Below are 55,933 nucleotides of genomic sequence, written 5' to 3'. Positions count from 1 at the left end.
CGGGCGCGGGTGAGGTCCCGCAGTTCCCGGATCGGCTCCGGTGGCACGAACGAGGCCCGCAGCAGCCCGTGCGCGGCTAACTGGGCCAGCCAGGCAGCGTCCGAAACATCGGTTTTCCGGCCCGGGATGTTCCGGGCAGCTTTGGCGTTCACGAGCATCACCGGCAGGGTTTCTTCGAGCAGATAGAAGAACGGTTTCCAGTAATCGCTGGTTGCTTCCATCACCACAACGGTGACGTGTTCGCGTTCCAGGAACTCCCGCAACTCCAGGATCGCCTGCGTGGTCGCGCCCCAGGTCGTGACCTTCGAGGTGTAAGTCCCGGCCCGGTCCCCGGGTATCCGCACGCAGACCTTTGCATCGCGTTTGGAGATATCCATTCCCGCGGCGCGTTCATGAACAATGTCCATTCCAGTTTCCTCCAACACTGATGAACGGTTATGACAGCGTCTGCCAACACTGATGAACGGTTATGACAGCGTCTGCCTCGGGGAGGACTGGGATTATTCAGGAATCTAACACCCGTGCTTAAGAGCAACAATCCACGGTTCCCGTGGGAGTCCTCCACACCACGCTAGGTAACGGACTCAAGGCACCAAGTTGGGTCGGCGTTCACCGAGACGGACACCACCATGATCCGCCCCACACACCTGCCTGACCAGAGACCCGGAAGGCCGGAGGCAGACTTTCCAGGCCCACGGCGCGCCAGCGGCGCTCATACGCTAGGTAGCAGCAGATGCTGTTATCAGCCCTCAAAACGACATCTGCTGCGACCCAGTTGGGGTGGTGGGCGGCAGCGTGGGCCGGCACTGATTTCTTCCAGCCCGGTGGGACGTTCGAATGTATGCTCTGGAAACCGGCGTGCCCAGCAGGTACATTGGTAAGCATGCTGATGATTTACCGAATCGTCAGCTTCCGGTAACACAGCGAAGGAGACGTTATGAGCACGAAGGTGGAAAAACGCATTCTGGTGAACGTACCGGTAAGCACGGCTTACAACCAGTGGACGCAGTTCGAGGAGTTCCCGCACTTCATGGGCGGAGTCAAGAGCGTGACCCAGCTCAGCGATGACAGGCTCGAGTGGGTGGCCGAGATCGGCGGCATCCGCCGGCAGTGGGAAGCGAAGATTCTGGAGCAGGTCCCGGACCGGAAGGTCGCCTGGGCAGCTACGGAGGGCGCCACGAACGCCGGGGCGGTCGAGTTCGAGGACGTGGGCGGCGGGCAGACTTCCCTCCGGCTGACGCTTGAATACGAGCCCGAAGGAATCATCGAAAAGGTCGGCGACAAGCTCAACGTGGTTGACCGCCAGGCCGAGGCAGACCTGCAGCGGTTCAAGGAATTCATCGAGGACGAGGGGTACGCCAGCGGCGCCTGGCGCGGACGCGTGAGCACAGGCGCACCGGCGGGCACCCCGGGCGTTGAGCACGCTGCCGGATCCCGCGGCGACTCCGGCAAGGCAGGCGTTTCCGGCAAGGTTGCCGCCGGCCTGGGCGTTGCCGCGGCAGCGGGCGCAGCAGCAGCCATGGCAGCAGGCGGCAACAAGGAGACAACCGCCGTCGCCGATGAAACGGTAACTCCTGTGACTCCCGGAGAGCCGGTCACCGTCACCCCGATTCCCACGGACACAACGACCACCGATACCACTACGGGTACGACGGCGGCAGCGGGCTCCAGGGGGTCGGTCGCCGATCTGGGAAATGACAGGATCGGCCACGCCTTCGACCAGACCAACGGCCTGGTGGACACCACCGGCGAGTCCGACGAGACGGCGGAAGGTGAGAACCTGAGCGCCGCCGAGCGCGAGGGCGACGACCGCCGGCGCGACGGCGGCCTGCCGCCCGTCGGCGGGAACCTCGGCACGCACTAACCGGTTCAGCCGCAGCACAAAGCGCCGCCCGCCTCTCCCCCGAGGCGGGCGGCGCTTTTGCCTGTTCTTGTGTTACTTGCCGGCGCCCGTGTAGACCACCGACGGCGCGCCCGGGGTTTCCATGCCTTCGCCGATGAAGAAGCTCGGGTGCGGCGGCTGGTTGTAGGCCACGTTTTCACGGGCCACTGCGGTGCGGTAGACGGTGTCGTGCATCAGGGTGCGGAGCCGGACCTCGGTGGGTGAAGTGCTGGTGTAGATCCGCAGCTCGGTGCTGTCCGACGACGGGAAGGCCAGTTCCTCGCGCCAGTCACCGAGCAGGTCTGCCTGCAGGGATGGGTTGCCCTTGGTGTGGTTGTTGGTGCGGGCGCCGGTGACAGTCAGCAGCCTCTCGCTGGACCCGGTTTCCCAGTTCCACTTCGAAATCGTGGGCACGCCCACGCCGGCGGCAGCGTCGAAGTCGTGGTCCACGATCTCACGGAGCAGGTCGCCGTCCCACCAGGCCATGAAGTTGGCGGCGGGGATGCTCTCGGCGATCAGCTCGCCCTTCGCTGACATCAGCTGGCCCCGCGGGGAGTTCCAGGAGGCGTCTCCGCCTACCGCCCAGCCCTCAGCGCCTGCATAGCGGGGATCGATGTCCCCGGCGGCACCGCGGCCGGTGTCCCGGATAGCGGGGATGCTCCAGAGCACCTCACCGGTGGCGGCGTCGCGGAAGGTGGCCCCGCGGTTGCCGCTCTGGCTCATGCTCTCGTGGACGGCGAAGACCTCCAGCCCGGGGCGGGAAGGATCAAAATCGCTGGTGTGCATCGCATCGCCGTGGCCCAGCTTGGTGTTGTAGAGGACCGAGCCGTCGTCGTCGATGGTCATGGAGCCGAAGACGAACTCGTCCTTGCCATCCTGGTCCACGTCAGCCACGGACAGGTTGTGGTTGCCCTGGCCTTTGTACTCGGCGCCGGCGATGTCCGAGTCGAAGGTCCAGCGCTTCACCAGCTTGCCGTCCACCAGGTCATAGGTGGCCAGGACGGTGCGGGTGTAGTAGCCGCGGCTGAACATCATGGACGGCTTTTCGCCGTCGAGGTAGGCGACGCCGGCCAGGAAGCGGTCCACGCGGTTGCCGTACCCGTCGCCCCAGGCGGAGACGTTGCCGCGCGGCGGATCGTAGGCGACTGTGTCCATGATGGTGCCGGTGGCTCCGTTGAACACGGTTAGGAACTCCGGGCCGGACAGGACATAGCCGGCGCTGTTCCGGTAGTCCGCTGCGGCGTCCCCGATCACGGTTCCGGCCCCGTCGGTGGTGCCGTCCGCCGTCTTCATGGACACTTCAGCCATGCCGTCGCCGTCGAAGTCGTAGGCCAGGAGCTGGGTGTAGTGGGCGCCGGCGCGGATGTTGTGGCCCAGGTCGATGCGCCACAGCCTGGTGCCGTCCATCTTGTAGGCGTCCACGTACACGTTCCCCGTAAACCCGGGCCGCGAATTGTCCTGCGCATTGGAAGGGTTCCAGAGCTGGATGATTTCGTAGCTGCCATCCCCGTCCAGGTCCGCGACGCTGGAATCGTTGGCCGAGTAGGTGTACGGCTTCCCGTCCTTGCTGACGCCGTCGGCGGGCTTGTCCAGCTTGATGGGCAGGTAGTCCTGGGCCAGCGGGGTGAATTCCGCGCTGAGCTTGTCCTGCCCGTTGCCGTTGCCCACGGTCTTGATGACATACGTGGAGGCAGCGGTTCCGGACGGGTCGACGTAGGTAGTGGTGTTGCGGATGGGCTCCTCGGTGAGCTGGACGCCGTCGCGGATCACGTGGAAGCCCACGCTGTCCTGGTCCAGGCCCAGCATGCGCCAGCCCAGCGTGACGCCCTGGTCCGTGAGCACGGCGACGGGAGCCCGGTCCAGGTTCTCCACCTGGCGCTTCAGTTCAGCCTTGCCGGACTGCCCTGGTGCGGTGCCGGGGTTGGCGTGAGCCAGAGGTACGCCGGTGAATGCCAGCGCGGCGGCCGTGAGCGATGCCGCCGCTGCCAGCGGAGCGGCCTTCCAGCCACGGCCGGACCGCAAACCTGGACGGGGCGTGGGGGAACATTTCGAGGGATAAGCCAAAAGAACATCTCCTTTGATGCGGCGGCAGCTGAGTCTGCCGCGCGACAGTTTGGAACGTTTCACTTCATGCGCCAGTCCCACCCGTATGGGATGGGTGGGGTGGCTGCACTGTGGAAGAAAGCGTTTTCTGCCCTTAACTTTTATCAGCGCTTTACAAGCTTGGTCAAGGGTTTGACGGGACTCTATGGGAGTTATTGTTCCATTGCGTTCAGTTCACGCGGGCGTCGCCGCGCGTCTTTCCGGCCGCCGCCTGCAACAGCGGCAGCGTCCTGGCGGGCATGACTTCCACCAGGGACATGGCTGTGCTGGTACGTACGACGCCGGGAATCGCCAGCATGCTGCGGGTGACCCTGTGGAGGTCCGCCGGGTCCTTCGCGGCGACTTTCGCGAGCAGGTCGGCATCGCCGGTGGTGGCATGCATTTCGATGATCTCGGGGATAGTGCGCAGCGCCGCCATCGCCTCATCGCTGGAGGACTGGCTGATGGAAATGGAGATGAACGCAATTAGCGGGAGCCCCAGGGCCCCGGTCCGGACACGCTGGCTGAACGGGGCCAGGCTTCCATCGGACAGCAGGCGGCGCAGGCGGGCATGGACCGTGTTGCGGGCAACGCCCAGGGACCGCGAGAGGGACAGGACCGTCGCCTGCGGGTCGCGGTCCAGTGCCAGGAGGATATCCGCATCAAGGGAGTCAAGGAGGTGCATACTGAGCATTTTGCCACCTCCTTCGGTGCTGGACGCCGAATCTGTCCTGCGAAAAGGGGCTGTGTTGCGCACAGCAGAAGAGATGTCCCACGATGCTTGAATGACCAGCACCCTTCCCGAAAACGCGGCACCCGAGCTTCGTGCCGCCGTCGCACAGCTTCCCGCCTATGTAGCCGGAAGGAGCGCCGCATCCGAACTGACGGCCGCCCTGGCCTCAAACGAAAGCCATTTCGCTCCGCTGCCGTCCGTTGTTGACGTGATCTCCGCGGAGGCCGGCCGCATCCACCGCTATCCCAGCATGGGGGCCGTGGAGGCGCGCGGGGCCATCGCCAGGCATCACGGCGTCACCACGGATGAAATTGCCGCGGGACCGGGAAGCTCGGGAGTGCTGCAGCAGATTATCTCCGCGGTGTGCGGCCACGGTGACGAAGTTGTTTTCGCCTGGCGTTCCTTTGAGGCGTATCCCATCCTGGTGACCGTGGCCGGCGCCGTTCCTGTCCCCGTTCCACTGCTGGACAGCGAGCAGCATGATCTCGAGGCCATGGCAGCGGCGATCACGGGCCGCACGCGGCTGGTGATTCTATGCTCCCCCAACAATCCCACCGGAGTGTCCATCGGAGCGGAGGCCCTGGAACAGTTCCTGCAGTCCGTTCCGCCGCAGGTCCTGGTGGTCCTGGACGAGGCCTACATCGAGTTCCAGCGCGGCCCCGGGCTGGACTCCCTCGATTTCTACCGGCGGTACCCGAACCTCTGCATCCTGCGGACCTTCTCCAAGGCCTACGGGCTGGCCGGGCTCCGGATCGGCTACGCAATTGCCCGCCCCTCGGTGGCGGAGGGGCTGCGGCGCACCGCGATCCCGTTCGGCGTCAACCGCATGGCGCAGTCCGCAGCCGTGGCGTCGCTGGCCGCGCAGGACGAGATCCAGGCACGGACGGACGCTGTTGCCGAAGAACGCACCCGGGTTGTTGCCTGCCTGCGCCGGTCCGGCTGGGACGTCCCGGACAGCCAGGCTAACTTTTACTGGCTGCGGGCATCGGACGAGCTCCGGGAACAGATCCTTGCAGCACTTTCCGCCGCCGACATCCTGGCGCGTGGATACGTGGGCAGCGGCGTTCGCATCACCCTGGCGGACCGGGAGACCAACAACCGCGTGCTCGTCGTCCTCTCCGACCGCCGGAGGTTCGCGGACCAGTGAGCGCACCCACCGCACCCACCGCTCCCCCGGACACCAGGGAAACAGCGACGGCGGCACCCGGCCCGGCGCCGTCGTCGTCCGCTGTCCGCCACTCGGCCGTTGAGGACGTCCTGGGAATCCTCACTGGGACGTTCGCTGCCTCGCTCGGCCTGTTCCTGCTCAAATCCAGCGGGGCCGTAACCGGCGGAACCGCCGGGCTTGCGCTCCTGCTCAGCTACTCGCTTCCCCTGTCCTTCGGCGTCATCTTCATGGCGGTCAACGCGCCCTTCTTTGCCCTGGCGGTCTGGAAGAAGGGCTGGAATTTTGCCCTCCGGACAGGGGCCGCCATTGGCCTGGTGTCCGCCATGTCCAGCCTCCACCCGGCAGCCATGGCCGGCGTCCACATCGATCCCGTCTACGGTGTGCTGGCCGGCAACCTGCTTGCGGGCGTGGGCCTGCTCATCCTGTTCCGGCACCAGTCCAGCCTGGGCGGCTTCAATATCCTTGCCCTGCTGCTGCAGGAGAAGCTGAAGTGGCGCGCCGGGTACGTCCAGATGGTGCTGGACGTGGCCATTGTGCTCGCGGCCCTGGCCCTGGTGTCCCCTGTCATGGTGCTCCTCTCGGCAGCAGGGGCCACGTTGCTGAACTTCATTCTCGCCCTGAACCACCGCCCCGGCCGCTACCTCGGAAGCTGAAGGCGGCACCCGGGCAACAACAACCGGCATCCAGTCCTAGTCCCAGGCCGGGACCAGGACCACTTCGTACCGGGTTGGCGGCGGCTGTTGTCCGAACTTCGCGTTGACCGCGGCGAGCGTATCCCCGAACCTGGCCACCGTCGTCGGGACGTTGAAGTGCTTGCTGGTGATGACGTCCTTAACCCTGAAGGAAGTCAGGTCACTGGACAGTTTGAGGCGGCTGACCTGATTGGCCATGTTCTGGACCGCCCATACGGTGCGGTCCTTCACCAGGATGCCATCAATGAATTTGAGGTCCGGCCCCTTGATCCTCTTGCTCTTTCCCGTGCCGGGATCCACGGTGTAGAGGGCCTGGTTTTGGGTGTGGGCCACAATCAGGACGTCGCCGTCCCCGGCTGCTGCGATGCCGTTGAACCCGAACTGGCCGGGTTGTAGCGGTCTGCCCGCCTCACCGCCCACTTCCAGTGTCTCCACGTCCGCTGCTTTTCCGAGCTCGCCCCGCCCGCTCACCGGGAGGAAATAGAGCTCGGGCGCGGCTGAATTGGTAAACCAGGCGCCGTCGCGGGTGAGGGTGACGTCATTGATGAAGCCGGGGGCAAGGTCATATTCCTTGACCGGCTTGCGGGTGTCGGTGTCGTAGACGTACGCCTTGCCGGAAGTACCGCCGGCCACAAAGAGCAGGTCATTGCGGGTATCCGCCTTCATGCCGACGGCCATCCGGCCCTCGGGTGCGTCGATGAAACGCTTGGCCTTTCCGTCACGGATGTCGCCGCGGAAGATATCGCCGGTCAACAGTTCTCCGGCATAGAAGGTTGTTCCCTCACCGGCCGCGATGCCTTCGGCCGAGCCGGCCCCGCGGAGGACGATGACATGGTCCCCGGAAGACGTGGATGCGCCTGCCGGCACTGCCGTGGGCAGCAGCAAGGCTAGAAGCGCGATAAATCCACCAACGGCACGGCGTCGTACTGTTTTGCGCATAATAGTTCCTGGATTGGGCTGGTGCGCGGGGCCCAATCTGCGGCAGCTCCGCACGATGGTGGTCCCATTTTAAGCTCCCCCACGGAAGCCCCGCCAGAGCTCGGCGCCCCCTTCACAGTCGAGGGGGCAGGGCCTGGGACCGGCGTATGGTTCGGGATTCTGCTTACAATCGAAACCTCAATCAACTACTGAGGGATCCATGAAGAAATTCGCCACAGCCCTGATCGCCGCCGGACTCGTTGTCTCCGCAACCGCCTGCACCACCTCAAACCAGCTCACCACCGCGGAAACCTGCGAGCGCATTCAGTCCGTTGTGTCGAACCCGGCCAACAACGCCGGCAAGACCGGCATGAACCGCCTGGCAAACCAGATCCGTCCCATCCACGCCGTCGCCTCGGACGACCTCAAGGGTGCGCTTGAGTCGATCATCGAATACACCGATGAGCAGGCGAAGGAAACTCCGGACGAGGACAAGCTCGCTGAGCTCACGGAAGGCTACGAGGAAGCCGGCAGCACGTACAGCCAGTTCTGCAGCTGATTTCTGCTGACAGCGCGCTGCCGCCTGACCCGGCTACGTGAGGGTGGCCGCGTCCGTGTTCGCACCGCAGAGTATGACCGCAACCCGCTCGCCCAGGCCCGGCGCGTAGGCCCCGGACGTGAGCGCTGCATAGGCTGCGGCCGCGCCGTGTTCCACGATAATCCGGTAGCTGTCCCACAGCTTCAGGCGCGCTTCGGTGATTGCGGCGTCGGACGCCAGGACGCTTTCGACGCCGGCGCGGACCGCCACGGAGAAGCCGATGTCACCGAGGCGGCGGGCACCCAGGGAATCCGCATCAACTCCCGAGACTGGCACGTCAACCGGTTTTCCGGCCGCCAGTGCAGCGTTCAAGGTAGGGGCCGATTCCGGCTCCACGGCTACCACCTTGGCCCTGCCCTCCACGGCCGCGGCGATTCCCGCCATCAGCCCGCCTCCGCCGACCGCTACCAGGACGGTGTCCACCCCGCCCACCTGGTCGAGAAGCTCCAGCCCCACGGTTCCGGCGCCGGCGGCAATTTCGGGCTGATCGTAGGCATGGCAATAGACGGCGCCGGTTTCCCGGGCATGCTCGATGGCTGCCTGGTATGCGTCCGCGTACTCGGCGCCGCCCTGCACCACCGCCGCTCCGATGGCTTTGAGCTTGCGGACCTTCACGGCAGGGGCTGCGTCAGGGACAAACACCGTTGCGGGCACGCCAAGCTGTGCAGCCGCGTAGGCGTTGGCCAGGCCGGCGTTGCCGCCGGAGGCAACCACCACGCCGACGTCCGGCTTCAGCTCACCGCGTTCCTTGGCGGCCAGGACCCGGTTGAGGGCGCCGCGGGCCTTGAAGGTTCCGGTGTGCTGCATGAACTCGCACTTGAACCACACCGGACCGGGGAAATCCCCGGGGTCAGCTTCCAGGACAGGCGTCAGCCGGGTCAGGCCTGCCGTCCGTCGCGCTGCCTGTTCCACGTCGGCGCGGGTAATCATAAATGCGTCAGACCTCGTCGTCCCAGGTTCCCGGTTCCTGCAGGGCGTCCTCGGGCTTGTCCTCCTGGGACGGTTGGCCGCTGCCCGTGTAGGACGCCGGGACGGTCCCGGCAGCGTGGGCCTGCTGCTCCTCGCGGATATTGCCGGCACCGGGTAATTCCGGGTGCTGGCCGCCCTGCGGTGCCTGCTTGGCCTCCTTGGCCGCGTCCGGGTCACCCGGGCCCCGAAGGTCTGCGGCGTTCTGCGGCTCGTCATTGCTAGCAGTCATGGTTCTGCCTTTCGCTCGGGAACTGCGGCGTTCGGCCCGGGCCTGTCCCCGCACCGTTCTCCAGCCTACGGGCTGACCCTGCCCGGCAGCAGGAAGTGGCGGACTGGAGTCTGGCTGGCTCCCCCAGCCGGGCCTATGAAAAGCAGGCCCGAACCTGTGAAATGGGCCGTGAACCTGTGAATTGGGACTCAGCCGGGACTTCCACGGCATGCCCTGCGTTAAACCCTCTGGCGGAAGGAGGCCACTTGCTTATTGTCCTGACCGGAATCGACGGTTCCGGGAAGTCCACGGCCGCCCGTGTCCTGGTGTCCGCCGTCCTGGCCGACGGCGGCACGGCAACGCTGTTGAACAACCACGCGGGCAGGCGCAGCATGTCAGTCCTGGGCGCCAGGCTGGGCTTCCGGCTGCCCCGCCGCGTTGCCGACGCCCTGGAGACCACGTTCCGGGTGTGGAACGTGCTGCTAAACCATCTGCGCGCCAGCCGTACTGAGGGCCTGGTGGTGATGGACCGGCACCTCTACTGCCAGCTGGCACTGCGGGCCACCAAGGGGCTGCCGCGGGGCCGCCTGCTTCCGTGGCTGCTGGGCAAACTTCCTGCCCCTGATGCCGTGGTGCACCTGGAAGTTGACCCCGGCGTTGCGCATGAGCGCATCGCGGCACGTGGTTCGGATACCGAGACGCTGGAGGATTTGGCGGCTTTCGCCCACGCCTACCGTCAATTGCCCGAGTACGGGAGCTTCAAAAAAATGGACGCTTCGGTCCCCGTTCCGGAGTTGGCGCGCCGCCTTGCCCGGGTGGTGCACGAATTGGGGCGGGCCCCTACGGAGGGCCGGCCCCCGGTGGCCATATGACCACACCCAGGCTGTAAGAGACAGAAGGCGGGCGGACCCAGGGGTCCGCCCGCCGTCCTGCTGCAGGGAAAGTTCTAGTTAGACGCAGTCGGTGAAGGCGAGGTCATCTCTGTTTCCTCGGGCTCGCTCTCAGTCTCGGAAGGAGAGGCTGACCCGCTCGGTGACGACGTGCTGGTGGAACCGGACGTGCTGGTGGACGTCGGGCTGGACGTTGCGCTGCCGCCGTCGGCCTTTTCCAGCACCTCGTTGATGAGGTCCTCAAGTTCCTTCTGGTCCGGATCGCCCAGGTCGGCGCCGCTCTTGGTGGCAACCACCAGCAGCCGGCCCTCGGCAGCGGAGACCTGCATCAGCTTTTGCTGGTTTTCGCCACTGCGCGAGCTGAGCGTGGCGAAGGTCTTGTCAGCATCCGTGTCCGCCTGCACCTCCTCGCTGGTCACCTCGTAGGTCTGCCCCAGCGCCTCCACGGAGAAGGTGGCGCACTGGCCCATCTTGCCGCTGATCTCATTTAGGACCTCGACGGCGTCCGGCCCCTCGCTGCCCGACTGCGCGGACAGCGTGCGCGGCTGGTCGCCTTCGGAGAGCGCGACGGCGATCTCGCCGCTTTCCACAGTATCCAGCAGTCCCGCCGTGGCAATGTCCTTGCAGTCCTCAGGATCCACGGTTGCCGTGCTCAGGAGGAGGTTGGCGATGTTGCCGCCCTGGTCCACCTGTTCCTTGGAGTACAGCTTGAGTTCGTTGCCATCCTCGTCCGTCATGCCGGAGATCATTTCGCGGAGCTCATCCTCGGTGTAAACCTTCGCCTCAGCCGTTGGGGAGGGCGTTTCCGAGGCGGACGGGCTCGCAGCTCCGCCCCCGCCGCCCGTGCAGCCAGCAAGGGCCATCATTGCCACCGTCATCAATCCAAGCGCAGGTACTTTTCGCATTGGTACAACCCCTTTTGGAGATAGGAAGCATACTTAGTGTTTATCAGCTTATGGCGTTTGGCCGCGGCGGAACAAGAGCGGAGCCATAACTTTCCGGCAGAACTCCTGCCAGCGCAGCGCCTCGGATCAGGCACCGGGCGGAGCTGCCCCCACTGGCCCCGGGTGCCGCCAGGCACCGCTTGCCAGCGGCTTATGGCCCAGGTTCCGGGATATTGCCCGGGCGGCGGCGCGGACCAGCGGAACCAGCTCATGGGACGGGGTTGATGCATCGGGGACCACGATGGAGAGCGCGGCCACCACAGCGCCATCTGCTCCGTGGATGGGGGCTGCGACAGAAATGGTCCGGGAGGGCTGGGCCCTGCGGACGACGGCGGCGCCGGACTTTTTCACGCCCGCCAGCGCCGCGCGCAGTCCGGCAGAGGAAAGATCGCCAGTGCCCAACTCGGCGGGGGCAGGCTGGGCAAATATCTCCGCCTGCAGTTCGGCGTCGGCATAAGCCAGCAGGACCTGCCCGACGGCGGTGGTGCGCAACGGCATCCGGCCGCCCACCCTGTAGGCCACCTCAGTTGCCATACGGGAGGAAAGCCTGTCGATAAGCACGGCGTCCCGGCCTTCAAGAACGGACAGCAGCACATGGTGCCTTGTCACCTCATACAAGTCCTCGAGGTACGGCAGGGCCACCTGGCGCACACCGTGGCCGCGCGGCGAGAGCGAGGCGATCTCCCAGAGCCGCACTCCGACCACATAGCGTCCGTCCTCAAGGCGCTCCAGCGCACCCCATTCAGTCAGGTGCCGGACCAGCCGCAGGCATGTGGCCGGTGACAGGCCCGCCAGTCTGGCCAGCTCCGAGAGGCCCAGGGCCCTGCGGTGCTCGGTGAACTGCGCCAGCAGGCTGAGCGCCCGGACCAGGACAGGCTGGCCCGGAACGGCCGGCTGCGCCGCGGCCCGTCCTGCTCCCGCCATTCCTGCCTCCGTCATTTGGATGTTTTCCCTTCATCAGCCTCCGGGATGTGGTGCGTGCCACAAAGTGTCTTTTCACTGAGTGAAAAGAACTTACTGTAGGGCTGGCGCCAAGGCACAAGCTGATTTACGACCGCGGCGACGGTAGCCGCCTTGACCCTGATTGGAATCAACGATGAACTCCAATGCCCCCAAAAAATCACTCCTAGGCATCTTCATCCTGTGCTGGCTCGGTCTGCTCGCCGACGGCTACGACCTCTATGTTTACGGCGCCACCCTGCCCGGGCTGATCGGGACGGCTCCGTTTAGTGTGACACCGGCGGCCGCCGGTGCAGTGGGCTCCCTGGCGCTGGTGGGGATGCTGCTGGGCTCCCTCATTGTGGGCACGCTGACTGACCGGCTGGGCAGGCGCCGGATCTTCGTCAGTGCCCTTGCCTTATTTTCACTAGCCATGCTGGCCTGCGCCATGGCACCCACTTGGGAGCTTTTCGCGGTGTTCCGCTTCATCGCCTGCTTCGGCGTGGGCGGTTTGCTCCCGACGGCGGTGGCCCTCACCAACGAGTTCGCCCCGCCCGGCAAGAAGTCCCTGGTCCTCGGCGCCGTCCTCACCGGACCCGCAACGGGCACCGTAGTGGCGTCGCTGACGTCCCTGGCGCTGCTGGAATCCAGCGGATTCCGCCCCATTTACGCGATCGGCGCGGGCGGGCTGCTCCTGGTTCCCTTCGCCTGGTTTCTGCTGCCCGAGTCGCCGTCGTTCCTGCGGACCCAACTTCGCAGTGCCGAGGCAGACCGCATCGAAGCCGCCTACGGCCTCCCCCGAACTTCGGAGGCGCCGGCCTCAAGCATCCGCATCTCGCCAACGCGTGCGTTGTTCGCGAACGGCACCGCCCGCACAACCGCACTGCTGTGGGCCATTACCGTCCTGAGCCTGCTGACCATCTTCGGCGTCAGCACCTGGCTTCCGCAGATCATGCGGACGGCCGGATACGGCGTGGGTTCCTCCGTATCCTTCCTGCTGGCGTACTCGGTGGGTGCCGTAGTGGGCACCGTCCTAGCGTCGATCGCCAGCCAAAAGTTCGGGCCCCGGCCGCTGGTAATCGTCGGCTTCGTCAGCGCCGCCGCGGCCCTGCTGCTGATGTCCGTCAACCCGCCTGCCGCAGTGATGACGGTCCTTGCCGCCGTCGCGGGCTTTGGCGGTTTGGGCACGCAGAACATGATCAACGACTACATCGCCCAGTTCTACCCCGCGGCCACACGCGCCACCGGCCTGGGCTGGGCCCTGGCTGTGGGCAGGATCGGAGCTATTGCAGGACCCACTTACGGGGCGCTGCTGGTCAGCTTCGGCGGCGGCGTTCCGGCCGCTGCCATGGCCTTCGCTGCACCCGCCCTTGTAGGCGCCGCCCTCATGCTGGCACTCCGCAGCAAGACGACACAACAGGCTCCTGTTGCCTCCGACGCCGAACTGGTTGCCTGACCGCTGCAAGCCAGCCCGCCAGTCGGGCCGGGAAGCACGCGGCAGTCCCCCCGCTGCCCTGGCTGTGGAATAATCCGAGGAAGTGGTCCTTACCGGACCGCTCCAGGATCAGGAGGAGCCGGATTGTCCGCCACACAAAGGAGCACCGCCGAGGCGGCGGGCACGGCCATCAACAACTCCCAGATCCCCAAGCACGAGCAACTGCGGACAATCATCCTCAAGCTCGCCAGGGAAGAACTGGAACCGGGCGCCAAGCTTCCCAGCGAGCGGACCCTCATGGATTCCTATGGCGTCAGCCGGATCACGGTGCGTGCCGCAATCGGACGCCTGGTCAACGAGGGGCACCTGGTCCGGGTTCCCGCCAAGGGCACCTTCGTGGCAGATTCCCCCGTGCAGTCCACGCTGCACCTCGCCTCCTTCACCCAGGAAATGGAGGCGATGGGCCACGTCCCCAGCACCGTGGTACTGGTGGCGGAAGCTGCCACCGCCCCTGAGGACACCGCCGAAGCACTGGGCCTTGCCCCTGGATCCGAAGCGGTCCACCTCAAGCGGCTCCGCCTGGCGGACGGGCGGCCGGTCAGCGTGGATGACGCCTGGTACAACCCGGAGCACGCCCCCGGACTTCTGGAGATCGACCTGACCGGATCGGTGTACAAGGCGCTGGCGGCGCAGTTTGGCCACCAGATTGACCGGGCACGGCAAAGCGTACGGTCCGAGGGCGCCCCCGCCGACGTGGGGGCGCTCCTCGGAACCGGAACGGGTGCGCCGGTGCTGGCCTTCGACCGGGTGTCCTATTCGGGTCCCCTGGCCATTGAGCATTCGCGCTCCTGGTACCGCTCGGACCGCTACTCTCTCACCATGGAAGTCCGGCTCTAAGCGGACCCGGGCGAGCGCCTAGTCCAGTGAGAACAGGGCGGCGCCGGCAGTCACGGCACCGGCTGCCAGGAGCGTTGCGGTGTCCGGCTTGGTATCGAGCACGACGACGGGACTCACCATCGAGTAGCCGGCCGCCAGGGCGGCGGCCGGGTCCACATGCATCACCGGCTCACCGGCGCCCACGGTGTCGCCTTGGGCAATCAGCAGCTTGAAGCCTTCGCCCTTGAGCTTGACGGTATCGATACCCACATGGGTAAGCACTCCCCGCCCCGCCGACTCCACCACTACGAAGGCGTGCGGCAGGAGCTTGACCACTTTTCCGGCAACGGGTGACACGACGTCGAACGCCTCCCCTGCGGGAGGCTCAACGGCCGCGCCTGAACCCACCATCTGGCCTGCGAAGACGGGATCCGGGACGTCGGACAACGGAACCACGCTGCCACTGAGGGGCGCGTGGACAACCAGCGTTTCCGGCATTAGAGCAGGTCCTCGATGTCTTCGGCCAGGTTGTCCGCCTCCGGGCCAACAATCACCTGGACTGCGGTGCCGGCGGCAAGGACACCGTGGGCTCCGGCTGCTTTCAGGGCGGCCTCGTTAACCAGCGACCCATCCTTTACCTCGGTGCGCAGGCGGGTGATGCACGCCTCGACCTCAACGATGTTGGCGGCGCCGCCCAGGCCCTCAATGATCTTTTCTGCTTTGGACATGGCTGCCCTTTCTGACGGTGCCCCGCGGAGCACTGCTTCAGCACCAGGACCGGCGGCCCAAGTGCGACCAATTATGTTCCCGTTCATCGGAACTGTCAGCGCCTGCTGGAAGATCTTCTACCTTGACAGGCACTCGTGGGATGAATCACACTGAACTGGTCATAACCAGACAGTACCGGCTGGAACCGTTTCTTCACAAGCCCCCACCCGATCCCCGCAGAGGTGTAACCATGTCAACATCCGAGACCGCCGCCCTGGCTCCAGAGAAGAAGCCGAACAAGGCCTTCGCCACCCTCCAGCGGCTGGGCCGCTGCCTGATGCTGCCCATCGCCGTCCTCCCCGCAGCCGGCATCCTGCTGCGCATTGGCCAGGCCGACCTGCTGGGCGCCATCCCCGGGTTCGAGGGCGGCGCAGCAGTCATCTCCGCAGCAGGCAATGCCGTGTTCACCTGGCTGCCCCTCATCTTCGCGGTCGGCATCGCAATCGGCTGGGCCAAGAAATCCGACGGTTCCACCGCACTGGCAGCGGTAGTGGGATACATGGTGATCGACGGCGTCTTCAAGGCCATGTCCCCGCTGGTCCTGGCCGGGCAGGTTGACCCCGCCGGCAAGCCAGCGATGATCAACTACGGCGTCCTGGCCGGCATCGTGGTGGGCCTGCTGTCCGCCATGCTCTGGCAGCGGTTCTACCGCACCAAACTGCCGGACTTCCTGGGCTTCTTCAGCGGCCGCCGCCTGGTGCCCATCCTGACGTCCGTCACCAGCCTGGCAGCCGGCGTCGTCCTTGCCCTGTTCTACCCGCTCTTCAACGCCGGCCTCTCGGCAGTGGGCGAAGCCGTGGCGGGCAACGCAGTGGCCGGTGGCGGCGTCTACGGTTTCGCCAACCGCATGCTCATCCCGGCAGGCCTGCACCACATCCTCAACTCCGCCGTGTGGTTCCTCATCGGCGACTACACCGACGCTTCCGGCCAGCTGGTCCGCGGCGACCTCAACCGCTTCTTCGCCGGTGATCCCAGCGCAGGCATCTTCATGACCGGTTTCTTCCCCATCATGATGTTCGGCCTGCCGGCGGCAGCCCTTGCCATCTGGCGCCACGCCAAGCCCTCGCAGAAGAAGATCGTGGGCGGCATCATGCTCTCCACCGCCCTCACCGCATTCTTCACCGGCATCACCGAACCGCTTGAATACTCCTTCATGTTCGTTGCCTTCCCGCTGTACATCGTCCACGCAGTCCTCACCGGCACCTCCATGGCATTGGTCAACGCCCTGGACATCCACCATGGCTTCACGTTCTCCGCCGGCCTGATCGACTTCGTCCTCAACTTCGGCAAATCGGAGAACGGCTGGCTGCTGATCCCCATCGGACTCGGCTACGCGGTGATCTACTACTTCCTCTTCTCCATCGTCATCAAGCGCTGGAACCTGCGGACGCCCGGCCGTGAGGATGACGAGGTCACGGTGGAGACGGACGCCGCCAAGTAACGGCGTTCCCCTTCCTCGTTCAAGCCGCCGCACCGGCACCCAGCGCCCAGCAACCAGCAACTGAAAGCAGCTTCACCGCATGGAAATCATCGTCCTTCCCACCCCTGCCGACGTAGCCCGCACGGCTGCAGACGCCATCGAGGAGCAGGTCCGCCGCGGCCCGTGCGTCCTGGGACTGGCCACCGGGTCCACCCCTTTGGGCACCTACCAGGAGCTCATTGAACGGCACCGGACCGGCGGGCTGAGCTTCGCCCACGCCCAGGCGTTCCTCCTCGACGAGTATGTGGGCCTGCCCAGCACGCACCCGCAGTCCTACCATTCGGTGATCCGCGACGAGTTCACGGCCAGCGTGGATTTTGCTGCGGACGCCGTGCATGGCCTGGACGGCATGGCGGCGGACCCGCAGGCCGAGGCGGAGCAGTACGAGGCGCGGATTGCCGCGGCGGGAGGAGTCGACATCCAGATCCTGGGCATCGGCACGGACGGGCATGTGGGCTTCAACGAACCCATGTCCTCTCTGGGCTCCCGCACCCGGATCAAGACGCTCACCCGGCAGACGCGGCAGGACAACGCCCGCTTCTTCGACTCCGCGGACGATGTCCCGGACCACGTCCTGACCCAGGGACTGGGCACCATCCGCGAGGCCCGGCACCTGCTGCTGATCGCCATGGGCGAGGCCAAGGCGGAAGCCATCGCAGCCGCCGTCGAGGGCCCTGTCGCCGCCATCTGCCCGGCGTCCGCGCTCCAGCTGCACCCGCACGTCTCGGTCCTGGTGGATGAGGCAGCGGCCTCGCGGCTGGCCCACCGGGACTACTACACGGACACGTTTGGACGGAAGCCGGCGTGGCAGGGGCTCTGAGCACGGGCCAGGGCTCGCCCCTTGCTGCTGTCAGCCGGCCGCAGCTGGAGCTCGCCGTGGAGAATGCCGACGGCGTCCGGCTGGCTGCCGCCGTCGGCGCGGCCCGCGTTGAACTTTGCGCAGCCCTCGCCCAGACCGAGGGGATCACGCCCAGCATCGGCATGGTTGAACAGGCCTGCCGTGTTGGGCTCCCCGTCCACGTCCTGGTGCGGCCGCGCCCGGGCAACTTCACGTACTCCAGTGCCGAACTCGACGTCATTGAGCGCGATGTCGCCGCCGCTCTGGCCGCCGGCGCCTCGGGTGTGGTGGTGGGGGTGCTCGGGGCCGACGGCGGGCCGGATGTAACTGCCCTCCGCCGAATCGTTGCTGCGGCACGCCAGTCCGACCCGTCAGCGGAAATCACGTTCCACCGGGCATTCGATGCTGCCCTGGCTGCCGGCGTCGACCCTGCTGGCGCGCTGTCCCGGCTCCAGCAGGCAGGCGTGGACCGCGTCCTGACCAGCGGCGGCAGTCCCGACTGTGCTGCCGGCCTCAGCGTGCTGGGCCGTTTGGTTGAGCTGGGACGCACGCACGCGCCGTCGGTACAGATCATGGCAGGCGGAGGAGTGACGCTGGACCTGGTACCGTCGCTGCTCGACGCCGGCGTTCACGCCGTGCACACCTCGGCGCGGCCACGCCTGGCCGGGAGCTCGGGTACGGACCGCGCAGATGCTGCCGATCCTGAGCTGGCAGCGCGGCTGGCGGCAGCACTGACAACGGGAGGCCGGAACCATGAGTACTGATGTGATACTTCGTGGCCGCATCGTCACGGGAAGCATGGACGTCCCCGACGGCATCGTGGCGTTCGACGGCGGCGTGATCACCTATGCCGGGCCGGCGTCGGGACTTGCTGGGCTTGGCTTGGACGTTGGTAAGGGCGCCGGGACTGACGGCACCTTACCTGAGGCGGCCGGGCGCATCCTGATGCCCGGGCTGGTGGACGTGCATTGCCATGGGGCGCTGGGGTCGGACTTCTCTGAAGGTTCCGCCGAAGGTGCCCGGTCAGCGGCACGGTATCTGCACAGCCGGGGAACCACCACGCTGCTGGCCAGCCTGGTCACGGGATCGCCGGAAAACCTGGTCCGGAACCTGACAGTCCTGCGGGACTTGGCTGATGACGGCCTGATCGCTGGTTCCCATCTGGAGGGCCCCTTCCTCGCGTCGGGGCAGTGCGGCGCCCATGATCCCACGCTGCTGTGCGGGCCGGATGCTGGACTTCTGGCCCACCTGTTTGAGGCGGCAGGGTCCTCGCTGGCTTCCATGACGCTGGCGGCCGAGCTTCCTGGCGCTGCAGCCATGGTGGATATGCTCACTGCGCGGGGGATCATTCCATCTTTGGGCCACACTGCGGCGGACCACGGCACCGCGGTTTCCTTCCTGGAACAGGCAGCCGCAGGACTGGCCGGGCCAGGGAATTCCACCGGGCGGGTCCGCCCCACGGTCACGCACCTGTTCAACGCGATGCCCAGCCTGCATCACCGCTCCCCCGGCCCGGTAGCGGCCAGCATCAGCGCGGCCCATGCCGGCAACGCCGTGGTGGAGCTGATTGCAGACGGAGTCCATCTGGCTCCCGAGACCGTCAAGATGGTGTTCGAGCTGGTGGGGGCGGAAAACATTGCACTGGTGACCGACTCGATGGCCGCCACTGGCCTGCAGGATGGCCAGTACCGCCTGGGTACGCTGGCTGTCACGGTGGACCAGGGCGTGGCCAGGGTGGACACCACTGGGGCAATTGCCGGCGGAACCGCTACCTTGCTGGACGTTGTCCGGTCCACGGTGGCAGCAGGTGTCCCCCTGCAGGATGCGGTCCGCGCGGCGACGGCCGTGCCTGCCTCCGTACTGGGACTGGCGCCGCAAGTGGGCGACCTCCACGCCGGCATGCGGGCTGATGTCGTCATTGTTGACCGGGACCTGCACCTTGCCGGAGTCATGCGCCGGGGCCAGTGGGTAACACCGCCGGATCAGTGGGTCACACCGCTGGAGTAGCGCTGCCCGGTTGCCTGACCCTTAAATGTCAGACCCTCCCATGAGGATGGATTCATGGAAGGCAATTCGGCGGTGGTGGAGGCGGAGGCGGTGGTTGACGCTTCGGTGGCTGCTTTTGCGGCGGTGCTCGCGGGCGGCGGCACGGCTGTTTCCGGTCATGGCGCCGCTGGGCCTGGTGCCGGCGCTGGCTGGGCTGGTGATGATCCGTTGCAGCGGGTTGCTGATGGGGCGTTGGATGTTCTGGCCGGGGTGGCCCGGTCTGAGGCGAAGCTGGCGGCGTTGAAGGCGCAGGCGGTTCAGGTGCTCGCTGCCGCCACGAGCCTGCTGAACGGTCCGCCGTCCTCACCGCATGAGGCCACGGCGCAGGAGCGGAGCCTGGTGGCCGAGGTGGGGTGTGCTCTGGTGATCGGTGACCGTGCCGCCGGTGCCCTGTTGGCTGAGTCCCATGCCCTGACCACGTCGTTGCCCCGGACCCTCGCAGCGTTGGGGTCCGGGACGATTTCCTGGGCTCATGCCCGGGAAATGGTGAACCAGGCCGTCGGTCTTGACCGGGCCGGGGCAGCGGCCCTGGAGAAGCACTTCCTGGACCCGGACACCCCCAGGCCCGCCGGAGCGGCCACGATCGGGGAGATGCCCGCCTACCGGTTCAAGGCCAAGGCCAGGACCTGGCGCGAACGCCACCATCCCGAATCGATCGAGAAGCGCCACGCCAAGGGCGTAGCCGACCGGCGGGTCGACTACCGGCCGGACCAGGACGGCATGGCCTGGCTTTCGGCCTGCCTCCCCGCGCACCAGGCCATGGCGGGCTGGAACCGGCTCAACGCCCTCGCCCGGGCCGCACAGGGACCCGACGAGCCCCGCACCCTCACCCAGATCCGGGCCGACGAGTTCGCCGAAGCGATCCTCACCAGCGGCAGCAGCCGCGGCACCGGTCGCGGTAATGGAGACACTTCCAGCCTCCATGCAGGCAACAGCGACTGGGTGAGTACAGGCAACGGCGACGGGTTGGGTACAGGCAACGGCGACGGGTTGGGTACCAGCGACGGGGCGGGTGCAGGGATGGGTCCCGCCGGGCTGTCGTCGTCCGTCCGGGCGCAGGTCCTCGTCACGGTCCCGATAGTCGCCCTGATGGGAGTGACCGATGAGCCGGCCATGCTCGACGGCTTCGGGCCGATCCCGGCGTCCATGGCACGGGACCTGGTTGCGAACGGTGCCGATTCGTTCCACCGCGTCCTTGTCGATCCGCGGGACGGGGCGCCGCTGGAGATCGGGCGGACCAGCTACCGCGTTACCAAAGCCATGCGGAACTGGCTGCGGATGCGGGACGGCAAATGCCCCTTCCCCGGCTGCAACAACAACTCACTGGATAACGAGGCAGACCACCTCCTGGCCTGGCAGCACGGCGGAACCACCGGGATCAGCAACCTCGGACAACCCTGCCCGAAGCACCACAAACTTCGGCACTCCAGCGGGTGGATACCAACACCGGCCACCAAGGACGCACCCCCTGGCTGGATCTCACCGTCCGGCCGGCATTACAAGAGCGAACACCAGGACTGGGAACCACCCCACTGGCCGGAATCTGTCATGTTGGCCCTGCCGGCGGGGTTGAATCCGGGGGAGCATCACAGCGGGCAAGTCCCCGGCGTGCTGCCCTACCCGCCCATGCCCGGCGCGTGTGCCTGCCCTGCCGCAGACCTCCTGCACCTGGAACCTCCACCGGAGGAACCTGAAGATGACAACCTCATAGACCTGGACGACATACCCGCGGACGACCCCCTATGGGACGACTTCTACGCCCTCCCGCCCGTCCTGCCCCAGGACCCCATGAGTGACTGGGACCCCATCAGGGACCGGGACCCGGCACTGACCTAGCCGGCACCAAATGCCCACAGACACGGGCAGCCCGGCGCACGGGGGTCAACAGCCCCGACCCGGGAAGACGGCCCAAGCACCGCCCCAAACCCCAGGAACCGGAGCCAGCAGACGCGAACCAGGAAACGCGTGTCAGGAGCGCAGAGCTGACCTACACCCGGGAGGGACACAGACCCTGCCCAGCGGCCCAAGCACATGCCGGACGAGCGCCTCAGACGAGCGTCTACTCAGCCCCGGGCAGGCAAACTTCCACCATGCCGCCGCTCGTGCGCGTCTCGAAGAGTGGCTGCTTCGCGGTGGCGGGGCCAGCCTGCACTTCCCCCGTCCGCAGCGAGAAGGTGCTTCCGTGCCAGGGGCACACAACGCACGGATCGCCACCGTCACCAGGGCCGCCATTCTGGCTGACCCTGTCCTGGAGCCTGCCGCCCTTGATCTTGCCTTCGTGCAGCGGCCCGGAGAGGTGGCTGCAGACATCGGACAATACGCTGACGGCATCCCCCTCCCGATAGGCAAGCAGCGGAATCTCGGCCACAACAATCTTGTGGAGCTTCCCATCGGGCAGTTCAGCCAGCGGCGCCAGCGGATGCCATCCGCTCGGGAAGCGGTGCGGGATGTCCTCGCTGTGGTTCACGCCCGCGGCCTGCCGGTACGTGAGATGGCCGCCCAGGAAACCGCCTGCACCCACAACGGCAAGGCCAAGGTAAGCAAGCATCTTGCCTCCTCCCCGGCTGCCCCGGGCTCGGGCAACCAAGGAAGCAGCATAGAGGCCCGTGGCCGTGATGTTGGCGGCAGCATGAACCAGCCCCACCCGCTGCTGTTGAGGGTGCAGTTGCGTCCAGTCGGTAAAGCCGGCCACCGCGGAAGGCACAGCGGCGCCGGTGCCTAGGCCGATCAGGAGCGCGGACGCCCTGTCGTTACCTGGCAAGGCGTCCAGCACGGCAGCGGATATCCACGCACCCATTGGCACCTGGACCGCAAGCGGATGGACGGGATGTCCAATGGGAACTCCATGCAGGACGTCGCGCGCCCACTTTGGACGGATGGCCCGTTTCACCACTTTCCGGATCTTTTTGGAAACGGGGTCCAGCCACTCGGCGTCTTCCAGGCGGGTAACAAGTTCCAGTGCAGGCAGCGGCTTCATGTGTCTCCCTTACCCCTTTGCTCCATGTCCAGTCGATGCCGGGAAGCTTACTTGCCGGGGCAGGCGCAGCACAGTGCCTCAAGGTAAGAACCCTGCAAGCGCAGACAGCTACCGGGAGCTAACGGAGCGGGGAACCCAGCACCGTGAACTGGTTGCCGCCCATTTCACCGGTGAGCAGGGGCATGGCTTCTTCAATCGCCGCCTGCACGCTCTCCAGCTCCAGGGAAGCCCGGTGCGCCTCCGGCGATTCCCACAGCTCACAAACAAACACGGTGTCCGGCACAGCGTCATTCACGCCCACTTCGTAGAGCAGGCAGCCTGCTTCCTTCAGCCCGGCCATGGGCCGGACCAGGATTGAGAGGACGGCATCGCGCTGGCCCGGCTTGGTTTCGAGGCTTCCCACATTCGCAAAGGTCATAGGGACAGTGTGCAGCACCGGGGCGGCAAACCCGGAGGCTATCTCACGGCCGGCGCTGACGCCCCCAGAGGTGAGGCTTCGACGGCGGTCCCCTCCGCCAAGCCGCCGGGCACAGGGGCTCCTGCTGGCGCCAAGGCCGCATCCGTCGTCGTGGTTTCACCGGCAAAGGCGCGGAGCATGGCCGCACGGTCAAACTGGCCTTCCCACTTGGCCACGACGAAGGTGGCGACGCAGTTGCCCAACAGGTTCACCACCACGCGCATGGAGTCCATCAGCCGGTCTGCGCCCAGGAGGAGCGCTACGCCGGCCACGGGGAAGATTCCCAAAGCACCCGCCGTGGCGGACAGTGCCAGGAACGCCGATCCGGGAACACCGGCCATGCCCTTGGACGTCAGCATGAGGACGCCCAGCGCGGCCAACTGCTGGCCGAGGTCCAGGTTGTAGCCGAAGGCCTGAGCCAGGAACAGCAGCGAGATGGACAGGTACAGCGCGGCGCCGTCGAGGTTGAAGGAGTACCCGGTGGGGACCACCAAGCCGGTGGTGGCACGGGAGCAGCCGGCATTGGTCAGCTTGGCCATGATGCGCGGCAGCACGGATTCGGTGGAGGCCGTGCCCAGGGCAAGGAGGAATTCCTCGCGGGTGTACTTCATGAACTGCCACAGCGGCACGCGCGGATAGACCCACGCCACCACGAACAGCAGGCCGATGAACACAATCGCTGCGCCGTAGCAGGCCGCGATCAGCAGGGCATACGTGCTCAGCGAGCCAAGGCCGTACTGGCCGATGATGAACGCCATGGCGCCGAAAGCACCTACCGGAGCCACCCGCATGACCCAGCCCATGATCTTGAAGAACAGTTCCAGCACGGTTTCCATCAGCGTGACGACGGGCAGGCAGCGTTCACGGCCGACCACGACGATCGCCGCGCCGAAGAACACAGCGAAGCACAGCACCTGCAGCAGGCTGTTGCTGGCAAACGCGCCCACCACGCTGGTGGGAATGATTCCAAGGATGAAGGCGCCGGCATCCTTCGGCGGTGCCGTGGCGGTTTTGGCGTTGAGGGCGTCCTGGGAGAGCGACGCCGGATCGATGTTCAGTCCCGCGCCCGGCTGGACCACATTCCCCACCACCAAGCCGAAGACCAGCGCAAACAGCGTGGCTGCCGTGAAGTAGATCAGCGCCTTGACGCCTGTGCGGCCCACGGCCTTGACGTCACTGACCGCAGCTATGCCGGTGACGATCACCAGGAAGATCAGCGGCGCGATGATCATCTTGATGAGCTGGATGAACCCGTCGCCCAAGGGGCGTAGGGCCGCGCCGATGTCCGGCCACAGGTGTCCGATCAGGATGCCGGCCACAACGGCCACCAGGATCTGGAAGAAGAGGGATTTGTAGAGCGGCTTCCTTGAAGCGGGAGGTGCTGCCGCGGGCGCGTTGACGTTCATGCCGGTGCCTGTTCGCTGGAGGACGGCGGCACGGATGCCGCAGGGTCACGAGCAACGTTAGGGATGGCATGTTTCCGGAAAGATAAATCCATAATGCGGAACTATCAATCCTGGCGGTCCGCGGACCGGGAAATATGCCGGCAACTTCTGTGACATGACACCGCCACGGGCCAGTGGAAGTATCGCTCTGTCTCAGCTGTACGGGCTGCAACACCAGCCCCGTAGAAGAAGGAGCATCATGCCCCTCACTCCCCCATCCGACGCCGAACTGGACACCATGATCCGGGCACGCCTGGCATCCCTCGGCATCGACCTCAACCAGCTACCCGCGGGAACTGCCAGCGACCCGAAGACTGGAAGCCCAGGACAGGCGTCGGTCCTGGCCAGCCTGCGCTCCTTCATGCGCACCACCGTGGCTGAATTAAGCGCCTACCAGGTGCCTTTTGCCGGTGCGGCCGGAACTGCGGACCCCGCACTCCTGTCCCAGCAGGCAGCCCCTCCCGCGCTTTACCCCTCGATCGATACTGCACGGAGGACGGCATGAACCCGGTGGACAGCGTTGACAGCCAGCCGACAGACCGCACCATTGACCGCCGGTCCTTCGTCAATAGATTTGCCGTTCTGGCAGCGGCTACCTCCCTGGGTGCGGTGGCGCTTCCCGCTGTTGCCCACGCGGCGCCCTCAGCAGCGGCACCCGCCGGGCTCAACCCGAACGCGTACGGGGACGTCCGGCCCGAAGCCCTGGCGGACATCACCGAACTGACCATCGCGGAAGCCGCAAGCCTCATCCGGCAGGGCCGGCTCAGCGCCGAACTGCTGGTGGAGGCCTACCTTGACCGGATCGGCGCGTTCGATGCGGACTACCAGGCGTTCAATTTGGTGGCCGCAGACGATGCCCTGGCAAGTGCCCGGGCCCTGGCCGGAGCCGCCTACAAGGGGCCCCTCCACGGCATCCCGCTTGCCATCAAGGACAACTACTACACCCGCGCCTACCCCACCACCGCCAACTCCTACATCTTCAAGGACTTCACGCCCCCATTCGACGCAACGGCAGTGGCAAAACTGACAGGTGCCGGCGGCATCGTCCTTGGAAAGACCCAAATGGGGCCGCTGGCCACCACCCGCGCCACCACTCCGGACGGACGCATCACCACCGTCAATGCCTGGACCCCCGGAGATCCACGGACAAATCCGGGCGGATCCTCTTCAGGCTCAGCCACCGCAGTGGCGGGACGGATGGCAACGTCCAGCGTGGGAACCCAGACAGGCGGTTCGATCACCGCACCCTCCAACGCCCAGAACCTCACCGGGCTCAAGCCGACCATGGGCCGGGTTTCGCTGTATGGCATCATCCCACTGAGCTACACACGCGACCACCCCGGCCCGCTCGCCAGGGATGCCAAGGACGCAGCCATCATGCTCACCGCCATGGCCGGGGAGGATCCCAACGACCCGCGGACCCTCGGGCTACCGCCGGTCCCAGACCTGATCACAGCCGCAACTCCAGTGAAGCGCGGCAACAAGGGGGCCATGCGCTGGGGCACCCGCGTGGGCGTGATCCCGGACTTCACCGCAGGATCCTCGGAAACCGCAGCAGCACGCAGGGCCTTCCTGGACAAGCTGGCCGGCATTGAGGGAATCCAGGTTGTGGACGTTCGGCTGCCCGAGGACTGGGAGACACTGACAAGCACAGCCTTCAACAATGTGCGGCTGCCGGAACGGAGCGAGCCGTTCCTCCCCATGCTGCGCAAGGACCTCCGCAGCTTTGGGGTGTCCGTGACCGGCTGGCTGCAGGGCTCCATGCTGGGTGCCAGCGAGTACGTCCTGGGCCAGCGCGCCAAGGTCCTGCTGCTGGAGCGCGTCCTGGACGACCTGTTCGAGCAGTGCGATGTGGTGCTGCAGACCAGCCCCAACCCCTTCGACGCGATCGGGCTGCCCGAGCTCGCTCTGCCCATCGGCTTTGACTCGGCAGGCGTCCCGGTGGGCACCATCCTCGGCGGCCAGCCGTTCGCGGAGGATCGGCTCCTGGCCGTGGCCGCCGCCTACCAGGCCGTGACCGACTGGCATCTGCGGCGCCCCGCCAACCCGGCCGGCGAAGTCCCCGAGGCGATTTCGGTTGATCCGTCCAAGTCCCGGAAACCGTTCGCCAAGAGCGCCCGTGGCAAGGTTCCGGCTGCCCCCGTTCCACAGGGCCGTGGCCGTTTCGAGGCGCACGAGGCTGCGGAGCTTTCCCAGTAATCCGGGCGGTTCAGTCCGCGAACAACGGTGGTTCAGTCCGCAGCCGGCAGCGCCGCTGACTGGACCACCACCGTTCCGCTGGATGTGGTGTCCTCGTTCAGCATCCAGCCCACCCGCTTGACCGTCCGCAGCATCACCACGCTTTCCACCAGGTGAATCCCCGGGACCTTTTGCTGGAGGGCAAGTTCGGCAGTCATGACGTCCGCAAGGGACTGCAGCCACATGATGATCACGAAGTTGGTGGGCCCTGTGGTGGAGGCACTCAGGCGGACATTCTTAATGGTCCGGATGGCGGTGGCCGCTTCCTCGTGCTGCCCCGCCGGAACGTTGGCAAACCACTGGCACGTCACCGGGTAGGAGGAATGCGCCTGGGCGATTTCGCATCGGAACAACAGGATGCCGCTGGCCAGCACCCGGTTGAGCTGCCGCTGCACCGTTGCCGGACGCCGCCCCAACTCCCGCGCGATCTGGGCCGCGGTTGCCCTGCCGTCGCGGGCCAGGAATGGCAACAGGTCCAGGTGGCTTTGCGGGAGCTGCCCCGCCTCCGCCTGATGGGCATCCGGGCCGCCCTGATGCCCGAGTGTCCGAAGCATGGCCAGCTGCGGCTTGCTCAGGATATTCAGGCGCCACTCATCGGCGCTCGTGTGAAGCCGCGTGCACAGGGCCGCCTGGTACTTGATCAGCCCCTCAATGTTCTTCAACTGGGCGACCACCGAGGCGCTGAACTCCTCCAGCGACCTGGTGACCACGGTCAGCATCAGGTCCCGGTTGCTTGCCGCTTCCTCCACGGTGACGATCCCCGGGATGCCTGCCAACTGCGCCGTCACACTGTCCCTCAGGTTCATGTCGCAATCCACCGCCACAAAGGCGAGGAGCATCTGCTTCGGATCCCCCGCCAGGTGCGCCGTCACCCACGCCGCCCCGCTTGAGGTCAGCCGTTCCCAGCGGGCTGCAAGGGTGGTGGCGTGCACCCCCAGCACTTTGGAAGCGTCTGCCCAGCCGAGCCGCGGATACGTCTGCAGCACCTGGATGAGGGCCAGGTCCTCCTCACTGAGTTCCACCACTTCCCCCGTCACCAAGCATGAATCCTGTCAAAAGCGGCTCCAAAGAGGATATATCGAGCGCTTTCACGCAATGTGAGTTGCGCCACTCCAGAATAGTCCACAGACCCGGAAAGCTGAGCCCAGGAGTAACAAGTGCCCGTAATTGAAGACGCCAAGGAACTGCAGGGGGACCTCACCCGCCTCCGCCACGACCTTCACCGGCACCCCGAAATCGGGCTGCACCTGCCGCGGACCCAGGAGAAAGTCCTCCAGGCCCTCGACGGGCTTCCGTTCGAGATCACCCTGGGCAAGGAAACCACCTCCGTCACCGCGGTGCTTCGCGGGGGCAAGGCCGCCGCAGGAACCACCGGCACCCAGCGGCCCGCGGTGCTCCTCCGGGCGGACATGGACGGCCTTCCCGTGCAGGAGAAGACCGGCGTTGAGTTCTCTTCACAGGCGGACGGCGCCATGCACGCCTGCGGCCACGACCTGCACACCTCGATGCTCGCCGGAGCCGCCACCCTCCTTGCCGAGAAGCAGCACCAGCTGCAGGGCGACGTCGTCCTCATGTTCCAGCCCGGCGAAGAAGGCTGCGACGGTGCCAGCTACATGATCCGCGAGGGCGTCCTTGATGCCGCCGGAACCCGCGTGCAGGCGGCCTACGGGATGCATGTGTTTTCCTCCCTCGAGCCCCACGGCACCTTCTGCACAAAGCCCGGCGTGATGCTGAGCGCCTCGGACGGGCTGGAGGTCACCGTCCTTGGCGCAGGCGGCCACGGCTCCGCCCCGCATGCTGCGAAGGATCCCGTCACCGTGGCTGCCGAAATGGTCACTGCCCTCCAGGTCATGGTGACCCGGCAGTTCAACATGTTCGATCCGGTGGTGCTCTCAGTGGGTGTGCTGCATGCCGGCACCAAGCGGAACATCATCCCGGAGACCGCCCGCATCGAGGCGACGGTCCGCACCTTCTCCGAAGCCTCCCGGCTGAGGATGATGGAGGCCGTGCCGCGCCTGCTCAAGGGAATCGCGGCAGCCCATGGGGTGGAGGTCCATGTGGACTACCAGGAAGAATACCCGCTCACCATCACCAACGAGGACGAAACGCACACCGCGGAGAAGGTCATCTCTGGACTTTTCGGCGAGCGCCGCCTTTCCCGCTGGGCCACTCCCCTGAGCGGTTCGGAAGATTTTTCCCGGGTACTGGCAGAAGTGCCCGGCACCTTCGTCGGCCTCAGCGCCGTCGCCCCTGGCGGCGATCCTGCCACCTCACCGTTCAACCACTCCCCGTACGCAACGTTCGACGACGGCGTGCTGGCTGATGGAGCCGCGCTCTACGCCGAACTGGCCACCTCGCGCCTTGCCACGCTGGCGGCGGCGGCCTGACCCGCCGTCGTCCTTCCCATCCCCATCCTCTTCACCACGAACCTGAGGAAGTAAGCATGTCCATTGCAGTAACCAAGCAGCAGACTGGACGCGTGTCCACCACCAAGACCATCGTCGGAACCGGCATCGGCAATGCCGTCGAATGGTACGACTGGGCCATCTACGCCACCTTCACGCCCTTCATTGCCAGCCAGCTCTTCAGCAAGGCCGACCCCGCGTCGGCGGTACTGTCCACCCTGGCGATTTTCGCCGTCGGCTTTGTGGCACGGCCTTTCGGCGGCTTCCTCTTCGGCTGGATCGGCGACAGGGTGGGCCGCAAGACGTCGATGACCCTCGCCGTCGGACTCGCCTCACTGGGCAGCCTGATGATCGGCATCGCTCCGACCTTCGCGAGCATCGGCGCCTGGGCGTCCCTGATGCTGCTCGTGGCACGGCTCGTCCAGGGACTGGCGCACGGTGGCGAGCTGCCGTCGTCGCAGACCTACCTGTCCGAGATGGCTCCCAAGGAGCACCGCGGATTCTGGGCCACCCTGATCTATACCTCCGGAACCGTGGGCATCCTGTTCGGCACACTGCTGGGCGCCGTCCTTAACATGACCCTGACCGCGGAGGCCATGAACGCCTGGGGCTGGCGCATCCCGTTCCTGCTGGGCGCGGCCATGGGGCTGTATGCACTGATCATGCGGTCACGGCTGCACGAGACCGACGCGTTCGAGGGCGAATCGCTGGCCGAAAAGCGGGCTCCGCTCTGGCCGCAGATCGTCCGCCACCGCAAGCAGGCACTCCAGGTCATCGGCCTCACGGTTGGACTTACCGTCATCTACTACGTCTGGGGAGTCGTGGCTCCCAGCTACGCCACCACCGCCCTGAAGATCGACCGCGGCGAGGCACTCTGGGCCGCCGTCATCGCCAACATCGTCTTCATCGCCGCCCTTCCTTTCTGGGGGAAGCTGTCTGACCGCATCGGGCGCAAAAAAGTCCTGTGGTCCGGGGCCATCGGCTCCGCGGTAATGCACTTCCCCATGACCTGGCTGCTCAAGGATTCAGCCTGGCAGCTGGCCGTAGGCATGTCCGTGATGCTGATTTTCATTGCTGCGAGCGCCGCGATTGTCCCCGCTGTTTACGCCGAACTGTTCCCGACATCCATCCGCACCGTTGGCGTGGGGGTGCCCTACTCCATCTGCGTGGCAGTGTTCGGCGGCACCGCACCGTACCTGCAGCAGTGGCTCGGAACCACCATGGGCATGCCTCAGCTGTTCAATATTTACGCGGTGGTGCTGCTGGTGGTCAGTGCGGCGTTCGTGTTCACCATTCCCGAGACGAAGGGCAAGGACCTGACGCACTAGGCGCGGGTGGGAGCGCAACCAAAAAGGGTAGACACCACCCTAGCGCGGGCCGGATTGCAGGAGCAGGATTGAACTACCGGATCACAACATTCAATGAGGCCGGACATACGCCCCCCACTAGCAGGGCGCACTTTGAAAACGGGACAAGCGGGCTGCGGCCGCCACGCTGATCGCGATGCTCAGCCAGGCGCGTGCCTACTCGGCCCACATGGGGAATCGCACCCTTAAAAATTGTGAACCGCATCCTTCTCAGGAGCACAAATGTCCATCACTCCATCAACAGGAATCCGCTCAACCCGGGCCAGGATCGCCCTGGTCCCGCTTCTCTCACTGGGCCTGCTCGGGGGCTCCGTGGCGTTCGCCGGCCCAGCCCTGGGGCATGACGACCGGCGTGACGACCGGCACGGGTGTACCGTCAAGCCACTGGACCCCAAGGACCTCCGCGGCAACAAGGTCGACTTCAGGATCAAAGTCCAATGCGACGACATAGACGGCAAGAAGGACGGCAAGAGGACCGTCCATATCCGCCAACTCCGCTACGAGGACGAGAAGGGCCCGCGGCGCACGGACGACTTCCTGGGCCGTTCGCGCTTCTATGAGGAATTCGACAAGAACGACCAAAAGGCCAGGATCATCCACAGCGTTGACAAGGTGCGCAACCTGGACCGCCGGGGCGCCGAAGAGGTCTACCACGTGGTCTCCTTCCGTGTGCAGAAGGGCAACGGGGACTGGTCCGACTGGACCAAGTGGGAGATGAGCGAGGTCGTTGAAGTTACGAGAGGCCGCTGACAGGGCAGGACTTTTCAATAAGTAAAAAAGCAAAAGAGCCAGGGGCCACCACCCCTGGCTCTTTTGCGTGCAGGCTCCCTGAGGCAGCGCACCCGGGCAAACTGCGGCCCCTTGACTCACCACCCCCTCCTTCCCTACACTTTTCATAAAGCAGAATCTAAATTCCACAAAGCGGAAAGTTTGAAGACTGGAAGCAAGGGAAGATGGATCAAAGCCCTCCTTGGAAGGACCTACGATGACGTACACAGTGAACTGCTCCATCCTCCTCACGGAGCTGCCCCTGCTCGAGCGCCCCGCCGCCGCAAAGGCAGCCGGCTTTGACGCTGTTGAGTTCTGGTGGCCCTTCGAGAGCTCCGTCCCGTCCGACGCCCAGATCACCGAATTCGAGAACGCCATCCAGGACGCCGGCGTTCAGCTCACCGGCCTGAACTTCAACGCCGGCAACATGCCCGGCGGCGACCGCGGACTGGTCTCCTGGAAGGGACGCTGCTCCGAGTTCAAGGACAACATCGACGTCGTAGCCGGCATCGGAGAACGCCTGGGCTGCAAGGCCTTCAACGCCCTCTACGGCAACCGGCAGGACGAGTTCACCCCCGAGGAGCAGGACGAACTGGCGGTCAAGAACCTGGCCGCAGCCGCCGAAGGCGTTGCCCGGATCGGCGGGACCGTCCTCCTCGAACCGGTCAGTGGAGCACCCAAGTACCCGCTCCTCACCGCTGCCGACGCAATCAAGGTCATCGCCCGCGTGAAGGCGGAGGCCGGCGTCGGCAACATCAAGCTCCTCGCCGACTTCTACCACCTCGCAGTCAACGGCGATGACGTGGCAGCTGTCATCGAAAACCATGCCAAGGACTTCGGCCACATCCAGATCGCGGACAACCCCGGCCGCGGCGCCCCCGGCACCGGCACCCTCCCCCTCGGCGAGTGGATCGCCCGCAGCCGCGAACTCGGCTACGAGGGCTACATCGGCCTCGAGTACAAGGAACCGCAGGAAACGGCCTTCAGCTGGGCCATCCGCCAGCGCGTCAGCCAGTAATCGCCACCCCGCCCAACTAAGTAGCAGCAGATGTCGCTTAGACCCTCTATTACGACATCTACCGCGACCTAGTTGGGTAACCCCACACAGACTTCAGAAAAGAGAACCACCATGAGCAACGTTGCAGTTATCGGACTCGGAATCATGGGCCTGCCCATGGCCATCAACCTGGTCAAGGCCGGCCACACCGTCACCGGCTTCAACCGCAGCCAGGACAAGATCGACAAGCTCGTCTCCGAAGGCGGCAAGGGCGCCACCAGCATCGCGGACGCCGTCAAGGATGCCGACGTCGTCATCACCATGGTGCCGGACTCCCCCGACGTTGAGGGCGTCGTCAGCGGCGAGGAGGGCGTCTTCGCCAACGCCAAAAAGGGCACCCTCTGGATCGACGCCTCAAGCATCCGCCCCGACGTCGCCAAGCGCCTCTCCGACGAAGCCCGCGACGCCGGCATCCGCCCCCTCGACGCCCCGGTCAGCGGCGGCGAACAGGGCGCCATTGACGCCGCACTCTCCATCATGGTCGGCGGCGACAAAGAAGACTTCGACGCAGCCTCGGACGTCCTGAACGCCGTCGGCAAAACGATCGTCCACGTGGGCCCCTCCGGCTCCGGCCAGACCGTCAAGGCTGCAAACCAGCTGATCGTGGCCGTCAACATCGAGGTCCTCGGAGAGGCCATCGCCTTCCTTGAGGCCTATGGCGTTGACACCGACGCCGCCCTCAAGGTCCTCGGCGGCGGCCTGGCCGGCTCCAAGGTCCTGGACCAGAAGGGCCAGAAGATGCTGGACCGCAACTTCGACCCCGGCTTCCGCCTGGCCCTGCACCATAAGGACCTGGGCATCGTCACCTCCGCCGCCCGCGAAGCCAACGTCGCCGTCCCCCTCGGCGCCGTCGTCGCACAGCTCGTCGCCGCCACCGTCAACCAGGGCGACGGCGCACTGGACCACTCAGGACTCTTCAAGCAGGTCCTCCAGCTCTCCGGCCGCAAGTAACCCTCACGCGGCGAAGCCGGCCGCCCCGAAACGGGGCACTTCGACACGGACACGCCGGCCGCCGTCGTCCATTACGACGGCGGCCACCCCCAAAGTGCCCCACGACAGTTCGTGGGGGTACTTCAGCACACCCAAAAACAGACTTAAGTAGGAGCACACCATGAGCAAGATGCGTACCGTTGATGCGGCGGTTGCCATCCTGGAAAAGGAAGGCGCCATCGAGGCGTTCGGCCTGCCAGGCGCCGCGATCAACCCCTTCTATTCCGCAATGCGCGCCCACGGCGGCATCCGCCACACCCTGGCCCGCCACGTTGAAGGAGCCAGCCACATGGCTGACGGCTTCAGCCGCGCCAAGGACGGCAACATCGGCATCTGCATCGGCACCTCCGGCCCCGCCGGCACGGACATGATCACCGGACTGTACGCAGCCTGGGCCGATTCCATCCCCATGCTCTGCATCACCGGCCAGGCACCCGTTGCCAAGCTGCACAAGGAAGACTTCCAGGCCGTGGACATCGAATCCATCGCCAAGCCCGTCACCAAGATGGCCATGACCGTCCTGGAGCCCGGCCAGGTTCCCGGCGCCTTCCAGAAAGCCTTCCAGCTGATGCGCTCCGGCCGGCCCGGCCCCGTGCTGCTGGACCTGCCCATCGACGTGCAGATGGCCGAGATCGAATTCGACATCGACACCTACGAGCCGCTGCCTATCGAAAAGCCCAAGGCTTCCCGCAAGCAGCTGGAAAAGGCCCTGGACATGCTGACCGCTGCCAAGCACCCGCTGATCGTAGCCGGCGGCGGCATCATCAACGCCGGCGCCTCCGAACAGCTGGTTGAGCTGGCCGAGACCCTGAACATCCCCGTGATCCCCACCCTGATGGGCTGGGGCACCATCCCGGACGACCACCAGCTCATGGCCGGCATGGTGGGCCTGCAGACCTCGCACCGCTACGGGAACGAGAACTACCTGCAGAGCGACTTCGTGATCGGCATCGGCAACCGCTGGGCCAACCGCCACACCGGCGGCCTCGAGACCTACACGGCAGGCCGGAAGTTCGTGCACATCGATATCGAGCCCACGCAGATCGGCCGCGTGTTCTCGCCGGACCTGGGCATCGCGTCCGACGCCGGTGCGGCGCTGGCCGGGCTGGTTGAGCTCGCCAAGGAGCGCAAGGCCGCAGGGTCCCTGCCGGACTACAGCGCCTGGGTTGCCGAGTGCGCGGACCGCAAGGCCTCCCTGCACCGCAAGACCCACTTCGAGAACATCCCCATCAAGCCGCAGCGCGTCTACGAGGAGATGAACAAGTCCTTCGGCCGCGACACCACCTACGTGTCCACCATCGGCCTGTCCCAGATCGCCGGCGCGCAGATGCTGCACGTGTTCGGTCCGCGCAAGTGGATCAACGCCGGCCAGGCAGGTCCCCTGGGCTGGACCGCCCCTGCAGCGCTCGGCGTGGTCCGCGCCAACCCGGAGCAGACCGTGGTGGCCCTCTCGGGCGACTACGATTTCCAGTTCATGATCGAGGAACTGGCCGTGGGCGCGCAGTTCAACCTCCCCTACATCCACGTGGTGGTGAACAACTCCTACCTGGGCCTGATCCGCCAGTCCCAGCGCGGGTTCAACATGGAACAGAACGTGTCTCTGGCGTTCGACAACATCAACTCGCCTGAGACCAACGGCTACGGCGTTGACCACCTGAAGGTTGCTGAAGGCCTGGGCTGCAAGGCCGTCCGCGTGGAGGATCCCAACGACCTCGCCGCCGCCTTCGACAAGGCCAAGGCACTCATGGGCGAGTTCCAGGTTCCCGTGGTGGTGGAAGTGATCCTGGAGAAGATCACCAACATCTCCATGGGCGTGGAAATCAACGCGGTGAACGAGTTCGAGGAACTGGCGGAAACCGCGTCCGACGCCCCCACCGCCATCCTGGCGCTGCAGCCCTAGAACCTGCAGGCCTGACAAGAAGGACGGACACTGCCATGCGCATCGTCATTGCCCCGGACAAGTTCAAGGGATCGCTCTCCGCGCCGGACGTCTGTATGCACCTGGAAAAGGGCCTGCAGCGCGGCGCGGGCGGGAACCTCGACGTCATCCGGATTCCAGTAGCCGACGGCGGTGAGGGAACCCTCGACGCCGCCGTCGGCTCAGGCTTCACCCGCCGCAGCGCTGTGGTGGCCGGACCAACAGGAGAACCGGTCACGGCCGAGTTCGCCGTCCGGGGCAATGAGGCCGTCATCGAAATGGCCGCGGCCTCGGGCCTGGCACTGCTCCCGGCAAGTGCCCTGGTGGACGGGCGCCCAGGCCCGACGGCGGCACGCACCGCCACGAGCCTGGGCACCGGCCAGCTCATCAGCGCCGCCCTGGATGCGGGCTGCAACCGGATCATCCTGGGCGTTGGCGGCAGCGCCAACACCGACGGCGGCGCCGGGGTCCTGCAGGGGCTCGGCGCCAGGTTCCTCGACAGTGAGGGCCACGACCTTCCGTCCGGAGGCGCCGCCCTGGCCCGGCTGGACCGGATCGACTTCAGCGGGTTCGAACCCCGGCTGAAGGACACACGCTTTGTGCTGGCGTCCGACGTCGACAATCCCCTGCTGGGCGCCCACGGCGCAGCGGCGATTTTCGGCCCGCAGAAAGGCGCCACACAACAGGACGTCGGCATGCTCGACGCCGCCCTGGCCAGGTTTGTCGAAGTCCTGGCCAGGGAAATCGGTCCCGAAGGCCCCGGCAACAGGGCCTTCAAAGCGGCGGAAGCCCCGGGTGCCGGAGCGGCAGGAGGCGTTGGCTATGCAGCCATCGCCGTCCTGGCCGCGACCCGGCGCCCGGGCATCGACGTGGTGCTCGAATTCACCGGCCTGGCCGAACGGCTGGCCGGCGCCGACCTGGTGATCACCGGCGAAGGGAGCCTGGACGAGCAAAGCCTGCTGGGCAAGACCCCCATGGGCGTTGCCCGGGCAGCAGCCGCGCAGGGCGTCCCGGTGATTGCCGTCTGCGGGCGGACCACCCTCGCTCAGGGGCAGGCGGCCGCCGCAGGATTCGAGGACGTTTACGCTTTGACCGAGCTTGAAAGCAATGTAGACAGGTGCATAGCAGAGGCAGCGCCGCTTCTGGAGCAGCTAGGCACACAGATCAGCGGAAGGCTGGCAGCCACCACACTGTCCCGTACCGCAACCACCAAGGAGGACCTCCATGTCTGAAGAACGTTTTGACCTGGTCATCCGCGGCCAGCGCATCCTCACCACCGCCGGCCTGGCTCCCCGTGAAGTGGGCGTCCGCGGCGGCAAGATCGTGGCCCTCGAGCCGTTGGGCAACGGCCTGGCCGGCGCCGAGGTGATCGAACTGGCGGACGATGAAACACTGATCCCCGGCCTGGTGGACACTCATGTCCACGTCAACGAGCCCGGCCGCACCGAGTGGGAGGGCTTCGCCTCCGCCACCCGTGCAGCAGCGGCCGGCGGCGTGACCACCATCATCGACATGCCGCTGAACTCCGTCCCGCCCACCACCACCGTGGAAAACCTCAAGCTCAAGCGCGAAGTGGCCGAGGACCAGGCTTTCATCGACGTCGGGTTCTGGGGCGGCGCTATCCCCGGCAACAAGGGTGACCTGCGCGCCCTGCACGACGAAGGCGTGTTCGGCTTCAAGTGCTTCCTCCTGCACTCCGGCGTGGACGAGTTCCCGCACCTGGACGCGGACGAGATGGAGGAGGACATGGCCGAGCTGAAGTCCTTCGATTCCCTCATGATCGTCCACGCCGAGGACTCCCACGCGATCGACCGCGCCCCGCACCCCGGCGGCGACCACTACCAGACCTTCCTGGCCTCACGCCCCCGCGGCGCGGAAAACAAGGCCATCGCCGAGGTCATCGAACGGGCCCGCTGGACCGGTGCGCGTGCGCACATCCTGCACCTCTCGTCGTCGGACGCGCTGCCCATGATCGCCAGCGCAAAGCGCGACGGCGTGAAGCTCACCGTGGAGACCTGCCCGCACTACCTGACGCTGATGGCCGAGGAGATCCCGGACGGCGCCACCGCGTACAAGTGCTGCCCGCCCATCCGTGAGGCCTCCAACCGGGAGCTGCTGTGGCAGGGCCTGCTGGACGGCACCATCGACTGCATCGTCTCGGACCACTCCCCGTCCACCCTGGACCTGAAGGACCTGGAGAACGGTGACTTCGCCGTCGCCTGGGGCGGTGTCTCGTCCCTGCAGCTGGGGCTCTCACTGATCTGGACCGAGGCACGGCACCGCGGCATCCCGCTGGAGCAGGTGGTGTCCTGGATGGGCGAGAAGCCCGCCGCCCTGGCCCGCCTGTCCAACAAGGGACAGCTGGCCCTGGGCTACGACGCCGACTTCGCCGTGTTCGCCCCGGACGAGGCGTTCGTGGTGGACGTTTCCAAGCTCAAGCACAAGAACCCCATCACCCCGTACGACGGCAAGGCCCTCTCCGGGGTGGTCCGCAAGACCTTCCTGCGCGGGGCCGTCGTGGACGGGCAGACCCCCACGGGCAAGCTGATCCGCCGCGGCGGAGTCTAAGGACGCGCCATGGCAGTGGAAGCCCACCATCCGAGGACGGGGGCACGTCCCGGAACCATCGCCAGGCCTGCCTTCACCGGGGCAGCCGCCCGCGGCCTCGCCGTGTGGGTGGTCCCGGAGGAAGGCACCAGCCCGGAACTCCTGGCCCGCGCCGCCCAACTGGTCCTGGCCAGGGCCCTTCAGACTGCTCCGGAGGCGGAAGTCCACTGGCCCGCCGCCGGAGCTCCCACACCGGGGTCCTCCGCTTGCGCGGGGGGAGCCGCAGACGACTCCTCTCATCCTTCCTCCGCAGCGGAGGCCCCTTCCGGCGCCCCATCCGGGGCACCAGGGGAGGACGACGGCGGCACGCGGCTGCCGCCGTCGGCCGGCCCCGTCAGCCGCATGGCGGTGGACCTCGCCGCTGACCAGGTCCTGCTGGACGGACGGCGGGTGCCGCTGACCGGCGTCGAATTCAAGGTCCTCCGGTACCTGGTCACGCACCTGTCCCGCACTGTGGGCAGGGAGGAACTGCAGGAGTTTTTGGACTCGTTCGAAACCCCCGGAGCCTCGGCCCGGTCCATCGACGTTTACGTGGGCAGGATCCGCCGCAAGCTGGGGAATGCCCGCCATGCCGTGGCCACCGTGAGGGGCGGCGGGTACCGGTTTGTGCCCGGTTCCTGCGCCACCGTCCGCGGGCCGGCGGAATACTGCATATGACGCCGGAGTTGTATCACTGAGCGGGAAGCCGCTTCACTTGATGTTTTGCCAGTAATGACAAAGTCTTCCAAAGGAACACCATGAGCCCCACCCTGACCACCAAGCTCCAGCCCGGAACCCCGGCCCCTGACTTCACCCTTCAGGATGCCCAGGGCCGCGAGACTGCCTTGGCCGACTACCGTGGCAAGAACGTCATCGTGTACTTCTACCCGAAGGCCGCCACCCCCGGCTGCACCACCGAGGCCTGCGACTTCCGCGACAGCCTGGCCTCCCTGCAGGGCAAGGGCTACGAGGTCATCGGCGTCTCCCCCGACGAGCCCGAGGCCCTGGCAGGCTTCACCGGTGACTTCTCCCTGACCTTCCCGCTGCTCTCCGACCCCGACCACGAAGTTGCCCTGGCCTACGGCGCCTGGGGCGAGAAGCTGGTCAACGGCGAAATTACCGAGGGGCTGGTCCGTTCCACCGTTGTGGTGGATCCGGAAGGCAACGTTGTCCTGGCCCAGTACCAGGTCAAGGCCGACGGCCATGTGGCCGCCCTGAAGGACGCCCTGGGAATCTGACGCTCCCGCACTTAATGTCGGGTTTCCTCAAACCTTCTCGCACTTAAAGCCGCTTTTCCCCAAACGCTCCCGCACCGGTGACCTGTTCACCGGTGCGGGGGCGTTTGGTGTTTACCCGGCGGTGTCCGTTGTCCGGGCCTCCTCTGCCGCCGCCAGGGCGTACGACGCCGAGACCCTGCGGTAGACCGGGGTGAGGAAAGCCAGCAACGCGGCGATGACCATAATGACCCCGGCCACGAGGAACACCAGGGCGATGCCGCGGGAAGTGCCCTCGCCCAGCAGCGGGGCCAGACGGCCGGCGCCTTCGGCGGACCGTGCGTAGGGAATGATCCAGAACTGGGCGATCGGGGCGATCAGGAACGCCGTGACGGGAGATGCCGCGGACTCGAACGCCATGGCGAACCCGAACACCCGGCCCTGCCGCTGCAAAGGCACCACCTGCTGGATGACTGTCTGTTCGGCGGCTTCAACAAAGGGCACCAGGACCAGGTAGGCCCAGATGCCCGCGATGTACAGCCACGCCCACTCCCGCACCGTGAACACGGCTCCCAGGAAGCCCATCAACGCGACCGCAAGGAGCAGGGTGCGCAACGGGTTGGAACCCAGCCCGAACTTGCCGATCAGCGCGCCGCCCACAAGGATCCCCGTGAACCCCACCGCCGAAAAAATGCCCCACAGCTCCACAGGGAACATCTCCAGGCCGTACGGGTCCATCAAGGCCATGTAGACGCCGCCAATGAAGTTGTTGAACGTGGAAAACAGGATCAGGGCGAAAAGCCCGGAAATCGCCAGCACTGCAGCGAGGGAGCCGCGCAGGTCGAAGCTGCCGTGGGCATCCGTGGCTGCCGCCCGGACTTCCTCGGGTATGCGCAGGGTGAGCAGGTGCAGGAATGCGAGCGCGGTGAGCGCCAGTGCGACGGCGATGGTCCAGCCCATGCCGAGCAGCCCCACCGAGAGCCCGGAAAGCACGGACGTGACGATGAACATCAGCCCCTGCACCATGCCCACCATCCCGTTGGCGTTGGCGCGGCGGTCCGGCTCGATCAGGATGGTCACCGTGGTGGAGAGGGCGATGTTGCGCATGTTTTCCACCACCGCACCGACCAGGATGACCATAGTGAAAATCCAGAACCACGGCCGGGCAAGGTCCAGCAGCCAGGCGGTGGGCGTCAGCAGGAACATAGCCCCGGACAGCGCGAACATCACGAGAGTGAAGGCGGCGGCAAAGCGCATCACGGCCAGCTTGCGGTAGCGGTCCACGAACGTGCCGAAGCTGATGCTGGAGACGGCAATAAGAAGCATGTACGCCCCGCCCACCACACCGGTGGCGATCACGTTACGCGTCTCCAGGTACACCCAGAACGTCAATGCGAACCATAGATAGCTGGTGGTGACGTTGGCGGCGGCGGTGTTCACCAGGACGCCGGTGAAGGTGCGGGACCGCTGTGCAGGGGTGCGCAAAGAGGTGTCGACGGCGTCCGGATCAGTGAGGAGCGGAGCCCCGCCGTCGTCTGGCGCGGCGGACGCTACTGCAACGTCCTCGCTAAGTCTTTTCCCGCCGTCGGAAGCCGCTGCGGCGCGCGGCGGGACCGGCTCCTGCTCGGTCATGCGTCCCAGTGTAATGACAACCCGGGAGCATGGACACGGTCAGGACCAGGGTTTCGTCAGCGTTTGTCGCGGTCGCTGAATTCCTCGTCCAGCTCGTAGTGCCGGAATTCTGTTTCGGGGTCCGATTCGCCGTCGACCACCATTTCGTGGTCGAGCTGGCGCTGGATACGGCTGTCCAGGACCTGCAGTTCGTTGTCGGATACGTTTTCCAGGTCCTCCGGGAACTGGTCGTCCGGAGTGAGGTGCAGCTTGTCGTTCATTGTGCCCGCCATGTCTATCCGCAGTTGCCGTATCGGTACAGTGTAGCGGTGCTGCCGCCGGGCGTTGCAGGTGCCGTTGCGGGCCATGCAGCGCAGTGACAGGATGGCCGCATGGGCATCGAGGTCCGTCCCGCAAGCAGCTTCGAGGACGTCAAAACCATGGTGGGACCCAAGCGGCCCGACGCCAACGTCTGCTGGTGCCTGAGCTACCGCATCCCGTCGAAACAAAACCAGGCCCTGCGCGGGACCGAGCGCGGGGACTTGGTGAAGCAGCTGGTGGCACAAAGCCCCCCGCCGGGGGTTTTGGCGTACGACGGCGGCGAGGTAGTCGGGTGGGCAGCGGTGCACCCCCGCGCGGACACCAGTTTCGCCGGCAACCGGAAGATCCCGCATGTGGACGATGCGGAGGTGTGGTCCGTGTGGTGCATCAGGGTGCGGCCCGGCTACCGGGGCAAAGGCATCTCGCACCATCTGCTGACCGGCGCGGTGGACATGGCCAGGAGCTTCGGGGCGCCCGCGGTCGAGGGGTACCCGGTGGACAACGGCGGCAGGAAAGTGGACCTCACCATGGCCTACGTGGGCACGCGGAAGCTGTTTGAGGATGCGGGTTTCGCCAAGGTTGCGGACACCGGATCAGTGCTCAACGGTTTCCCGCGGGTGCTGATGCGGCTGGAGCTGCTGCGCCACTGAGGGCGTCAGGGTTTCTTCCACCATTTGCCGGGCCAGTCCTCGTCAATGGCCCACAACGCGAGGAGCAGTGCGTCCACTGTCATGAGTCCCGCAATGAGGTACGCCCAACCTGTCCACCAACCCATAACAATCTCCTGACCCGGTAACCCCCAGCCACTCGATTGCTCATAAGTGTGGCACCTAAAGCGCCATGACGGAACGCCCTGCACCCGCAGACTTGAAAAGCGCCTCCAGCCTCACGTGCGCTTCCGTCTCCAGCTTGAGGCGGCGGGTCAGCCTCTCCACCTGCTGGGACATCTCGTCCCCCACCGGAAGCCGGTCCCCCGGCCAGCTCCACACTTCCCGCGACTCGGCCAAAGCAGCCGCCAGCGCAGTGGCGGCAGCGCGCACCTTCCGCCTGTGGAAATACACACGCAGCAGCGCCCGGCCTTTGTCCAAGGCCGCAAAGGCGGCCGCGTGGACCGCCGCCTGGTCTATGATCCTGATCTGCCCCATGACCTGCACCTTTTCCGAGCCGTGCAGCCGTCCGGCCGGCCGTCCTTGGCCCGGTTCCGATGAAAGCTGCTCCGTGCCTTCGAGTGTCCCGGGCGGACCTCAATGTCCGGGCAAGCAGGTCCAAGGATTTCCACAAGATCCTGAACCGGCGGCCGAGGCCTGGCACCCCGTGTAAAGCGCTGCGACATGCCCCGTGGGGGTTAATACGGTAGAAGTAGACCTATGGTCTCTCCCACCGAATCCCGTCGTGCCGTTGTCATCGAAGATGACCCGGACATCCGCGGGCTGCTGGTCCGCGTCCTCGTTAAGCAGGGGTTCGACGTCACCCAGGCGGGAACAGGCCTTACAGGGGTGGAGGAAGTGCGCCGGGTCCAGCCGGACCTCGTCACGCTGGACCTGAACCTGCCGGACCTTGACGGCCTGGAAGTCTGCAAACTGCTCCGTGAATTTTCCGACGCCTTTATTGTGATGCTGACCGCCCGGGCCGATGAGTTGGACAAGCTGACCGGCCTGGACAACGGCGCGGACGAATACCTCAGCAAGCCGTTCAGCCCGCGCGAGCTCCAGTCCAGGATCAATGCCCTGTTCCGCCGCCGGCCGTCCGCAGCCGCGGATTCTGCCGCGCGCAGCGAGCTGGAGCGCGCCACGGAGGTCCAGCAGAGCCTCCTGCCCCAGGAGAACATCCAGGTGGAGGGCTACGACGTCGCCGGCGTGTTCCGGCCCTCGCGGAACGTTGGCGGGGACTTCTATGACTGGTACCTGACCCCGGACGGGCTCCACCTGACCTTCGCCGACGCCATGGGCAAGGGGATGGGTGCCGCGCTCATTGCCGCAACGGTCCGCGCGGTGATGCGCTCCACGGGCCTGCGGCATGACCTGGACACGGCCTTCGGCTCGGCCAGCAGGGCGATCGCCGCGGACCTGGACTCCTCCAACTCCTTCGTAACCCTCTTCCATGCCCGCCTGAACGCTGCTTCCGGAAGGGTCAGCTACGTCGACGCCGGCCACGGGCTGGCGCTGCACGTGGAGTCCGGCGGCACGGTGCACCGCCTGCCTTCGGGCGGTCCCCCGGTGGGAGCATGGCCAGGAACGGAATGGCCGCAGTCGGCCATGGACCTGCTGCCGGGGGATTCCCTGGTGGTTGTGAGCGACGGCGTGCTGGACGTTTTCGACTCCGTGGAGGCCTTTACCGACGCCGTACTCCGTGCAACCCACAACCAGGAGTCAGCGCAGGCTGTCAGCACTGCCATCCTCGCCCTGGCACCCGCCGCCACGGCTGAGGACGACGTCACGGTGGTTGTGGTCCGCCGGCTGCCGCAGGAAGCCGCGGCATGACCCGCTTCTGGACCCGGCTTGTTGTTGTCCTGACCGTCATCACGGGCGTCAACTACATCGCCTGGCGCTGGGCCGCCTCGCTGAACTGGGACGCCTGGTGGATTGCGCTGCCGCTGGTGATCGCCGAGACCTACAGCCTGATCGACGTCATGCTCTTCGGCATGACTGTGTGGAAGCTGAAGATCCGCAAGGGCGCGCCGCCGCCCCCGCCGGATGCCACCGTGGACGTCTTCATCACCACCTACAACGAAGACCTGGACATGGTGATGACCACGGCGCTGGCCGCGCAACAGATCAGGCACCCGCACAGCACCTGGATCCTGGACGACGGCGCCCGCCCCGAGCTGAAGGCCCTCGCCGAGGAGCACGGACTGGGCTACGTCACCCGGAGCGGGGACTGGACCTCCAACCTGCCCCGGCACGCCAAGGCCGGAAACCTGAACAATGCGCTGATGCAGACGCACGGCGAGTTCCTCCTGATCCTGGACGCGGACCAGATCCCGGAGCCCGACATCCTGGAAAAGACCCTGGGCTACTTCAACAACCGCCGGGTGGCGCTGGTCCAGACCCCGCAGTACTTCAGCAACGTCCCCGCCGACGATCCGCTGGGCAGCCAGGCTCCCCTGTTCTACGGCCCCATCCAGCAGGGCAAGGACGGCTGGAACGCCGCCTTCTTCTGCGGTTCCAACGCCATCCTGCGCCGCGAGGCCCTGATGCAGCTGGGCCTGGTGGGCTACGTCAAGGAGACCGAGAAGAGCATCCGCCGGGCGCTGGCCGCCTCGCGCTCCGCCATCAAGCAGGCCCGGAAGTCAGCGGACACGGAAACACCGCTGGTGGCCCAGGTGCTGGATGAGGTTGAAGCTGCCACCCGCGAGGCCCAGCAGGAACTCGACGCCGGGCAGCCGCTGGGCGAGATCACCTACCGGGTCCGCCGCCGCGTGGACGCTGCCGTGCAAACCCTGGTGATGGCCGACGTCGAAGCCCTCCAGGCGGACCTTGAAGAAATCGCGGCCATGGAACTGGCCCATGTGGGCGAGTCCGGTGTTCCGGTGGTGGCGGACGACGCCGTGCAGCGGATGTCCGCCCGCGACTGGTCGCCGCTGGGCGCCCTCGAATCCGTGCAGGCTGTCCTGGACGCGCTGTCCGTGGAACGCAACGACGAAGCCCAGCCGGTCATGCCGCTGGCCACCATCTCCGTCACTGAGGACATGGCCACCGCCATGCGCATGCACGCCATGGGCTGGGAGAGCGTCTACCACCACGAGGTCCTGGCCTACGGCCTGGCTCCGGAGGACCTGAAGACCATGCTCACCCAGCGGCTCCGCTGGGCGCAGGGCACCATCCAGGTGCTGCTGCGGGAAAACCCGCTGGTCCAGAAGGGCCTCAAGCTCGGCCAGCGGCTCATGTACTTCGCCACCATGTGGACCTACCTGAGCGGCTACGCGGCAGTCATCTATTTCGCCGCGCCCATCATCTACCTGCTGCTGGGCATCCTGCCGGTCACCAGCCTGAGCTGGGACTTCTTCATCCGGTTCATCCCCTTCATGGTGGTCAACCAGCTGCTGTTCGCGGTCGCCGGCCGCGGCATCCCCACCTGGCGCGGGCAGCAGTACAGCCTGGCGCTGTTCCCCACCTGGATCAAGGCGTGTTCGACGGCGGCCCGCAACGTGTGGTTCGGCCGTCCCCTTGGGTTTGCCGTCACCCCCAAGGCGCGCCAGAGCGGCGGACCCAGCTGGAGCCTGATCCAGCCGCAGATCGTGGTGTCCGTGCTGCTGGCGGTGGCAGCCGTCGTCGGAATCATCCGCCTGGCCACCGGACTCGCGGAACCCCTGGGCACGCTGGTGAACGTGGCCTGGGTCATTTTCGACCTGGTTGTCATGAGCATTTTGGTGCGCGCAGTGCTTTACAAAGGTTACGAACCGGCCGCCGGGCCGTCAGCCGATCAACACGAAAGGAACGCCGATGGAGTTTAGTTATGAGGTCAAGGACTCGTACGCCGAGGTGAAGGCGGACGGGCGGCTCAACATGGTCTCCGCGCCCAAGCTGCGGGAGTTTGTCACCGACGTGATCGCGGGCGGCTCCAACCGGATCGTGGTCAACCTGGAAAACACGGCGTTCATGGACTCCTCAGGCCTCGGGGCGCTCATTGGCTGCCTCAAGGCTGCCCGCCAGGCCGGCGGGGACCTCCGGATCGCCGCAGTGCAGCCGCAGGTGAAGATGGTCCTGCAGCTGACCAGCATGGACAAGGTGCTGACGTCCTACGGTTCAGCCGAAGAGGCGTTCAGCAATGACTGACGTCCTGGCGTCGCGCAGCTTCCGGGGACCGGCTGCCGAAGAGGCCATCGAAGCCGTCCACAACCACCTGGACAGCCTCTGGCTCGACGTCCCCTTCGTGGGGGACATGGACCAGATGACGTTCACGACGGCGGTGATCGAGTCGGCGTCGAACATTGTCCAGCACGCGGAGCCCGTGGGGCAGGACCCTGTGGAACTCGGCGTGGACATCGAGGTGCAGCCCGCACTGCTGCGGGCCCGCGTCAGCGCCTACAACGCTGCGCCGCCGTTCGGACCGATGGTCCCTGGGTCGCCGGATGAAGACGCCGAGTCGGGCCGCGGGCTGGCGCTGATCGAGGCGCTGGTCACCACCGTCACGTTCGAGCGCCAGGACGGCACCAACACCTGGGTGCTCACCCGCACCTCCCAGCACGGCTAACCCAATAAGAGTTTTTGTCCAGATATGGCGGCTTCCTGCGCCCGGAACCCTGCATATCCGGACAAAAACTCCTTGGTAACCGGCGCGCTAGGTTTCGGCGGGGAACAGCACGGAGACAGTGGCCCCGCCGCCGGGGGTGTCCGTGATGGACAGCTCTCCCCCGTGCGCCTGGGCGATCCGCTGGCAGGTGGACAATCCGAGCCCTGTTCCCGGGCCGTCCCCGGGCCGGTTCAGCCTGACCAGCGGTTCAACGGCCCGCTGCCGCTCTGACGGCAGCATGCCCTTGCCGTTGTCCGCCACGTGAAGGGTGACGCCCAGCAGTCCGGGGTCGCCGCTGACGGCCACCCGCAGCGGGCGGGAGCCGCTCCGGTAGTTCAGGGAGTTGGCCAGGAGGTTCTGCACCAGGGTCCGCAACTGTGACCGGTCTGCGAAGAGTTCCGCATCCTCGCAGGAAATTCCGCTGCCGGCCCCCAAACCCACACCCAGGTCCCGCGCAGCCTCCGCCGTGACTGCCCGCAGGGACACCCGCTCCCGGTTCAGCGCTCCGTCCGCCTTGGAGTAGTCCAGCACGTCCTCCAGCATTCCCAGCATGCGGCGCCCGCTGCTGCCGACGTACCCCAGGTACTCCACGGAGGGGTGGTCCGCCGCAATGTCCGGATCGTCCTCCGCCAGCTCCACATACCCCAGGATGGCGGTGAGCGGGGCGCGGAGGTCGTGGCTGACCCGGCCGGCGAACTCGGAGAGCAGTGCGTTGCTGCGCTTCAGCTCGGACAGGGCGTCGGAGAGCTGCAGGGTGCGGTGCTGCAGTTCCAGGAGCTCCACCACCTGCTGGGCCAGCATTTCCAGCATCCTTACCTGCCCGGTGCTGGGCCGTCCGGGTTCGTTGGAGAAGACGCACAGCGAACCGAGCACAAGCCCGGACGGGGTCTCCAGCGGCACGGACGCGTAGAAGCGGACGTCGGCGATCTCGCCAGTGACGAACGGATTGGCGGCGAAGCGGGAATCCTGCGAGGCGTCGTCCACCACTGTTGTGCTGCGGCTCAGGAAGACGGTGGCGCACATCGAGTCCTCGCGGGAGCAGATCCCGGGGTCAATGCCGAAGGCCGCGATCTGCAGCTGCTGCTCCGCGGTGATGATGTTGACCACGCTGTAGGGCACGCCGCACAGGGAAGCGGCAAGCCGGACCAGGTTGTCCAGGGCGCTCCGCGTCCCGGCATCCGCCAGTACCGGCAGCTCATCCGCAGCGGAAGGGACCAGCCCGTACTCCCGCAGCCCGGCCTCGCGTGCAGCGTCCTGATCGGTCAGCATTTGCATAGCCGTCCCGTCCATCTTCTTTTGAGCCCCCCGGCATAATCCACTTGAGCATCCGGCTCCCCGTGATGATACCGGCTGGCCCTGTGCGCTGTTGTAGTCTTCTTGACACCACCCGCGCCCTGCTCTTGAATATTACGTATGCTGAAATAACAGTTCCATGATGCGGAAGCTTGGGTGGGCAGCAAATTGCGCCGCACAGGTGCCGGGAAGTCCGGCCTCCGCATAGCCGTCACCATGGATGCCAGCAGAATCTCACCAAGGGACCAGCCAGCATGAAGCTCGCCGAATTCAACTCCGCGGAACCCGCCAGGGCCGCCGAGACCCTCCGCCCCTGCATCGACGTCGCCCGCTGGGTGGACGCCGTTGCCGCGGCCCGCCCGTTCGCCAGCAAGGAATCGCTCCTGGCCTTTGCATCCCAGGCTGCGAGCCCTTTCTCCTCCGCCGAGGTTGAGTCCGCCATGGCGCACCATCCGCGCATCGGGGAACGCCCGACGGCGGCCACCACCGAGGCGTCCATGTCGCGTTCCGAGCAGGCCGGGGTGGATCCGGCGGACAGTGCCCTCACCGAAGCTCTCGCCCGGGGCAACCGGGACTACGAGGACAAGTTCGGCCGGGTCTTCCTGATCCGCGCCGCCGGCCGCACCGCCCCCGAAATCCTGCGGGTCCTGAACGAACGGCTGGCCAACACTCCGGCCGAGGAAGACACCATCGTGGCCCAGCAGCTGCGCGAAATCGCCGTACTGCGGCTGGAAGGACTGATCACCGAATGAGCGTCTCCCACATCACCACCCACATCCTCGACACAGGTGCCGGACGCCCGGCGGCGGGGGTCGCCGTCGTGCTTTACCAAAACGACGGCGGCACCTGGCGCCACCTTGCCGACTCCACCACGGACGCTGACGGCCGCGCCAAGGACCTTGGCCCGGAGCAGCTGGAGCCCGGGCACTACAAGCTCAACTTCGCCACCGGGGACTACTACGCCGGCCTGCAGACAGCCACGTTCTTCCCCGAGGTGGACCTGGTGTTCGAGGTGACCGGCCCCGAGCACTACCACGTCCCCCTCCTCCTCAGCCCGTTCGCGTACTCCACCTACCGCGGCAGCTGAACTGGAGTTTTGTCCATGTAGCGAGCCGAAACCTGTGCAATCAACGGCCGTTACGTGGACAAAAACTCCGGCAGTAGGCTTAATGCATGCCTTCTGAACAACCCCCAGCCGAGCGCCGCGAAGTCAACGTCCGCCGCGCGCCCAAGTATGTGCCGTTCCTCATCCTCGGCGCACTGGTGGGTATCGCGGCGGCGGCTGTGGTGGCCTACGCGGTTCCCGCCAATCCCAGTTTCGACGCCGGCGCCGTCTTTGGCTTCTTCATGGTGCTGTTCGCGGGCGGCGGTGCGATCCTCGGCGCGGTACTGGCGCTGGTCCTGGACCGCCGGAGCATCAGGCGGCAGCAGCGGGCCGTGGTGGAAGCCGTGCCGGATTCCGAGCCGGACACGGACCTCCAGCCCTAGCCCGGTCATAAACGGGCGGCCGGAAAAGTCATACCCCATGTCGTGAGATAATCGACCAGTGGCACGCGGCGATGGAAAACTTTCCCATGATCTTCTCCCTGGCGAAAAAGGCCCGCAGGACGCTTGTGGCGTCTTCGGCGTTTGGGCACCAGGTGAAGAAGTAGCAAAACTTACCTATTACGGGCTGTATGCACTGCAGCACCGCGGTCAGGAGTCGGCTGGTATTGCCACCAGCGACGGCAAGCGGATCAACGTCTACAAGGACATGGGGCTCGTTTCCCAGGTCTTCGACGAGACCACGCTGAACACCCTGACCGGGCACCTGGCGGTGGGACACTGCCGCTACTCCACCACCGGAGCCAGCCACTGGGCCAACGCCCAGCCCACCCTCGGCGCAACAAGCACCGGAACCGTGGCCCTGGCGCATAACGGCAACCTGACCAACACCGCCGAGCTCAACGCCATGATCCAGGAACGGAACGGCGGCCAGCTCACCGGCGAAATGAAGCAGGGCAACACCTCCGACACCGCCCTGGTAACCGCCCTCTTGGAAGGCGAACCGGGCAAGAGCCTCGAGGAAACCGCCACCGAGCTGCTGCCCAAGATCAAGGGCGGCTTCTGCTTCGTCTTCATGGATGAAGGCACCCTCTACGCGGCGCGCGACACCTACGGCATCCGCCCGCTGGTGCTGGGCCGCCTGGAGCGCGGCTGGGTTGTGGCCTCCGAGCAATCCGCCCTGGCCACCGTGGGCGCAAGCTTCATCCGGGAGATCGAGCCCGGCGAGTTCATCGCCATCGATGAGCAGGGTGTGCGGTCCCAGAAGTTTGCAGAGCCGACGCCGGCCGGTTGCGTTTTCGAGTACGTTTACCTTGCCCGCCCGGACGCCGCCATCGCGGGCCGTTCCGTGTACGAGTCCCGTGTAGAGATGGGCCGCCAGCTGGCGCGCGAAAACACCCAGGTGGCGGACATCGTCATCCCCGTTCCGGAATCGGGAACGCCCGCAGCCGTGGGCTACGCCGAGGAATCCGGCATTCCGTTCGCGCACGGTTTCGTCAAGAACTCCTACGTGGGCCGCACCTTCATCCAGCCCTCGCAGACCCTGCGCCAGCTCGGCATCCGGCTCAAACTCAACGCCCTTGAATCCGTCATCCGCGGCAAGCGCGTGGTGGTGGTGGATGATTCGATTGTCCGCGGCAACACCCAGCGCGCCATCGTCCGGATGCTCCGGGAGGCCGGTGCCGCCGCCGTCCACGTCAAGATTTCCTCCCCGCCCGTGAAGTGGCCCTGCTTCTACGGCATCGACTTCGCTTCCCGCGCCGAGCTGATTGCCAACGGCGCCACCATCGAGGAAATCTCCCAGGCCATTGGCGCCGACTCGCTGGCCTACATCTCCGAAGACGGCATGATCGGGGCAACCCGCCAGCCGCGTGAGCGCCTCTGCACCGCCTGCTTCACGGGCAAGTACCCCATCGAGCTTCCGGGCTCCGACAAGTTGGGCAAGAACCTGCTGGAACGCAAGGACCTCGGCGGGCTGAAGCCCTCACCGTCGGCCCTTCCGGGCTCCACCGCCGCCCTCTCCGTCGATTCCCACGAGGACCCGGCGGAGAAGGCCGGCGCCACCGGCTGCGATCCCGGGCCGGACTCCGAGTTTGAAAACCTGCTCACCGAAGCCGACCTCGTGCCAGAGACCCATCACGTAGCCACCACCCCCGGCGCCGACAAGAAAGAGTCCGTATGACTTCCGCTGCCCCCGCCTCCGGCAACACCCCCGGGAACACTGCCGGCATCACCTACGCGTCCGCGGGCGTCGATGTCGAAGCCGGCGACCGCGCCGTTGAGCTCATGAAGGGTGCCATCAAGGCCACCCACAACTCCTCGGTGATCGGCGGGGTGGGCGGCTTCGCCGGCCTCTACGACGTTTCCAGGCTGCTCACCTTCAAGAAGCCGCTGCTGGCCACGTCCACGGACGGCGTGGGCACCAAGGTGGCCATCGCCCAGGCCATGGACATCCACGACACCATCGGGTTCGACCTTGTGGGCATGGTGGTGGACGACATCGTTGTGGTGGGCGCAGAGCCGCTGTTCATGACGGATTACATCGCCTGCGGCAAGGTGGTGCCCGAGCGCATCGCCGACATCGTCCGCGGCATCGCCGCCGCCTGCTCGGTGGCCGGCACCGCCCTGGTGGGCGGCGAAACCGCTGAGCACCCGGGCCTGCTGGGCGAGCACGAGTATGACGTCGCGGGAGCCGCCACGGGCGTCATCGAGGCAGACCACCTGCTGGGGCCGGACCGCGTCCGTGCAGGCGACGTCGTGATCGGCATGGCCTCCTCCGGCCTCCACTCCAACGGCTACTCCCTGGTGCGCCGCGTGATCAACCACGCCGGCTGGGCACTGGACCGCCAGGTCTCGGAGCTGGGCCGCACGCTGGGCGAGGAACTCCTGGAACCCACCCGCGTGTACGCAGCGGACTGCCTGGACCTTGCACGCACGTTCCCCGTCACAGGCTCGACCGCGGTGCACGGCTTCAGCCACGTCACCGGCGGCGGCCTGGCCGCCAACCTGGCTCGCGTTCTCCCCCAGGGCCTCGTGGCCACCGTGGACCGCTCCACCTGGGAACTGCCGGCCATCTTCAAGCTGGTGTCCGAACTGGGCAACGTCCCGCTGGCCGACCTCGAGCGCACGCTGAACCTGGGCGTGGGCATGGTGGCCATCGTGTCCCCCGAAGCGGCAGATGCGGCTGTTGCCCGCCTCAACGACCGCGGACTGCCGTCCTGGGTCATGGGCACGGTCACCCAGGATTCGGATTCGATCCTGAAGTCCGGCCCTGATTACGTCCAGGGGGCCAAGGGCGTGGACGGTGGCGCAGTCAGCCTGGTTAACGCCTACGCCTAGATTTTTTTCGAGTGCTCCGTATCAGCCGTTTTGACGCTTCAGAACGGCAGATACGGAGCACTCGATGCGTTTAATCTCGATGCGTTTAATAGGGGCTGCTCTGGGCACCCTCCCCTTGACTACTAAGCATACTTAGCATTAGTGTCTTAAATGGAAGTGCATGAGAGACAGTCAGCCGGGCCATTCCAAGGCCTGATGCCCCGCCGGAAACCACCGGCGCCGGGCGCCCACCCGGTTGAACCGCCTTCCCCGCCGAACCGGCGGAAGCCAGAAGAAGCAACCACAGAGAAGCCCTCCCCTGCACCGTGCATCAGCGCGGCCGCAAGGTGGTCCAGGAGCAAGTGCGGACCACTGCACAGGGGCATCCGGGCAGATATCAAGGGAGCGAAAACTATGTCAGTTCTTAAGAAGACCACCGCCGCAGCCGCTGGAAGCCTGTTCCTGCTGGGCGCCATTGCCGGACCCTCGCAGGCGGCAGATAACACCACGCTGAATGATGGCCTCGTAAGCGTCACGGTGGGAGATATCACCGTCGAGGATGCGGTAGACGTCAACGTGGCCGCCAGCGTCGCAGCAACGCTTTGCGACGTCGCCGACATCGGGTCGATCGCGGTTCTTGGCGAAGCCGTCGATGCCACCGGCACCGAGCAAACCGTCTGCGACACCGTGACCGGTCCGGTCACCATCGTCAACAACAAGTAGCGCAAGGTTCCACAGGGAACAGGAGGCAACGCAACAGCCGCCTCCCCCTGCACAGTTCCGAGCGAAAGAGCCCCGGCCACGGCCGGGGCTCTTTCGCGCCCGAGTGAACCGCAATAGTCAGGGTGCCCCGCCCACGAACATCCGGCGTCTCGACACCGGTTCTTTAATGCGAATGATTATTGATAGCATGGGAGTCGACCCGCCCGTCCTCACATGAAACGACGTTGCCATGCCTGCACCCGCCCTCTCCGTGACGGATCTCGCGCTCTCTATCGGCGGCCGGCAGCTTGTGCATCCCCTGACGTTCTCTGTAGGAGCTGGTGAGCGCGTTGCCCTGCTGGGAGCCTCGGGATCGGGCAAGTCACTCACGGCCGCAGCCGTGGCCGGCTCACTTCCCGACGGAATCAGTGCCAGTGGCAGCATCACCTTCGCGGCAGGATCCGGAAGAGGCCACGCCGCACTCATCCGCCAGGACCCGGCAACCGCCCTCAATCCCCTGGTGCCCGTGGGGAAGCAGATCGCCATCCCCCTGCGCATTGCTGGACTGAGCCGGACGGAAGCGGTGACTGAAGCCGGCCGGCTGCTGGCGCGGGCGGGAATAGGGGAACCCGCCCGGATCCTTTCGCGGTATACGGGCCAGCTGTCCGGCGGACAGCTGCAGCGGATCTGCATCGCCCTCGCGCTGGCTTGCGGCAGTTCCCTCCTGGTAGCGGACGAGCCCACCACTGCCCTGGACGCCGTTACCCAGCTGAAAGTACTTGCAACCCTCCGTGCATGGGGGGCGGAGGGCCGCAGCCTCCTTTTCATCACCCATGACCTCACCGCGGCCGCCTCACTCTGCACGCGCGCCCTGGTGATGGAGGCCGGGCAGATCGTGGAGCAGGCGCCAATGGCAGAAGTGCTGCGCACCCCCCAGCATCCGTACACCCGCCGCCTGGTGCAGGCCGCCCGGGCGTCCGGACAGCCCCTGGCTGCGCCAACAGCAACGGCAGTGGCGGCGTGACCGGAGCACTCGCGGCGGACGGCATCTCCTTCGCCTATCCTGCCGCCCTCTTCCGCAACAGCATGCCCGCGCAGATACTCCACAACGTCAGCGTTCGGCTGGCACCGGGCACTGGAACTGCACTGGTGGGAAGCTCGGGCTCCGGCAAATCCACTCTGGTCCGCATCCTGCTGGCGCTGGCAAAGCCTTCCTCCGGGACGGTGGCCCTGGGCGCGCGCCAGGTAAAGCCCGGCAACGCGCGGTCGCTGCGCTGGTACCGGCAGGCCGTGCAGTACATCCCGCAAAACCCGGCCGGCAGCCTTGACCCGCGAATGACTGTTTCCCAGCTGCTGGGGGAACCGCTGCGCCAGCTCCGGGTGGAAGGAAACCATCGGGCCCTCCTGTGCGAGGCGCTGGAACGCGTCGAGCTGCCGGCAGGGCTGCTGGACCGCCGGCCCGGCGAGCTGTCCGGCGGACAGAACCAGCGGGTGGCCATCGCCAGGGCGCTGGCAGTGCGGCCCGACTACCTGCTGGCGGACGAGCCCGTCAGCGGCCTGGACCTTCCCCTGCGGGACACCGTCCTGTCACTGCTCAGCGGCCTGGTGCGCGAGGACGGGCTGGGCCTGCTCCTAGTCACCCACGATCTCGCCACCGCCGCCCGGATCTGCGGCACAACCGCCGTCCTCTCGCAGGGCCGCATCGTGGAGCACGGGCCCACCCGCCGGGTACTGGACAGCCCGGGAAGCCCCGAGGCCGCTGCCCTGGTGCAGGCATCGGCGGCAATCCAGATCCCCCGCGACGTCCCGGCCGGCGCCCCGTGACGGCGGCAGGGATTGCAGGCCAGACGGTTGCGGTGCAGCGTCCCGCACCCGCCCTGCTCCTGGCCAGCCAGCTGGTCTTCAACATCGGCTTCTATGCCGTGGTGCCGTTCCTGGCCCTGGTGATGACCCGCGACTTCGGCCTGGCGGCAACGGCAGTGGGAATCGTCCTGGGCGCGCGCGTCTTCAGCCAGCAGGGCCTGTTCCTGGTGGGCGGCATGATCACGGACCGGTGGGGACCGCGGAGGGCCATGCTGACGGGTTGCCTGGTCCGGGTTTCGGGCTACCTCACGCTGGCCATGGCGGGCAGCTTTCCGCTGTTCCTCCTTGGTGCCGTCCTCACCGGCATGGGCGGCGCCCTATTTTCCCCGGCGCTGGAATCGCTGGTTGGGAAGGCGGAAGAACGACGGCGGGGCACCGGCGGGAAGGCACCGGCACTTTTTGCGCTGCTTGCCATCTGCGGCGAAATCGGAGCCGTGGCGGGACCCCTGCTGGGTGCGCTGCTGCTGGGCGTTTCCTTCAGCTGGGCAGCGCTGGCCGGGGCGGTGGTCTTCACCGTCATGACCGGTGTGTTGTGGCACAGCCTGCCTGCGGAACCTCCAAGGGCCGCGCCGGCCATGGAGAGATCCGCCGTTCCGCTGCCGCCAGCGGCCCGGCGGACCGAAGGAACCGCTGCAATGCTGCGGGACAGGCGCTTTGTGGGGTTCGCCGCCCTCTACAGCGTGAACCTCCTTGCCTACAACCAGCTCTACTTCGGCCTTCCGATTGAGCTGGGCAGGACCGGTGCTGGCCCCGGGGCGCTGGCCGGCCTGTTCGCCGTCGCCTCCCTTATGACAGTTGCACTGCAGTGGCCCATCTCCCGGCTGACAACAAGGATAGGCGCGGGGCGGGCCCTCACGGCCGGGTTCATCCTCAAGGGCATGTCCTTCGGCACGATGGCTGTGCTCACCCAGTTCCCGGCCACGGGCATCATGCAGTTCCTGCCGCCACTGCTGCTCGTGGTGGGGCTATGCCTGGGCCACATGTGCATCGGCCCCGTGGCCATGCCCCTGGTCCTGGACTTTGCCCGCGGCCGCCGGACCGGAATCTACTACGGCCTCCTCGCAAGCATGGGCGGCTGCGCCGTGCTGCTGGGCAACGTTGTCCTGGGACCGCTTTACGCGGGAGCCGCCCAGCCGGGACCCGCCGCCGCCTGGCCCTGGGCGCTGCTGGCGGCACTCACGGCGCTTCCCGCCGTCGGACTTTCCAGGCTGCTTCCCGTCAAACCCTAAGCCGGGGCGCCGCGCCCCACCCAACTGCCCAACCACCAACAGAACAGGTAATTTCCCGTGCCGCTTTCACGACCCAAAACAGGCATCGCCACGCTCTCCGCCATGCTGCTGGCAACAAGCCTGACCGGATGTTTCGCGGCCGGAACCGGCCAGGCGGCCGCGTCCGGCACAGAGTCTGCCCGGATCCAGCTGGCCATGATGCAGCCGCCCCGGTCCGGCCTGACGCCGCTGAGCGATGATGCCTTCAAGCACGCGCGCTGGAAGACCGCCGAGACACTGGTGGTCCTTGATGATCTGGGCGAGGCCCAGCCGGCGCTGGCTACCGGGTGGGAACAAGTGGACGGGACAGCCTGGAGGTTCACCGTCCGGCAGGGCGTCAGCTTCCACGACGGCACGAACCTGACCCCGGCGGAGGTGGCCGCGTCCATCACG

57 protein-coding genes (2 of these 57 cut by a window edge) are annotated in these 55,933 nt (G+C 66.4%); 39 read left to right on the top strand and 18 right to left on the bottom strand.

The window, feature by feature from the left end; genetic code table 11:
• A protein-coding gene (locus WHH00_RS01295) for an IS110 family transposase (RefSeq protein ID WP_406635832.1) crosses the window boundary here: on the bottom strand, positions 1–407 show its start. The gene continues 832 nt to the left of window position 1, outside the view; only the first 407 of its 1,239 coding nucleotides appear in the window; the start codon lies at positions 405–407; the stop codon falls past the left edge of the window.
• Between the two features lie 530 nt (positions 408–937).
• Here WHH00_RS01295 and WHH00_RS01290 point away from each other — a divergent pair.
• Positions 938–1,864, top strand: a complete 927-nt coding sequence (locus WHH00_RS01290) for an SRPBCC family protein (protein WP_406635830.1) — start codon at positions 938–940, stop codon at positions 1,862–1,864.
• A gap of 72 nt (positions 1,865–1,936) precedes the next feature.
• Here WHH00_RS01290 and WHH00_RS01285 read toward each other — a convergent pair whose 3' ends face one another.
• Both WHH00_RS01285 and WHH00_RS01280 read right to left on the bottom strand, forming a co-directional pair.
• The gene (locus tag WHH00_RS01285; protein ID WP_406635828.1) at positions 1,937–3,946 is read right to left on the bottom strand and encodes a rhamnogalacturonan lyase; all 2,010 of its coding nucleotides are present in this window, start codon (positions 3,944–3,946) and stop codon (positions 1,937–1,939) included.
• Positions 3,947–4,154: 208 nt separating this feature from the next.
• On the bottom strand, positions 4,155–4,658 hold the full coding sequence (locus tag WHH00_RS01280) for an Lrp/AsnC family transcriptional regulator (protein ID WP_406635826.1): 504 nt from the start codon (positions 4,656–4,658) through the stop codon (positions 4,155–4,157).
• A 91-nt stretch (positions 4,659–4,749) separates the two neighbouring features.
• Here WHH00_RS01280 and WHH00_RS01275 point away from each other — a divergent pair, with 91 nt between their 5' ends.
• Positions 4,750–5,844 (top strand): histidinol-phosphate transaminase, encoded by a 1,095-nt coding sequence (locus WHH00_RS01275; protein ID WP_406635824.1) that lies wholly within the window; start codon positions 4,750–4,752, stop codon positions 5,842–5,844.
• Complete coding sequence (locus WHH00_RS01270) at positions 5,841–6,518, top strand: YitT family protein (RefSeq protein WP_406635822.1); 678 nt, start codon at positions 5,841–5,843, stop codon at positions 6,516–6,518. Before WHH00_RS01275 ends, WHH00_RS01270 begins: the two co-directional genes overlap by 4 nt.
• A gap of 36 nt (positions 6,519–6,554) precedes the next feature.
• Here the strand turns inward: WHH00_RS01270 and WHH00_RS01265 are convergent, their stop codons facing one another.
• Positions 6,555–7,496, bottom strand: coding sequence for a hypothetical protein (locus WHH00_RS01265; protein WP_406635820.1), 942 nt, complete (start codon positions 7,494–7,496; stop codon positions 6,555–6,557).
• A gap of 199 nt (positions 7,497–7,695) precedes the next feature.
• On the opposite strand from WHH00_RS01265, the gene WHH00_RS01260 reads away from it, so the two are divergent.
• The gene (locus tag WHH00_RS01260; protein WP_231453773.1) at positions 7,696–8,034 is read left to right on the top strand and encodes a hypothetical protein; all 339 of its coding nucleotides are present in this window, start codon (positions 7,696–7,698) and stop codon (positions 8,032–8,034) included.
• 33 nt (positions 8,035–8,067) lie between these two features.
• Here WHH00_RS01260 and WHH00_RS01255 read toward each other — a convergent pair whose 3' ends face one another.
• Together WHH00_RS01255 and WHH00_RS01250 are read right to left on the bottom strand one after the other, a co-directional pair.
• Positions 8,068–9,003, bottom strand: coding sequence for a threonine/serine dehydratase (locus tag WHH00_RS01255; protein ID WP_406635818.1), 936 nt, complete (start codon positions 9,001–9,003; stop codon positions 8,068–8,070).
• Positions 9,004–9,010: 7 nt separating this feature from the next.
• Positions 9,011–9,271 (bottom strand): hypothetical protein, encoded by a 261-nt coding sequence (locus WHH00_RS01250; protein ID WP_406635816.1) that lies wholly within the window; start codon positions 9,269–9,271, stop codon positions 9,011–9,013.
• A gap of 245 nt (positions 9,272–9,516) precedes the next feature.
• Between WHH00_RS01250 and WHH00_RS01245 the strand changes: the two genes are divergently transcribed.
• Positions 9,517–10,122: a dTMP kinase gene (locus WHH00_RS01245; protein ID WP_406635814.1), complete on the top strand. Its 606-nt coding sequence runs from the start codon at positions 9,517–9,519 to the stop codon at positions 10,120–10,122.
• Positions 10,123–10,196: 74 nt separating this feature from the next.
• On the opposite strand, the gene WHH00_RS01240 is transcribed toward WHH00_RS01245, so the two are convergent.
• Positions 10,197–11,045, bottom strand: a complete 849-nt coding sequence (locus WHH00_RS01240) for a hypothetical protein (RefSeq protein WP_406635812.1) — start codon at positions 11,043–11,045, stop codon at positions 10,197–10,199.
• Between the two features lie 126 nt (positions 11,046–11,171).
• Positions 11,172–12,023 (bottom strand): IclR family transcriptional regulator, encoded by an 852-nt coding sequence (locus WHH00_RS01235; protein WP_406635810.1) that lies wholly within the window; start codon positions 12,021–12,023, stop codon positions 11,172–11,174.
• 157 nt (positions 12,024–12,180) lie between these two features.
• Here WHH00_RS01235 and WHH00_RS01230 point away from each other — a divergent pair, with 157 nt between their 5' ends.
• Complete coding sequence (locus WHH00_RS01230; RefSeq protein ID WP_406635808.1) at positions 12,181–13,479, top strand: MFS transporter; 1,299 nt, start codon at positions 12,181–12,183, stop codon at positions 13,477–13,479.
• Between the two features lie 123 nt (positions 13,480–13,602).
• Complete coding sequence (locus WHH00_RS01225) at positions 13,603–14,355, top strand: GntR family transcriptional regulator (RefSeq protein ID WP_406635806.1); 753 nt, start codon at positions 13,603–13,605, stop codon at positions 14,353–14,355.
• A gap of 18 nt (positions 14,356–14,373) precedes the next feature.
• On the opposite strand, the gene WHH00_RS01220 is transcribed toward WHH00_RS01225, so the two are convergent.
• Both WHH00_RS01220 and WHH00_RS01215 read right to left on the bottom strand, forming a co-directional pair.
• Positions 14,374–14,832, bottom strand: coding sequence for a PTS glucose transporter subunit IIA (locus WHH00_RS01220; protein ID WP_406635804.1), 459 nt, complete (start codon positions 14,830–14,832; stop codon positions 14,374–14,376).
• On the bottom strand, positions 14,832–15,062 hold the full coding sequence (locus WHH00_RS01215) for a glucose PTS transporter subunit EIIB (protein WP_013602544.1): 231 nt from the start codon (positions 15,060–15,062) through the stop codon (positions 14,832–14,834). Before WHH00_RS01215 ends, WHH00_RS01220 begins: the two co-directional genes overlap by 1 nt.
• A 230-nt stretch (positions 15,063–15,292) precedes the next feature.
• Here WHH00_RS01215 and WHH00_RS01210 point away from each other — a divergent pair, with 230 nt between their 5' ends.
• From WHH00_RS01210 to WHH00_RS01190, 5 genes are all read left to right on the top strand, one after another.
• A complete protein-coding gene (locus tag WHH00_RS01210; protein ID WP_406635802.1) occupies positions 15,293–16,543 on the top strand; it encodes a PTS transporter subunit EIIC in 1,251 nt (416 codons plus the stop codon).
• Positions 16,544–16,622: 79 nt separating this feature from the next.
• Complete coding sequence (gene nagB, locus WHH00_RS01205; protein ID WP_406635800.1) at positions 16,623–17,402, top strand: glucosamine-6-phosphate deaminase; 780 nt, start codon at positions 16,623–16,625, stop codon at positions 17,400–17,402.
• Complete coding sequence (locus WHH00_RS01200) at positions 17,387–18,184, top strand: copper homeostasis protein CutC (RefSeq protein ID WP_406635798.1); 798 nt, start codon at positions 17,387–17,389, stop codon at positions 18,182–18,184. Before nagB ends, WHH00_RS01200 begins: the two co-directional genes overlap by 16 nt.
• On the top strand, positions 18,174–19,427 hold the full coding sequence (locus WHH00_RS01195; protein WP_406635796.1) for an N-acetylglucosamine-6-phosphate deacetylase: 1,254 nt from the start codon (positions 18,174–18,176) through the stop codon (positions 19,425–19,427). The genes WHH00_RS01200 and WHH00_RS01195 overlap by 11 nt, the downstream gene beginning before the upstream one ends.
• Positions 19,428–19,481: 54 nt before the next feature.
• The gene (locus WHH00_RS01190) at positions 19,482–21,302 is read left to right on the top strand and encodes a DUF222 domain-containing protein (RefSeq protein ID WP_406635794.1); all 1,821 of its coding nucleotides are present in this window, start codon (positions 19,482–19,484) and stop codon (positions 21,300–21,302) included.
• A gap of 223 nt (positions 21,303–21,525) precedes the next feature.
• Here WHH00_RS01190 and WHH00_RS01185 read toward each other — a convergent pair whose 3' ends face one another.
• From WHH00_RS01185 to WHH00_RS01175, 3 genes are all read right to left on the bottom strand, one after another.
• Positions 21,526–22,443, bottom strand: coding sequence for a Rieske 2Fe-2S domain-containing protein (locus WHH00_RS01185; RefSeq protein WP_406635792.1), 918 nt, complete (start codon positions 22,441–22,443; stop codon positions 21,526–21,528).
• Between the two features lie 118 nt (positions 22,444–22,561).
• Complete coding sequence (locus WHH00_RS01180; protein WP_231453788.1) at positions 22,562–22,861, bottom strand: putative quinol monooxygenase; 300 nt, start codon at positions 22,859–22,861, stop codon at positions 22,562–22,564.
• 38 nt (positions 22,862–22,899) lie between these two features.
• Positions 22,900–24,306: a cation:dicarboxylate symporter family transporter gene (locus tag WHH00_RS01175; RefSeq protein WP_406635790.1), complete on the bottom strand. Its 1,407-nt coding sequence runs from the start codon at positions 24,304–24,306 to the stop codon at positions 22,900–22,902.
• A gap of 238 nt (positions 24,307–24,544) precedes the next feature.
• On the opposite strand from WHH00_RS01175, the gene WHH00_RS01170 reads away from it, so the two are divergent.
• Positions 24,545–24,850 carry a hypothetical protein gene (locus tag WHH00_RS01170; RefSeq protein ID WP_406635788.1) on the top strand — a complete coding sequence of 102 codons (306 nt, stop codon included), beginning with the start codon at positions 24,545–24,547 and terminating at the stop codon, positions 24,848–24,850.
• The gene (locus WHH00_RS01165) at positions 24,847–26,544 is read left to right on the top strand and encodes an amidase (protein ID WP_406635786.1); all 1,698 of its coding nucleotides are present in this window, start codon (positions 24,847–24,849) and stop codon (positions 26,542–26,544) included. Before WHH00_RS01170 ends, WHH00_RS01165 begins: the two co-directional genes overlap by 4 nt.
• A gap of 32 nt (positions 26,545–26,576) precedes the next feature.
• On the opposite strand, the gene WHH00_RS01160 is transcribed toward WHH00_RS01165, so the two are convergent.
• The gene (locus WHH00_RS01160; protein WP_406638460.1) at positions 26,577–27,605 is read right to left on the bottom strand and encodes an Lrp/AsnC family transcriptional regulator; all 1,029 of its coding nucleotides are present in this window, start codon (positions 27,603–27,605) and stop codon (positions 26,577–26,579) included.
• A 135-nt stretch (positions 27,606–27,740) separates the two neighbouring features.
• On the opposite strand from WHH00_RS01160, the gene WHH00_RS01155 reads away from it, so the two are divergent.
• The 10 genes from WHH00_RS01155 (at position 27,741) to bcp (ending at position 38,912) form a co-directional block, all read left to right on the top strand.
• Entirely contained in the window at positions 27,741–28,970 is a 1,230-nt protein-coding gene (locus tag WHH00_RS01155) for a M20 family metallopeptidase (RefSeq protein WP_406635784.1), read from the top strand.
• A gap of 56 nt (positions 28,971–29,026) precedes the next feature.
• Positions 29,027–30,316, top strand: coding sequence for an MFS transporter (locus WHH00_RS01150; protein ID WP_406635782.1), 1,290 nt, complete (start codon positions 29,027–29,029; stop codon positions 30,314–30,316).
• Between the two features lie 261 nt (positions 30,317–30,577).
• On the top strand, positions 30,578–31,105 hold the full coding sequence (locus WHH00_RS01145; protein WP_406635780.1) for a hypothetical protein: 528 nt from the start codon (positions 30,578–30,580) through the stop codon (positions 31,103–31,105).
• Between the two features lie 235 nt (positions 31,106–31,340).
• The gene (locus tag WHH00_RS01140; RefSeq protein WP_406635778.1) at positions 31,341–32,141 is read left to right on the top strand and encodes a hydroxypyruvate isomerase family protein; all 801 of its coding nucleotides are present in this window, start codon (positions 31,341–31,343) and stop codon (positions 32,139–32,141) included.
• A gap of 72 nt (positions 32,142–32,213) precedes the next feature.
• On the top strand, positions 32,214–33,131 hold the full coding sequence (locus tag WHH00_RS01135) for a 2-hydroxy-3-oxopropionate reductase (protein WP_406635776.1): 918 nt from the start codon (positions 32,214–32,216) through the stop codon (positions 33,129–33,131).
• 160 nt (positions 33,132–33,291) lie between these two features.
• Positions 33,292–35,070 (top strand): glyoxylate carboligase, encoded by a 1,779-nt coding sequence (gene gcl, locus WHH00_RS01130; RefSeq protein WP_406635774.1) that lies wholly within the window; start codon positions 33,292–33,294, stop codon positions 35,068–35,070.
• A gap of 35 nt (positions 35,071–35,105) precedes the next feature.
• Positions 35,106–36,320, top strand: coding sequence for a glycerate kinase (locus WHH00_RS01125; RefSeq protein WP_406635772.1), 1,215 nt, complete (start codon positions 35,106–35,108; stop codon positions 36,318–36,320).
• Positions 36,313–37,656, top strand: a complete 1,344-nt coding sequence (gene allB / locus WHH00_RS01120) for an allantoinase AllB (protein ID WP_406635770.1) — start codon at positions 36,313–36,315, stop codon at positions 37,654–37,656. Before WHH00_RS01125 ends, allB begins: the two co-directional genes overlap by 8 nt.
• A 9-nt stretch (positions 37,657–37,665) precedes the next feature.
• Positions 37,666–38,352: a winged helix-turn-helix domain-containing protein gene (locus tag WHH00_RS01115; RefSeq protein WP_406635768.1), complete on the top strand. Its 687-nt coding sequence runs from the start codon at positions 37,666–37,668 to the stop codon at positions 38,350–38,352.
• An 80-nt stretch (positions 38,353–38,432) separates the two neighbouring features.
• A complete protein-coding gene (gene bcp / locus WHH00_RS01110; protein ID WP_406635766.1) occupies positions 38,433–38,912 on the top strand; it encodes a thioredoxin-dependent thiol peroxidase in 480 nt (159 codons plus the stop codon).
• A gap of 111 nt (positions 38,913–39,023) precedes the next feature.
• Here bcp and WHH00_RS01105 read toward each other — a convergent pair whose 3' ends face one another.
• Entirely contained in the window at positions 39,024–40,520 is a 1,497-nt protein-coding gene (locus WHH00_RS01105; protein WP_406635764.1) for an MFS transporter, read from the bottom strand.
• Between the two features lie 56 nt (positions 40,521–40,576).
• Positions 40,577–40,780: a hypothetical protein gene (locus WHH00_RS01100; RefSeq protein ID WP_406635761.1), complete on the bottom strand. Its 204-nt coding sequence runs from the start codon at positions 40,778–40,780 to the stop codon at positions 40,577–40,579.
• Between the two features lie 111 nt (positions 40,781–40,891).
• Here WHH00_RS01100 and WHH00_RS01095 point away from each other — a divergent pair, with 111 nt between their 5' ends.
• On the top strand, positions 40,892–41,470 hold the full coding sequence (locus WHH00_RS01095; protein ID WP_406635759.1) for a GNAT family N-acetyltransferase: 579 nt from the start codon (positions 40,892–40,894) through the stop codon (positions 41,468–41,470).
• Between the two features lie 180 nt (positions 41,471–41,650).
• On the opposite strand, the gene WHH00_RS01090 is transcribed toward WHH00_RS01095, so the two are convergent.
• Positions 41,651–41,965 (bottom strand): hypothetical protein, encoded by a 315-nt coding sequence (locus WHH00_RS01090; RefSeq protein ID WP_406635757.1) that lies wholly within the window; start codon positions 41,963–41,965, stop codon positions 41,651–41,653.
• A 222-nt stretch (positions 41,966–42,187) separates the two neighbouring features.
• On the opposite strand from WHH00_RS01090, the gene WHH00_RS01085 reads away from it, so the two are divergent.
• From WHH00_RS01085 to WHH00_RS01070, 4 genes are read left to right on the top strand one after another with little or no spacing between them, the layout of a single operon-like run.
• Positions 42,188–43,300, top strand: coding sequence for a PP2C family protein-serine/threonine phosphatase (locus WHH00_RS01085; protein WP_406635755.1), 1,113 nt, complete (start codon positions 42,188–42,190; stop codon positions 43,298–43,300).
• Positions 43,297–45,273, top strand: a complete 1,977-nt coding sequence (locus WHH00_RS01080) for a glycosyltransferase family 2 protein (protein ID WP_406635753.1) — start codon at positions 43,297–43,299, stop codon at positions 45,271–45,273. The genes WHH00_RS01085 and WHH00_RS01080 overlap by 4 nt, the downstream gene beginning before the upstream one ends.
• Complete coding sequence (locus WHH00_RS01075; protein ID WP_066279537.1) at positions 45,263–45,595, top strand: STAS domain-containing protein; 333 nt, start codon at positions 45,263–45,265, stop codon at positions 45,593–45,595. The genes WHH00_RS01080 and WHH00_RS01075 overlap by 11 nt, the downstream gene beginning before the upstream one ends.
• Positions 45,588–46,013 (top strand): ATP-binding protein, encoded by a 426-nt coding sequence (locus tag WHH00_RS01070; protein ID WP_406635751.1) that lies wholly within the window; start codon positions 45,588–45,590, stop codon positions 46,011–46,013. Before WHH00_RS01075 ends, WHH00_RS01070 begins: the two co-directional genes overlap by 8 nt.
• An 87-nt stretch (positions 46,014–46,100) precedes the next feature.
• Here WHH00_RS01070 and WHH00_RS01065 read toward each other — a convergent pair whose 3' ends face one another.
• Complete coding sequence (locus tag WHH00_RS01065) at positions 46,101–47,327, bottom strand: ATP-binding protein (RefSeq protein ID WP_406635749.1); 1,227 nt, start codon at positions 47,325–47,327, stop codon at positions 46,101–46,103.
• A 272-nt stretch (positions 47,328–47,599) separates the two neighbouring features.
• Between WHH00_RS01065 and uraD the strand changes: the two genes are divergently transcribed.
• The 10 genes from uraD to WHH00_RS01015 all read left to right on the top strand — a co-directional run.
• Positions 47,600–48,097 (top strand): 2-oxo-4-hydroxy-4-carboxy-5-ureidoimidazoline decarboxylase, encoded by a 498-nt coding sequence (gene uraD, locus WHH00_RS01060; protein WP_231453808.1) that lies wholly within the window; start codon positions 47,600–47,602, stop codon positions 48,095–48,097.
• Positions 48,094–48,432, top strand: coding sequence for a hydroxyisourate hydrolase (uraH, locus tag WHH00_RS01055; protein WP_406635747.1), 339 nt, complete (start codon positions 48,094–48,096; stop codon positions 48,430–48,432). The genes uraD and uraH overlap by 4 nt, the downstream gene beginning before the upstream one ends.
• 86 nt (positions 48,433–48,518) lie before the next feature.
• Positions 48,519–48,833 carry a hypothetical protein gene (locus tag WHH00_RS01050; protein ID WP_231453810.1) on the top strand — a complete coding sequence of 105 codons (315 nt, stop codon included), beginning with the start codon at positions 48,519–48,521 and terminating at the stop codon, positions 48,831–48,833.
• 58 nt (positions 48,834–48,891) lie between these two features.
• A complete protein-coding gene (gene purF / locus WHH00_RS01045; RefSeq protein WP_231453811.1) occupies positions 48,892–50,571 on the top strand; it encodes an amidophosphoribosyltransferase in 1,680 nt (559 codons plus the stop codon).
• Positions 50,568–51,728 (top strand): phosphoribosylformylglycinamidine cyclo-ligase, encoded by a 1,161-nt coding sequence (purM, locus tag WHH00_RS01040; RefSeq protein ID WP_406635744.1) that lies wholly within the window; start codon positions 50,568–50,570, stop codon positions 51,726–51,728. Before purF ends, purM begins: the two co-directional genes overlap by 4 nt.
• Before the next feature lie 393 nt (positions 51,729–52,121).
• Positions 52,122–52,430, top strand: a complete 309-nt coding sequence (locus WHH00_RS01035; protein ID WP_406635742.1) for a hypothetical protein — start codon at positions 52,122–52,124, stop codon at positions 52,428–52,430.
• Between the two features lie 229 nt (positions 52,431–52,659).
• On the top strand, positions 52,660–53,433 hold the full coding sequence (locus WHH00_RS01030) for an ATP-binding cassette domain-containing protein (protein WP_406635740.1): 774 nt from the start codon (positions 52,660–52,662) through the stop codon (positions 53,431–53,433).
• Complete coding sequence (locus tag WHH00_RS01025) at positions 53,430–54,233, top strand: ABC transporter ATP-binding protein (protein ID WP_406635738.1); 804 nt, start codon at positions 53,430–53,432, stop codon at positions 54,231–54,233. Before WHH00_RS01030 ends, WHH00_RS01025 begins: the two co-directional genes overlap by 4 nt.
• Entirely contained in the window at positions 54,230–55,501 is a 1,272-nt protein-coding gene (locus tag WHH00_RS01020) for an MFS transporter (protein WP_406635736.1), read from the top strand. The genes WHH00_RS01025 and WHH00_RS01020 overlap by 4 nt, the downstream gene beginning before the upstream one ends.
• Before the next feature lie 102 nt (positions 55,502–55,603).
• Positions 55,604–55,933, top strand: the 5' end (the start) of a protein-coding gene (locus tag WHH00_RS01015; protein ID WP_406638457.1) for an ABC transporter substrate-binding protein. The gene runs 1,170 nt beyond the window's last position; 330 of the gene's 1,500 nt are visible here — the first part of the coding sequence; the start codon lies at positions 55,604–55,606; its stop codon lies off the right edge, out of view.

Source organism: Pseudarthrobacter quantipunctorum, assembly GCF_045291495.1.
Lineage (GTDB): Bacteria > Actinomycetota > Actinomycetes > Actinomycetales > Micrococcaceae > Arthrobacter > Arthrobacter quantipunctorum.
The sequence above is the reverse complement of the archived record's forward strand: the minus strand, read 5'-3'. Positions and strand labels throughout refer to the sequence as shown.

Excerpts from the sequence above, each read along its gene's own strand:
- WHH00_RS01290 (WP_406635830.1), top strand. The coding sequence starts at position 938 with ATGAGCACGAAGGTGGAAAAACGCATTCTGGTGAACGTACCGGTAAGC.
- WHH00_RS01280 (WP_406635826.1), bottom strand. The coding sequence starts at position 4,658 with ATGCTCAGTATGCACCTCCTTGACTCCCTTGATGCGGATATCCTCCTG.
- WHH00_RS01275 (WP_406635824.1), top strand. The coding sequence starts at position 4,750 with ATGACCAGCACCCTTCCCGAAAACGCGGCACCCGAGCTTCGTGCCGCC.
- WHH00_RS01265 (WP_406635820.1), bottom strand. The coding sequence starts at position 7,496 with ATGCGCAAAACAGTACGACGCCGTGCCGTTGGTGGATTTATCGCGCTT.
- WHH00_RS01260 (WP_231453773.1), top strand. The coding sequence starts at position 7,696 with ATGAAGAAATTCGCCACAGCCCTGATCGCCGCCGGACTCGTTGTCTCC.
- WHH00_RS01255 (WP_406635818.1), bottom strand. The coding sequence starts at position 9,003 with ATGATTACCCGCGCCGACGTGGAACAGGCAGCGCGACGGACGGCAGGC.
- WHH00_RS01250 (WP_406635816.1), bottom strand. The coding sequence starts at position 9,271 with ATGACTGCTAGCAATGACGAGCCGCAGAACGCCGCAGACCTTCGGGGC.
- WHH00_RS01240 (WP_406635812.1), bottom strand. The coding sequence starts at position 11,045 with ATGCGAAAAGTACCTGCGCTTGGATTGATGACGGTGGCAATGATGGCC.
- WHH00_RS01235 (WP_406635810.1), bottom strand. The coding sequence starts at position 12,023 with ATGACGGAGGCAGGAATGGCGGGAGCAGGACGGGCCGCGGCGCAGCCG.
- WHH00_RS01230 (WP_406635808.1), top strand. The coding sequence starts at position 12,181 with ATGAACTCCAATGCCCCCAAAAAATCACTCCTAGGCATCTTCATCCTG.
- WHH00_RS01220 (WP_406635804.1), bottom strand. The coding sequence starts at position 14,832 with ATGCCGGAAACGCTGGTTGTCCACGCGCCCCTCAGTGGCAGCGTGGTT.
- WHH00_RS01215 (WP_013602544.1), bottom strand. The coding sequence starts at position 15,062 with ATGTCCAAAGCAGAAAAGATCATTGAGGGCCTGGGCGGCGCCGCCAAC.
- WHH00_RS01210 (WP_406635802.1), top strand. The coding sequence starts at position 15,293 with ATGTCAACATCCGAGACCGCCGCCCTGGCTCCAGAGAAGAAGCCGAAC.
- nagB (WP_406635800.1), top strand. The coding sequence starts at position 16,623 with ATGGAAATCATCGTCCTTCCCACCCCTGCCGACGTAGCCCGCACGGCT.
- WHH00_RS01195 (WP_406635796.1), top strand. The coding sequence starts at position 18,174 with ATGAGTACTGATGTGATACTTCGTGGCCGCATCGTCACGGGAAGCATG.
- WHH00_RS01190 (WP_406635794.1), top strand. The coding sequence starts at position 19,482 with ATGGAAGGCAATTCGGCGGTGGTGGAGGCGGAGGCGGTGGTTGACGCT.
- WHH00_RS01185 (WP_406635792.1), bottom strand. The coding sequence starts at position 22,443 with ATGAAGCCGCTGCCTGCACTGGAACTTGTTACCCGCCTGGAAGACGCC.
- WHH00_RS01180 (WP_231453788.1), bottom strand. The coding sequence starts at position 22,861 with ATGACCTTTGCGAATGTGGGAAGCCTCGAAACCAAGCCGGGCCAGCGC.
- WHH00_RS01175 (WP_406635790.1), bottom strand. The coding sequence starts at position 24,306 with ATGAACGTCAACGCGCCCGCGGCAGCACCTCCCGCTTCAAGGAAGCCG.
- WHH00_RS01170 (WP_406635788.1), top strand. The coding sequence starts at position 24,545 with ATGCCCCTCACTCCCCCATCCGACGCCGAACTGGACACCATGATCCGG.
- WHH00_RS01165 (WP_406635786.1), top strand. The coding sequence starts at position 24,847 with ATGAACCCGGTGGACAGCGTTGACAGCCAGCCGACAGACCGCACCATT.
- WHH00_RS01150 (WP_406635782.1), top strand. The coding sequence starts at position 29,027 with ATGTCCATTGCAGTAACCAAGCAGCAGACTGGACGCGTGTCCACCACC.
- WHH00_RS01145 (WP_406635780.1), top strand. The coding sequence starts at position 30,578 with ATGTCCATCACTCCATCAACAGGAATCCGCTCAACCCGGGCCAGGATC.
- WHH00_RS01140 (WP_406635778.1), top strand. The coding sequence starts at position 31,341 with ATGACGTACACAGTGAACTGCTCCATCCTCCTCACGGAGCTGCCCCTG.
- gcl (WP_406635774.1), top strand. The coding sequence starts at position 33,292 with ATGAGCAAGATGCGTACCGTTGATGCGGCGGTTGCCATCCTGGAAAAG.
- WHH00_RS01125 (WP_406635772.1), top strand. The coding sequence starts at position 35,106 with ATGCGCATCGTCATTGCCCCGGACAAGTTCAAGGGATCGCTCTCCGCG.
- allB (WP_406635770.1), top strand. The coding sequence starts at position 36,313 with ATGTCTGAAGAACGTTTTGACCTGGTCATCCGCGGCCAGCGCATCCTC.
- WHH00_RS01115 (WP_406635768.1), top strand. The coding sequence starts at position 37,666 with ATGGCAGTGGAAGCCCACCATCCGAGGACGGGGGCACGTCCCGGAACC.
- bcp (WP_406635766.1), top strand. The coding sequence starts at position 38,433 with ATGAGCCCCACCCTGACCACCAAGCTCCAGCCCGGAACCCCGGCCCCT.
- WHH00_RS01105 (WP_406635764.1), bottom strand. The coding sequence starts at position 40,520 with ATGACCGAGCAGGAGCCGGTCCCGCCGCGCGCCGCAGCGGCTTCCGAC.
- WHH00_RS01100 (WP_406635761.1), bottom strand. The coding sequence starts at position 40,780 with ATGAACGACAAGCTGCACCTCACTCCGGACGACCAGTTCCCGGAGGAC.
- WHH00_RS01095 (WP_406635759.1), top strand. The coding sequence starts at position 40,892 with ATGGGCATCGAGGTCCGTCCCGCAAGCAGCTTCGAGGACGTCAAAACC.
- WHH00_RS01090 (WP_406635757.1), bottom strand. The coding sequence starts at position 41,965 with ATGGGGCAGATCAGGATCATAGACCAGGCGGCGGTCCACGCGGCCGCC.
- WHH00_RS01085 (WP_406635755.1), top strand. The coding sequence starts at position 42,188 with ATGGTCTCTCCCACCGAATCCCGTCGTGCCGTTGTCATCGAAGATGAC.
- WHH00_RS01080 (WP_406635753.1), top strand. The coding sequence starts at position 43,297 with ATGACCCGCTTCTGGACCCGGCTTGTTGTTGTCCTGACCGTCATCACG.
- WHH00_RS01075 (WP_066279537.1), top strand. The coding sequence starts at position 45,263 with ATGGAGTTTAGTTATGAGGTCAAGGACTCGTACGCCGAGGTGAAGGCG.
- WHH00_RS01070 (WP_406635751.1), top strand. The coding sequence starts at position 45,588 with ATGACTGACGTCCTGGCGTCGCGCAGCTTCCGGGGACCGGCTGCCGAA.
- WHH00_RS01065 (WP_406635749.1), bottom strand. The coding sequence starts at position 47,327 with ATGCAAATGCTGACCGATCAGGACGCTGCACGCGAGGCCGGGCTGCGG.
- uraD (WP_231453808.1), top strand. The coding sequence starts at position 47,600 with ATGAAGCTCGCCGAATTCAACTCCGCGGAACCCGCCAGGGCCGCCGAG.
- uraH (WP_406635747.1), top strand. The coding sequence starts at position 48,094 with ATGAGCGTCTCCCACATCACCACCCACATCCTCGACACAGGTGCCGGA.
- WHH00_RS01050 (WP_231453810.1), top strand. The coding sequence starts at position 48,519 with ATGCCTTCTGAACAACCCCCAGCCGAGCGCCGCGAAGTCAACGTCCGC.
- purM (WP_406635744.1), top strand. The coding sequence starts at position 50,568 with ATGACTTCCGCTGCCCCCGCCTCCGGCAACACCCCCGGGAACACTGCC.
- WHH00_RS01035 (WP_406635742.1), top strand. The coding sequence starts at position 52,122 with ATGTCAGTTCTTAAGAAGACCACCGCCGCAGCCGCTGGAAGCCTGTTC.
- WHH00_RS01030 (WP_406635740.1), top strand. The coding sequence starts at position 52,660 with ATGCCTGCACCCGCCCTCTCCGTGACGGATCTCGCGCTCTCTATCGGC.